General features: G+C 53.3%; 57 protein-coding genes and 1 pseudogene (1 of these 58 only partly in view). 21 read left to right on the top strand and 37 right to left on the bottom strand.

From position 1 onward, the window contains the following. Positions 1–138, top strand: the 3' end of a protein-coding gene (ghrB, locus tag AC6I8R_RS00290; protein ID WP_021183671.1) for a glyoxylate/hydroxypyruvate reductase GhrB. Its footprint begins 837 nt before the window's first position; 138 of the gene's 975 nt are visible here — the last part of the coding sequence; its start codon lies beyond the left edge, outside the window; the stop codon is at positions 136–138. A 93-nt stretch (positions 139–231) separates the two neighbouring features. Further along, on the top strand, positions 232–1,479 hold the full coding sequence (locus tag AC6I8R_RS00285; protein WP_021183670.1) for a valine--pyruvate transaminase: 1,248 nt from the start codon (positions 232–234) through the stop codon (positions 1,477–1,479). Here AC6I8R_RS00285 and AC6I8R_RS00280 read toward each other — a convergent pair. Next, positions 1,476–2,930 (bottom strand): aminotransferase-like domain-containing protein, encoded by a 1,455-nt coding sequence (locus AC6I8R_RS00280; RefSeq protein WP_208725475.1) that lies wholly within the window; start codon positions 2,928–2,930, stop codon positions 1,476–1,478. The genes AC6I8R_RS00285 and AC6I8R_RS00280 overlap by 4 nt on opposite strands. Positions 2,931–3,157: 227 nt before the next feature. Here AC6I8R_RS00280 and AC6I8R_RS00275 point away from each other — a divergent pair, with 227 nt between their 5' ends. The 10 genes from AC6I8R_RS00275 to AC6I8R_RS00230 all read left to right on the top strand — a co-directional run bounded on the left by AC6I8R_RS00275 (position 3,158) and on the right by AC6I8R_RS00230 (position 11,049). Then, entirely contained in the window at positions 3,158–4,624 is a 1,467-nt protein-coding gene (locus AC6I8R_RS00275; protein WP_497831774.1) for a hypothetical protein, read from the top strand. Positions 4,625–4,641: 17 nt separating this feature from the next. After that, positions 4,642–5,919: an ATP-grasp domain-containing protein gene (locus tag AC6I8R_RS00270; protein WP_021183667.1), complete on the top strand. Its 1,278-nt coding sequence runs from the start codon at positions 4,642–4,644 to the stop codon at positions 5,917–5,919. Beyond that, on the top strand, positions 5,907–6,614 hold the full coding sequence (locus AC6I8R_RS00265; protein ID WP_415175200.1) for a class II glutamine amidotransferase: 708 nt from the start codon (positions 5,907–5,909) through the stop codon (positions 6,612–6,614). The genes AC6I8R_RS00270 and AC6I8R_RS00265 overlap by 13 nt, the downstream gene beginning before the upstream one ends. 5 nt (positions 6,615–6,619) lie before the next feature. Beyond that, positions 6,620–7,420: a 2OG-Fe(II)-dependent halogenase WelO5 family protein gene (locus AC6I8R_RS00260; RefSeq protein ID WP_497831773.1), complete on the top strand. Its 801-nt coding sequence runs from the start codon at positions 6,620–6,622 to the stop codon at positions 7,418–7,420. A gap of 29 nt (positions 7,421–7,449) precedes the next feature. Next, positions 7,450–7,950, top strand: a complete 501-nt coding sequence (locus AC6I8R_RS00255; RefSeq protein WP_021183664.1) for a YbaK/EbsC family protein — start codon at positions 7,450–7,452, stop codon at positions 7,948–7,950. Positions 7,951–7,970: 20 nt separating this feature from the next. Further along, entirely contained in the window at positions 7,971–8,876 is a 906-nt protein-coding gene (locus AC6I8R_RS00250) for an EamA family transporter (RefSeq protein WP_497829783.1), read from the top strand. A gap of 218 nt (positions 8,877–9,094) precedes the next feature. After that, a complete protein-coding gene (locus AC6I8R_RS00245; RefSeq protein ID WP_497829782.1) occupies positions 9,095–9,397 on the top strand; it encodes a hypothetical protein in 303 nt (100 codons plus the stop codon). Beyond that, on the top strand, positions 9,354–9,848 hold the full coding sequence (locus AC6I8R_RS00240; protein WP_497829781.1) for a hypothetical protein: 495 nt from the start codon (positions 9,354–9,356) through the stop codon (positions 9,846–9,848). Before AC6I8R_RS00245 ends, AC6I8R_RS00240 begins: the two co-directional genes overlap by 44 nt. After that, entirely contained in the window at positions 9,841–10,161 is a 321-nt protein-coding gene (locus tag AC6I8R_RS00235) for a hypothetical protein (protein WP_497829780.1), read from the top strand. The genes AC6I8R_RS00240 and AC6I8R_RS00235 overlap by 8 nt, the downstream gene beginning before the upstream one ends. A gap of 15 nt (positions 10,162–10,176) precedes the next feature. After that, positions 10,177–11,049, top strand: coding sequence for a hypothetical protein (locus AC6I8R_RS00230; RefSeq protein WP_497831772.1), 873 nt, complete (start codon positions 10,177–10,179; stop codon positions 11,047–11,049). A 61-nt stretch (positions 11,050–11,110) separates the two neighbouring features. Here the strand turns inward: AC6I8R_RS00230 and ibpA are convergent, their stop codons facing one another. Further along, positions 11,111–11,527, bottom strand: coding sequence for a small heat shock chaperone IbpA (gene ibpA / locus AC6I8R_RS00225; protein ID WP_013507211.1), 417 nt, complete (start codon positions 11,525–11,527; stop codon positions 11,111–11,113). A gap of 288 nt (positions 11,528–11,815) precedes the next feature. Here ibpA and AC6I8R_RS00220 point away from each other — a divergent pair, with 288 nt between their 5' ends. After that, positions 11,816–12,175 carry a YceK/YidQ family lipoprotein gene (locus tag AC6I8R_RS00220; protein WP_036625886.1) on the top strand — a complete coding sequence of 120 codons (360 nt, stop codon included), beginning with the start codon at positions 11,816–11,818 and terminating at the stop codon, positions 12,173–12,175. Here the strand turns inward: AC6I8R_RS00220 and AC6I8R_RS00215 are convergent. From AC6I8R_RS00215 to dnaA, 10 genes are all read right to left on the bottom strand, one after another. After that, positions 12,153–13,415: a YidR family protein gene (locus AC6I8R_RS00215; RefSeq protein WP_497831771.1), complete on the bottom strand. Its 1,263-nt coding sequence runs from the start codon at positions 13,413–13,415 to the stop codon at positions 12,153–12,155. The two genes, AC6I8R_RS00220 and AC6I8R_RS00215, sit on opposite strands and share 23 nt — an antisense overlap. 103 nt (positions 13,416–13,518) lie before the next feature. Continuing rightward, the gene (gene yidA / locus AC6I8R_RS00210) at positions 13,519–14,328 is read right to left on the bottom strand and encodes a sugar-phosphatase (protein ID WP_021183657.1); all 810 of its coding nucleotides are present in this window, start codon (positions 14,326–14,328) and stop codon (positions 13,519–13,521) included. A gap of 90 nt (positions 14,329–14,418) precedes the next feature. Then, positions 14,419–15,708 carry an MFS transporter gene (locus tag AC6I8R_RS00205; protein WP_497831770.1) on the bottom strand — a complete coding sequence of 430 codons (1,290 nt, stop codon included), beginning with the start codon at positions 15,706–15,708 and terminating at the stop codon, positions 14,419–14,421. Further along, positions 15,705–16,199, bottom strand: coding sequence for a NanQ anomerase/TabA/YiaL family protein (locus tag AC6I8R_RS00200; RefSeq protein WP_021183655.1), 495 nt, complete (start codon positions 16,197–16,199; stop codon positions 15,705–15,707). Before AC6I8R_RS00200 ends, AC6I8R_RS00205 begins: the two co-directional genes overlap by 4 nt. An 80-nt stretch (positions 16,200–16,279) precedes the next feature. Next, positions 16,280–17,206 (bottom strand): dihydrodipicolinate synthase family protein, encoded by a 927-nt coding sequence (locus AC6I8R_RS00195; protein WP_021183654.1) that lies wholly within the window; start codon positions 17,204–17,206, stop codon positions 16,280–16,282. A gap of 36 nt (positions 17,207–17,242) precedes the next feature. Then, on the bottom strand, positions 17,243–18,442 hold the full coding sequence (gene rbsK, locus AC6I8R_RS00190) for a ribokinase (RefSeq protein ID WP_208724465.1): 1,200 nt from the start codon (positions 18,440–18,442) through the stop codon (positions 17,243–17,245). A 187-nt stretch (positions 18,443–18,629) separates the two neighbouring features. Next, positions 18,630–21,038, bottom strand: a complete 2,409-nt coding sequence (gene gyrB, locus AC6I8R_RS00185) for a DNA topoisomerase (ATP-hydrolyzing) subunit B (protein ID WP_208724464.1) — start codon at positions 21,036–21,038, stop codon at positions 18,630–18,632. Positions 21,039–21,055: 17 nt separating this feature from the next. Then, a complete protein-coding gene (gene recF / locus AC6I8R_RS00180) occupies positions 21,056–22,141 on the bottom strand; it encodes a DNA replication/repair protein RecF (protein ID WP_021183651.1) in 1,086 nt (361 codons plus the stop codon). Between the two features lie 87 nt (positions 22,142–22,228). After that, positions 22,229–23,329: a DNA polymerase III subunit beta gene (gene dnaN, locus AC6I8R_RS00175; protein WP_013507201.1), complete on the bottom strand. Its 1,101-nt coding sequence runs from the start codon at positions 23,327–23,329 to the stop codon at positions 22,229–22,231. A gap of 4 nt (positions 23,330–23,333) precedes the next feature. After that, positions 23,334–24,734 carry a chromosomal replication initiator protein DnaA gene (gene dnaA, locus AC6I8R_RS00170; RefSeq protein WP_021183650.1) on the bottom strand — a complete coding sequence of 467 codons (1,401 nt, stop codon included), beginning with the start codon at positions 24,732–24,734 and terminating at the stop codon, positions 23,334–23,336. A gap of 602 nt (positions 24,735–25,336) precedes the next feature. Between dnaA and rpmH the strand changes: the two genes are divergently transcribed. From rpmH to mnmE, 5 genes and pseudogenes are all read left to right on the top strand, one after another. Further along, complete coding sequence (rpmH, locus tag AC6I8R_RS00165; RefSeq protein WP_003849659.1) at positions 25,337–25,477, top strand: 50S ribosomal protein L34; 141 nt, start codon at positions 25,337–25,339, stop codon at positions 25,475–25,477. A 15-nt stretch (positions 25,478–25,492) separates the two neighbouring features. Next, the gene (gene rnpA, locus AC6I8R_RS00160; RefSeq protein ID WP_036625704.1) at positions 25,493–25,852 is read left to right on the top strand and encodes a ribonuclease P protein component; all 360 of its coding nucleotides are present in this window, start codon (positions 25,493–25,495) and stop codon (positions 25,850–25,852) included. Beyond that, positions 25,816–26,074, top strand: a pseudogene (yidD, locus tag AC6I8R_RS00155) (membrane protein insertion efficiency factor YidD). Before rnpA ends, yidD begins: the two are co-directional and overlap by 37 nt. A gap of 2 nt (positions 26,075–26,076) precedes the next feature. After that, on the top strand, positions 26,077–27,723 hold the full coding sequence (gene yidC / locus AC6I8R_RS00150; RefSeq protein ID WP_013511118.1) for a membrane protein insertase YidC: 1,647 nt from the start codon (positions 26,077–26,079) through the stop codon (positions 27,721–27,723). 81 nt (positions 27,724–27,804) lie between these two features. Continuing rightward, on the top strand, positions 27,805–29,169 hold the full coding sequence (gene mnmE / locus AC6I8R_RS00145; RefSeq protein WP_208724463.1) for a tRNA uridine-5-carboxymethylaminomethyl(34) synthesis GTPase MnmE: 1,365 nt from the start codon (positions 27,805–27,807) through the stop codon (positions 29,167–29,169). Between the two features lie 51 nt (positions 29,170–29,220). Here the strand turns inward: mnmE and AC6I8R_RS00140 are convergent, their stop codons facing one another. Then, a complete protein-coding gene (locus AC6I8R_RS00140) occupies positions 29,221–29,727 on the bottom strand; it encodes a hypothetical protein (protein WP_415175215.1) in 507 nt (168 codons plus the stop codon). Between the two features lie 11 nt (positions 29,728–29,738). Continuing rightward, a complete protein-coding gene (locus AC6I8R_RS00135; protein WP_415175214.1) occupies positions 29,739–30,845 on the bottom strand; it encodes an XRE family transcriptional regulator in 1,107 nt (368 codons plus the stop codon). A gap of 269 nt (positions 30,846–31,114) precedes the next feature. Here AC6I8R_RS00135 and AC6I8R_RS00130 point away from each other — a divergent pair, with 269 nt between their 5' ends. After that, a complete protein-coding gene (locus AC6I8R_RS00130) occupies positions 31,115–31,705 on the top strand; it encodes a malonic semialdehyde reductase (RefSeq protein WP_021183644.1) in 591 nt (196 codons plus the stop codon). 91 nt (positions 31,706–31,796) lie between these two features. Here AC6I8R_RS00130 and AC6I8R_RS00125 read toward each other — a convergent pair whose 3' ends face one another. Further along, positions 31,797–32,306: a flavin reductase family protein gene (locus AC6I8R_RS00125; protein ID WP_415175213.1), complete on the bottom strand. Its 510-nt coding sequence runs from the start codon at positions 32,304–32,306 to the stop codon at positions 31,797–31,799. 304 nt (positions 32,307–32,610) lie between these two features. Here AC6I8R_RS00125 and AC6I8R_RS00120 point away from each other — a divergent pair, with 304 nt between their 5' ends. Continuing rightward, positions 32,611–33,369 carry a 4'-phosphopantetheinyl transferase family protein gene (locus AC6I8R_RS00120; RefSeq protein WP_036625700.1) on the top strand — a complete coding sequence of 253 codons (759 nt, stop codon included), beginning with the start codon at positions 32,611–32,613 and terminating at the stop codon, positions 33,367–33,369. Positions 33,370–33,401: 32 nt separating this feature from the next. Here AC6I8R_RS00120 and AC6I8R_RS00115 read toward each other — a convergent pair whose 3' ends face one another. After that, positions 33,402–34,715: an NCS2 family permease gene (locus AC6I8R_RS00115; RefSeq protein WP_208724459.1), complete on the bottom strand. Its 1,314-nt coding sequence runs from the start codon at positions 34,713–34,715 to the stop codon at positions 33,402–33,404. A 139-nt stretch (positions 34,716–34,854) separates the two neighbouring features. Here AC6I8R_RS00115 and yieH point away from each other — a divergent pair, with 139 nt between their 5' ends. Next, a complete protein-coding gene (yieH, locus tag AC6I8R_RS00110) occupies positions 34,855–35,514 on the top strand; it encodes a 6-phosphogluconate phosphatase (protein WP_497831769.1) in 660 nt (219 codons plus the stop codon). Positions 35,515–35,604: 90 nt separating this feature from the next. Here yieH and AC6I8R_RS00105 read toward each other — a convergent pair whose 3' ends face one another. The 21 genes from AC6I8R_RS00105 to mnmG form a co-directional block, all read right to left on the bottom strand. Beyond that, positions 35,605–36,843, bottom strand: a complete 1,239-nt coding sequence (locus tag AC6I8R_RS00105) for an MFS transporter (RefSeq protein ID WP_497831768.1) — start codon at positions 36,841–36,843, stop codon at positions 35,605–35,607. Between the two features lie 107 nt (positions 36,844–36,950). Further along, positions 36,951–37,685, bottom strand: a complete 735-nt coding sequence (phoU, locus tag AC6I8R_RS00100) for a phosphate signaling complex protein PhoU (RefSeq protein WP_021183639.1) — start codon at positions 37,683–37,685, stop codon at positions 36,951–36,953. Between the two features lie 16 nt (positions 37,686–37,701). After that, on the bottom strand, positions 37,702–38,475 hold the full coding sequence (gene pstB / locus AC6I8R_RS00095) for a phosphate ABC transporter ATP-binding protein PstB (RefSeq protein WP_021183638.1): 774 nt from the start codon (positions 38,473–38,475) through the stop codon (positions 37,702–37,704). 44 nt (positions 38,476–38,519) lie between these two features. Further along, complete coding sequence (gene pstA, locus AC6I8R_RS00090; protein ID WP_021183637.1) at positions 38,520–39,407, bottom strand: phosphate ABC transporter permease PstA; 888 nt, start codon at positions 39,405–39,407, stop codon at positions 38,520–38,522. Then, the gene (gene pstC, locus AC6I8R_RS00085) at positions 39,404–40,366 is read right to left on the bottom strand and encodes a phosphate ABC transporter permease PstC (protein WP_013511107.1); all 963 of its coding nucleotides are present in this window, start codon (positions 40,364–40,366) and stop codon (positions 39,404–39,406) included. Before pstC ends, pstA begins: the two co-directional genes overlap by 4 nt. Positions 40,367–40,428: 62 nt before the next feature. Continuing rightward, on the bottom strand, positions 40,429–41,472 hold the full coding sequence (gene pstS, locus AC6I8R_RS00080; protein WP_036625694.1) for a phosphate ABC transporter substrate-binding protein PstS: 1,044 nt from the start codon (positions 41,470–41,472) through the stop codon (positions 40,429–40,431). 249 nt (positions 41,473–41,721) lie between these two features. Continuing rightward, positions 41,722–42,138 (bottom strand): lysozyme inhibitor LprI family protein, encoded by a 417-nt coding sequence (locus AC6I8R_RS00075; RefSeq protein WP_051337946.1) that lies wholly within the window; start codon positions 42,136–42,138, stop codon positions 41,722–41,724. Then, on the bottom strand, positions 42,135–43,019 hold the full coding sequence (locus tag AC6I8R_RS00070) for a DUF8812 domain-containing protein (RefSeq protein WP_497831767.1): 885 nt from the start codon (positions 43,017–43,019) through the stop codon (positions 42,135–42,137). Before AC6I8R_RS00070 ends, AC6I8R_RS00075 begins: the two co-directional genes overlap by 4 nt. A 262-nt stretch (positions 43,020–43,281) precedes the next feature. After that, entirely contained in the window at positions 43,282–45,111 is a 1,830-nt protein-coding gene (gene glmS, locus AC6I8R_RS00065; RefSeq protein ID WP_497831766.1) for a glutamine--fructose-6-phosphate transaminase (isomerizing), read from the bottom strand. A gap of 144 nt (positions 45,112–45,255) precedes the next feature. Continuing rightward, complete coding sequence (gene glmU, locus AC6I8R_RS00060; protein WP_021183632.1) at positions 45,256–46,626, bottom strand: bifunctional UDP-N-acetylglucosamine diphosphorylase/glucosamine-1-phosphate N-acetyltransferase GlmU; 1,371 nt, start codon at positions 46,624–46,626, stop codon at positions 45,256–45,258. Positions 46,627–46,861: 235 nt separating this feature from the next. Next, on the bottom strand, positions 46,862–47,281 hold the full coding sequence (locus AC6I8R_RS00055) for a F0F1 ATP synthase subunit epsilon (RefSeq protein WP_013511103.1): 420 nt from the start codon (positions 47,279–47,281) through the stop codon (positions 46,862–46,864). 24 nt (positions 47,282–47,305) lie between these two features. Then, positions 47,306–48,703 (bottom strand): F0F1 ATP synthase subunit beta, encoded by a 1,398-nt coding sequence (gene atpD / locus AC6I8R_RS00050; RefSeq protein ID WP_021183631.1) that lies wholly within the window; start codon positions 48,701–48,703, stop codon positions 47,306–47,308. A gap of 30 nt (positions 48,704–48,733) precedes the next feature. Then, positions 48,734–49,600, bottom strand: coding sequence for a F0F1 ATP synthase subunit gamma (gene atpG / locus AC6I8R_RS00045; protein WP_021183630.1), 867 nt, complete (start codon positions 49,598–49,600; stop codon positions 48,734–48,736). Positions 49,601–49,652: 52 nt separating this feature from the next. Next, positions 49,653–51,194 (bottom strand): F0F1 ATP synthase subunit alpha, encoded by a 1,542-nt coding sequence (gene atpA, locus AC6I8R_RS00040; protein ID WP_013511100.1) that lies wholly within the window; start codon positions 51,192–51,194, stop codon positions 49,653–49,655. A 14-nt stretch (positions 51,195–51,208) separates the two neighbouring features. After that, the gene (gene atpH, locus AC6I8R_RS00035) at positions 51,209–51,742 is read right to left on the bottom strand and encodes a F0F1 ATP synthase subunit delta (RefSeq protein WP_013511099.1); all 534 of its coding nucleotides are present in this window, start codon (positions 51,740–51,742) and stop codon (positions 51,209–51,211) included. Positions 51,743–51,756: 14 nt separating this feature from the next. Further along, complete coding sequence (gene atpF, locus AC6I8R_RS00030; protein WP_013511098.1) at positions 51,757–52,227, bottom strand: F0F1 ATP synthase subunit B; 471 nt, start codon at positions 52,225–52,227, stop codon at positions 51,757–51,759. Between the two features lie 106 nt (positions 52,228–52,333). Then, a complete protein-coding gene (gene atpE, locus AC6I8R_RS00025) occupies positions 52,334–52,573 on the bottom strand; it encodes a F0F1 ATP synthase subunit C (RefSeq protein ID WP_003849523.1) in 240 nt (79 codons plus the stop codon). Positions 52,574–52,623: 50 nt separating this feature from the next. Then, the gene (gene atpB, locus AC6I8R_RS00020) at positions 52,624–53,442 is read right to left on the bottom strand and encodes a F0F1 ATP synthase subunit A (protein ID WP_013511097.1); all 819 of its coding nucleotides are present in this window, start codon (positions 53,440–53,442) and stop codon (positions 52,624–52,626) included. Positions 53,443–53,450: 8 nt separating this feature from the next. Further along, complete coding sequence (gene atpI / locus AC6I8R_RS00015; RefSeq protein ID WP_021183628.1) at positions 53,451–53,831, bottom strand: F0F1 ATP synthase subunit I; 381 nt, start codon at positions 53,829–53,831, stop codon at positions 53,451–53,453. Positions 53,832–54,544: 713 nt separating this feature from the next. Then, entirely contained in the window at positions 54,545–55,162 is a 618-nt protein-coding gene (gene rsmG / locus AC6I8R_RS00010) for a 16S rRNA (guanine(527)-N(7))-methyltransferase RsmG (protein WP_497831765.1), read from the bottom strand. Positions 55,163–55,209: 47 nt separating this feature from the next. Next, positions 55,210–57,099, bottom strand: a complete 1,890-nt coding sequence (mnmG, locus tag AC6I8R_RS00005; RefSeq protein WP_021183626.1) for a tRNA uridine-5-carboxymethylaminomethyl(34) synthesis enzyme MnmG — start codon at positions 57,097–57,099, stop codon at positions 55,210–55,212. Positions 57,100–57,396: the final 297 nt, after the last annotated feature.

The raw sequence follows: 57,396 nt of genomic DNA, 5'->3' as shown, positions 1-57,396 counted from the left end.
GTGGTGACATTACCCCATATCGGTTCCGCCACTCATGAAACCCGCTACGGCATGATGAGCGATGCTGTCGATAACCTGATAGCGGCATTAACCGGCAAAATCGAGAAGAATTGTGTCAATCCAGAGGTTGTGAAATAAGGCTTTGCACCTTTTCCCCGCCTGACCATTGCGCCCGCCTGTTACGGGCGCTATGGTTGTCCCCAATCAGTCATCACAATGTTTTAACCTGCTATGTCTTTTTCTCAGTTCGGCGACAAATTTACGCAACATTCCGGCATCTCACGTCTGATGGAAGATATGGGGGAAGGATTGCGTACCCCCGGCACCATCATGCTCGGCGGCGGTAATCCGGCACAAATCCCGGAAATGAATGACTATTTCCACCAGCTTTTGCAGCAGATGCATCAGGAAGGCAAACTGAGCGAAGCGCTGTGCAACTACGACGGCCCACGCGGCAAAGCGTTGCTGCTTGATGCGCTGGCGAAGATGTTACGCGACGAATTTGGCTGGCCGCTGACGGCGCAAAATATCGCCCTGACCAACGGCAGCCAGAGCGCATTTTTCTATCTGTTTAATCTGTTCGCCGGACACCGCGCCGACGGCAGCAAAAAGCGCGTGCTGTTCCCGCTGGCACCGGAGTATCTCGGTTACGCCGATGCCGGGCTGGAGGAAGGGCTGTTTGTTTCTGCCAAGCCGAACATTGAATTGCTGCCGGAAGGCCAGTTCAAATATCACGTCGATTTTGACCACCTGCCGCTGAATGATGATATCGGTCTGATTTGCGTTTCGCGTCCGACCAACCCCACCGGCAATGTCATCACCGATGACGAGCTGTTACAACTGGATGCGCTGGCGCAGCAACATGAAGTTCCGCTGTTGATCGATAACGCCTACGGCGTGCCCTTCCCCGGTATTATCTTCAGCGAAGCGCGCCCACTGTGGAATCCCAACATTATTCTGTGCATGAGCCTGTCGAAACTCGGCCTGCCGGGGGCGCGTTGCGGCATTATCGTTGCCGATGAAAACACCATCAGCGCGATCGGCAATATGAACGGCATCATCAGCCTGGCACCGGGGAGCATCGGCCCGGCGATGGCGAACGAAATGATTGCGCGCGGCGATTTATTGCGCCTGTCAGAACAGGTGATCAAGCCGTTTTATCAGCATAAGGTTAGCGAGACGATCGCCATCCTGCGCCGCTATTTGCCGGAAGATCGCTGCCTGATCCACAAACCAGAAGGGGCGATTTTCCTCTGGCTGTGGTTCCGTGACCTGCCGATCAGCACCGAAGCGCTATATCAACGGCTGAAGGCGCGCGGTGTACTGATGGTACCGGGGCATTTCTTCTTCCCGGGCCTGGAACAGGAGTGGCCGCATACCCATCAATGTATGCGCATGAATTATGTGCCGGACGCAGCCAGCATTGAACACGCGGTGCAGATTCTGGCGCAAGAGATCGAAGACGCCTGGCGCGCCTAATCCTGCTTCGCTTCCAGCAATGACAACTGGCACCACTGTGCCAGTTGTCGAATTGCCTGCTCCACTTCCTCATTCCAGCCAAATCCGGCGTTCAGTCGGAAGCAGTGATCATAGCGATGGTCGGTGGCAAAAATATGCCCCGGCGCAATGCCAATCCCGGCATTGCGTGCTTTGAGAAACAGCGCACGCACGTTTAACGCCTGCATTGGCATCTCCACCCACAGTACGTAACCGCCTTCGGGATCAGACACGCGCGTTCCCGCCGGGAAATAACGCAGCACCGCCTGACGCATATGGTGAATCTGATTCGCCAGTTCACGCCGCAGTTTACGCAGATGGGCATCGTAGCCGCCATTACGCAGCAGCTCGGCAATCGCCGCCTGCGACAGCACCGAAGTCCCCATCGTCGAGGTGTATTTCAGCGAGGCGATTTTGCGCATGTAATTGACGCTGTGCACCCAGCCAATACGGATACCTGGCGCCACCGTTTTCGAGAAGCCGCTGCACAGAATGACGTTTGGGCTGAAGGCGCGCATCGGGAACGGACGGCGTTCACCAAAGGCGGTATCACCGAAGATATCATCCTCAATGATCACCACATCGTTTTCGTCGGCCTGCCGTGCAATGTAGGCCTTTTGTTCGTTGGGGATGCTTTTGCCAAGCGGGTTATTGATGTTGTTGAGGCTGAGATACGCCTGCACCGCTTTGCGCTGGAACAACGTCGTCAGTTTCTCAACGTTGACGTAGCCTTCCGCGCCCGCCTCCACTTCAATCACCCGTAGATTGAGGTTGTGCAGCATCTGCAACAACACAAAATAACAGGGTGATTCCACCGCCACGATATCACCGGGACGGGTGGTGGCGCGCAGCGACAGCGAGATCGCCTCAATACAGCCGTTGGTGATCAGGATGTCATCGGCGTTGATGTTGCAGCCATAATCCACCGCACGGCGGGCAATTTCCGCCTTCAACGGTGCATAGCCAGTACCCTTGACGGTATTCCCGAGCAGCGCCGGTTTGCTGTACCCCATCTGACGCATCAGCAGACCAATTTTCTTTACCGGATACAGCGAGATATCGCCGTTTGCCAGGTCCAGCCTCACGCGACAATCCGAACCCACCATCGCCAGATGCAGTTCGGTCTGCTCATCCAACGGTGCGATTTCACGCGGTTGTTCATGGCTGACCAACGGCAACTTTTTGTCGGCCTTGCGTGGTGCCACAAAAAAGCCGGACTTGGGACGTGCCACCGCATAGTGCTCATCCTCAAGTGTGCGTAATGTTTTGAGCGCGGTGGTCATACTGACTCGGTACTGCGTAGCCAGCGTGCGCACCGAGGGTAAGCGACTGTCTGGCGGCAGCGATCCGCTGTGAATCGCCTGTTTGATCTGTTCTGCTATCTGACGGTAACGACTGCTCTGACTCTCCTGTTCTTCCGTCTCACCCGCCATCTGTTCCACCCCATATCGTGCTGATCTGTGCGTATCCATCAGATTACATTCAAAGTAGTTTAGGCTGCATCTGTTAAATCAATCACCTTGCGTATCGGTGGCTGGCACCCAGCCGCGCAGCATGAAGACTGAGACATTCATTCCCAAGCACCTTCGTGGCCCTTTACCCGCAATGTTGCCGTGTTCAAGGCAATAGCGATTTTATTAGCCAAAGGAAAAAGTGAAAAATGAATAATCTGTCCACCATGATGAGAGAAATTGAAGGATATCTATCCCCCGCCATTCTCGCATCTGCTCAGGCTTGTTCTCGCCGTTTGCTCGCCGCGCTACCCGATACGCACCACCCCGAAAACAACCGCGTGCTGCTCGCCTATGGCGGCGGCAAAGACAGCAGCTATATGGTGGCATATGTCCGCTACATCCAGGGGTTGATCTGGCAACAGCGGGGGAGCACTTTTCAGCTCCGCATCAGCACCAACCGCCACGCGGCAATGAACGACAGCGTGATGGAGAATATCGATCGCGTTTATCGCGCGCTGCATATCCACCATGACGACTTTACCGAATGTCTGGTGACCGACGGATTACAGATTCGCCCTTTTTCCCGTTATTTGCCGATGCCGGAAGCGGTACGCCAGCAGAATCGCAGCGATGTGCTGATGAACGGCCACCGCTTCCGCGCCGATGCACGCTCCACCTTTTGCAACGCCTGCAACCTCAGCATGGTGAACTCCTTTGGCCTCGCGGCGCACTACGATGGCGGGGTGGATATGATCATCACCGGCGATTCGCCACAGGAACAAACCGCTTACCTCGCCTGGGCGCGCCACCTCTCCCGGCTGTTTAACGCACCGGTGGCGGATAAATCACGCGGCTTTAGCGGCTTTCTGCAAACCCTGGATGGCGTGGCGCAACGCTACTTTAGCGATGTCTACGGTGTCGATCAGGTTACCCCCGCGCACCGCATCACCTGGCAGCTTGAGCGCGATCCGCTGTTCTTCAATATCTATCAGGACACCGCGTATGAAGCGGGGGCGCACTGGACGCTGCTCACCGAGTTTATGCAGTTCCGCTTCGATGAACTGATGTTCAGCTTCTCGGAATCAGACTGTGGCAACCCGACATTAATGGCCCATATTCGCGGCCTGCGCGCAGAAACCCTGTTGCAGCGTAGCTACGCCGAAGGCGTGCGCGAATATGCACGCTTTGCGCTGGGGTTGATGCAGCAAAAAGATTTTCCACCACAGCTGATCAGCGAAATGGCGGCACGTTATCAGGACGATGCCGCGATTGCGCGTGCGCGGCAGCGGGCAACGCAGTTTGCCGAACAGGCATTTGGTCTCGATGAAACCCAGTTGGTGTGCATGATTTATTCGCCGTTTATCGCCGGTGGCCGCCAACTGAAAGCTTGGCTGCAACAGTTGCCGGACGCGCCGGAAGAAGCGGCGGTGCGTGCCTTGCTGGAAGGCAACAGCAACCATCTGCTGTTGGCACAACAACTGGAGCAACTTTCCGGCCTGACCATCGCGCAGATGCGTCACTGCTGGCAAAGCGCGCAGGTGAGTTCATTGCTGGATAACCAGCAGCAGGATGCCCTGTCGCGCGTGCTGCGCTTCGACCCGCACAAAGCGGTGATTCAGGTTAACAATGGTGTCCTGCAGGACATCGTCACAGAAGTGATTTCCGGGCGTTAACCCGGTAAGGCCAACCGATGAGAAAGATTTTCCTGCAGATTGGCGCCACCCGCGACGGGCAAAATCCGTACTGCGCGGTGGCAAAGCGCGAAGGTTATTTCACTGTTCTGGCGGAGATGGGGGATTTTGTCGATTACCAGTCCCTCAGCCAGACCTTGCCGTTCGATCTGATCGTGCGGCTGGATCGACCGGAAAACCCCTGGGATGTGTTACAGGCGTGCCTGCATGCCGGGCTGCTGGAACATCCACAGGTGGTGCTGGCGGGCTTTGAAGCCTATAACGCCAGCGCCGGTCGGGTGCGTGAGATGCTGGCTGGCCCGGATGCCGGCCCCTGCTTTATCCCGCCGGACAAATACGCGCAACGCATGGCGCTGCGTAAGGCCTGGCCGCGTTTCCCCCAACCAGAGTTTCGCTTTTTTGCCTCGCCGCTCAGTATCCGCGACGCGCGGGAAGCGCTGCTCTACCCCTGCGTGATCAAGCCGGTCGATGGCGGCGGCGGCCTCGGTGTCTGGATGGTCGAGGAAGCCAGCCAACTGGATACCGTGATTAACAAACTGGTCGATACCATGAATTACGGTGGACGTGGGTTCTCGGGCTATATCGTCGAGAGCTGGCTGTGCGGCGACGAATATTCATTACAGGGCGTGGTGGATAACGGCCACGCGGTAGCCCTGACCTGTTGCCAGAAGGTGATTGAACATCATAGCGACGCCGATGGCAGCATCAGCTTTTACGAATCCGGCCATGTGGCAATGGCCGCACAGCAACTGCCTGCGGCCTTTGCCAGCCTGATGAGTTTCTGTTGTGAAACTTTTGGCTACCGTCAGGGCGCTTTCCATATCGATTTCATCGTGGTCAATGGCGAACCGCATTTTCTCGAAATGGGTTTCCGCCTGTCGGGCATGGGTGTGGTGAACCTGGTTGAGGAAGTGACCGGCATCAACTGGGCCGACGTGGCATTTCAGATCGAAGCAGGACAGGGTATGCCTGAGCTGCATTTCAATCAACAGGCGTCGGCGGTAGGTCGTCTGCGTTTGCGCCAGCCGCTGCAATATCACCAGGCAGAAAGCTGGATCGCGCAACAGCAGCGCGGCCAGCTACTGCCACCGCTCAATCTGCCCGCGCTGGAGGTATCACCGCGATCCTCATTGTATGCCGATTTGACCCGCCATGCGGGCATCCTCGCCACCTTCCGTCTGCCGGGTAACAGCCGCGACGACATTCTGGCGACCTTCCATCAGATTCTTGCGGTTCCGTCTTTTGCCACACGGGGGGATTTGCTATGTGCAGAATGATTCTGGCGCACGGTCAGTTTGATGCCGCTGCGGTACTGGAGGCGGCGCGCGCCATGAGTTGTGGTGAAACCGCGACCCATGATGGCCCAATCAAGCAGCACCCAAACGGCTGGGGAATGCTGTGGATCGAGCAGGGAAAAATTCGCACGCTACACGGCACCGGCATGTTTGCCGATGCGCTACCGGGTATTGATGTCGATCGCCTGCGAGGCCGTTTTCTGGCGGTGCATGTGCGCCATGCCACCTTGAGCAAAAACCACGGTATCGAATTTTCGCATCCGCTGTGGCGCACCAGTGGCCAGACGCAGTGGTACATGATGCACAACGGCTTTTTACCAACGGTTTACCAGCAGCTCGGCATGGCGGAGTCACGCTTCGATTCGGCGGAATACCTTGAATACATTGTTGACCGCGCGACCCCGACTGATTTCACCCGCGATTATCTGCGCGACAAGATGGCACAGGTAGCACCTGGCGGCAGTGCGGCCAACGCGATTTTTGTCACCCGCGAGAAAGCCTGGGCATGGCAATGGCATCCCACAGATACCCCTTATCCCGATTATTTCACCCTGCATCACTACAAACAGCACGACCGCACCTTTATCTCTTCTGAACCCATTGCAGCACTGGGCACGGCGTCGGAATGGCGTCGTATGAGCAACCATGAACTTCATGAAATTCCTTTGTCGGAGTGAACAGCATGGCCATTTTCAATCAGATACGCGTGATTAACCCCAAAATGTTTGTGGAAAGTACCTGGCTGGATGACATTGTGACTGCGCGCGTACCTCTGCTGGTACTGCGTAATTTCCTGACCCCGGAAGTCCGTGAAGCGGCAGTGGATGACCTGCAACTTTGCCGCGAGAAGGTGCGGGTGTCGCACTATCCCAATGGTGCGCTCACCACCCTTGGCCCCTACCTGGCGAAGCACACCGCTGCGCCGGAAAACTATTTCACTGAATTACGCGACATTCAGCCCGCTTTGCCGCCCTCGCTGCCCTGCCTGCGCGACCAGGTTTACAACTGGGTGAAACACGCCTTACGTCTGGAGAGCCTGAAAACCGCCACCGATCCCCGGCATGGTGACTATGCGGGTTCGATCGTGCGTTTCCATGCCAACGGCGTCGCCAACCCATTGCACAACGACAACATCGTGCGCGATGCGGCAGGCAGTGGCCTGGCGGTCACCGACATTTTGCATCAACTGAGTTGCGTGGTGTGCCTGCAAGAGTGCAACGCCGGGGGTGAACTGCGCATCTTTAATAAGAAATGGCAGCCGGTGGATGAGCGTTTCAAAACGCCTGGCGAACTGGGCTACCAGAGTGGCGTTGTTGAACATTGCGAGACTTGTGAGTTTTCACCACGCAGCGGCGATATCTATCTGTTTAATCCTGCTTTTTATCATGAAATTGATCGGGTGGAAGGCGATACGCGCATCACCATGGGCTTCTTCTTTGGTCTGACCGACAAAAAGATGAAGCACGCGATTGCCTGGAGTTAACCCGTGGCCCGTCATACGAGGAGATGAAGATGACAACCTATGAAAAATTGATCGCGCAGTTGGAGCAACATCAGGCGAATTTCCGTGTAGTCGAGCATGAGGCCATCGGTCAGACCGATGTCATCAGCGAGATCCGCGGCAATGAGCTGAATCAGGCCGCGAAGGCGATGGTGCTGGAGGTGACCATGCCAGAAGGGGCGGAGTCCCGTTATCTGCTGGCGATTGTCCCCGGTGATTGCAAAATCAACTTCAAAAGCGCGGCGCGTGCCATTGGCGGCAAGAAATCGAGCTTCGCCGCACCGGAAAAAGCCCAGGAACTGACGCAGTGCGTGATGGGAGCAGTGCCCCCCTTTAGTTTTGATGACCGGCTGGCGCTGCGCGTCGACACGCGTCTGCGCGATGTCGGTACCCTGTGGTTCAACGCAGGTGAACTGGAGCGCTCGGTAGCGCTGAATGTGGATGATTATTTTCGTGTAGTCGGCGATGAATGTTGTGCAGAAATCGCCACCCCCGTGACGGCGACCGCCTGATCGCGGCAGAAGGAATTGTTATGTCAGTTAAAGATCTATTATTAGCCCTGTGTGTCGTGCTGGCCTGGGGTGTCAATTTTGTGGTGATTAAGTTGGGGCTGCATGGCATGCCCCCGTTTTTACTGGCGGGATTGCGTTTTACTCTGGTGGCATTCCCGGCGATCTTCTTTGTTAAGCGACCAAACATCCCGCTACGCTGGCTGGTGGTGTACGGCATGACCATCAGCTTTGGTCAGTTTGCATTTCTGTTTCTTGCCATCAAACTTGGCATGCCCGCCGGGCTGGCGTCGCTGGTGGTGCAGGCTCAGGCATTTTTTACCCTGCTGCTCGGCGCGCTATTGCTGGCTGAGAAGCTGCGCTGGAACCATATCGCCGGGATCGTAGTCGCCACCCTCGGTATGTTTATGCTTGCCACTGCCGGTATGGAGGGGCAAACCACCGCAGGGATTACGCTGACCACGATGATGCTGACGCTGGCCGCAGCGCTGTCGTGGGGGTTAGGCAATATCACCAACAAGATTATCCTGCGTAACAGCAAAGTCCCGGTAATGTCGCTGGTGGTGTGGAGTGCGCTGGTGCCTATGCTGCCGTTCTTCGCCTGCTCATGGTGGTTCGAGGGTGAGGCGGCGATAGTCAGCAGTCTGGTGCATATTTCACTGCAAACCGTGTTGGCACTGATCTACCTGGCGTTTGTCGCCACCATTGTCGGTTATGCCATTTGGGGCAATTTGCTCAGTCGCTATGAAACCTGGCGCGTCGCTCCGCTCTCGTTACTGGTGCCGGTGGTGGGGATTCTCAGCGCAGCATTGATTTTGGGAGAAACCCTGTCGATGCAGCAAATGTTAGGCGCTACAGTGATTATTCTCGGTCTGCTGATTAATGTATTTGGCGGAATGGTGAGTCAGCGATTTCTCATAAGAACGTAGTACTGCGCCCGGGTATGGGGAGATTCTGCCCCGATACCCGGGTCAGGTATCAGTGTCATCTGGCATATTTTTTCTTTCCTGACCCGAACCCCCTTCCCTTTCGCATTAGTTGAAACTAAATAATATTATAAAACAATGATATATGAAAAAATGTACAAATTGTACTTTTAATCCGGCACCGTCTGTGCCATTATTCATGAAACAGACGAGGTGTGCTTATGAAAATATCATGTCATCTGCAAAAGAGAATGTCGGAAAGAAACATATCGTTTGAAGTCATTAATCTGGTGATGTCTCTGGGTTCTTTTAGTAATAACAGCGAGAGACTCATATTGGATGAAAAAACACTGGCTCTGGCGATAGAATGCATCAACTCATTAAAAAGACAATTAATCACTTTACAGCAAAAGAAAGGCGCTAGCATCGCATTAACGGATGATTTGCTGATGACTTCTTTTTTTCACTACGGTAAAAAAAATGCTAAAAGTAAACAAAGACAAAATTTTAAGCAATTCAGCTGAAAGCACAATTGTATTACCCGTCCCACCTCAGAAAATTAATCTGAAGATTCACCGTGCAGATTTAAAATTTATTGATGAAATGGCACTCAGACTGGATACATCTCGCTCTGCCATTTTAAATAACATCATTAGAAAAATTCTAATTGAAAAATTAAAATCTGAAGTCACAGAATTTGATAGTCAGGTATTGTTAGCAACTGAGGCTGATAAACTATCACCACAACATATCATTGATGGATGTAATGATCTTGAAGAAAGTTGGATTTTTGAAGTGGCGCGGGAAGAGATCAAAGAAAGCATCTTCTATAAGTATAACAACTTCAAACTGTCAGCGCAGGATCAGCAAACTGATTTATTAAGCAAGGAAGAAATTTATTTAATGAAACATTCTGACGAGCATAACTACTGTAAAATTCTTATTAAAGATAAAATTGGTAATAAAAATGATTAAAAATCAAATTGAAAAAATGAAGAATAACATAGTGAAAGATTCTCGTGAACTTTATGAAACGGTATCTATCAAGTTACCAGCGAAAAGCTATGCCATGCTGGATTTGTTGAGTCGACTCAGCTCTGAACCAAAAACATCACTGCTCACTAAAGATATCTCTGATACTTTATACCGTATCGTTGCTTCTGAAGGTGAAGAGATTGAATTAATTGAAGAGTTAATAAATAAGGTTGATCCTTCTGATTATCAGGAGTCCTTTATTGAGCAACTAATCAACAGCAACATCATTCATATTACCTCAGAGAATGAATAAGTAGAAGGGATTAAAATGCGCCTGGTATACGTTACAAAATCAACATTACATAAGATTGGTGGCATTCTTGATATACCCTATGAACAATCGCTCAAAGCTGGAGAAGCCATCAATAAAATAATAAAACCACATACTAAGGAAAATTTATTCAGTGCCCCAGAGTTGAAAGCAATGGCGAAAATCATTGCAGTAAATGAGATACTTAACACAGAAACAGCAGACAATATAAAACTCATGAACCAGAGAAAAGCTGAGTCTGAGACACGTCTGCAAAGAGTCATCTTCTATCGTGAAAAGCTTATCTACCATTTTTATGAGAATTGCCCAAACCTGCTGTCTGATTATGAGAACTTTTCAATACCCGATGAAATCCCTGAACACAGGATAGATGAATACCGTCAATATTTTATCAAAAACAAAGAGCTTTTTTATAAGGATGAAGCAGCTTACTATGCTCGGGCGAATGCCTTCTTCCGAGTTCATATGAGTCCAATACAAAAAAGCCGACACGCCAATAGCGGTAAAAGATTAGCCTCGAGCCAAAGCCTGTTACAATCTTTCGATGACAAACATGAGGAAAAATACATCGATCAGACACTATCTTTCTTTCAGGAGTACAAATCAACCGTAAAAAAATATGGTCAAGCATCTCATATAAGAGATGATTTACTCAAAAAGAAAAAAATGTCACAAGAAGAATATGACATCATTACAGAATGGCATGTACTTAAAAGCAATACCAAAAGCGAGATTATCAGTACAATAATTAAAATAAACCACCGAAGCGAGCAGTTGTTTGCTGAAGAAGTAATGATCGCATTGGGTTTTAATGGTTGTGCAACCTGCAAAGCGCTCGGTGATAAAGCAGTTGTCTCAGCACATGCATAAAAAACCGCAATCCTTCAACTGGACTGCGGTTGTCGAGGGCTGTGGCAACGCAGCCTGACCCTTACTTCAGAATTTCAATCCGACGCGGTTTCGCCTCTTCGGGGACGATGCGTTCCAGGTCGATGCTTAACAAACCATTCTCCAGACGCGCATCGCGCACCACGATATGGTCAGCCAGCTGGAATTTACGCTCAAAGTTACGCTCGGCGATGCCCTGGTACAGGTATTTACGTTCCTGCTGCTCCTCGGGATGCGCACCGCGCACAACCAGCATGTTGTCATGAGAGGTGATATCTAACTCGCTCTGGGCAAAGCCCGCCACGGCAATGGTGATGCGGTAGTGGTTTTCATCCACCAGCTCAACGTTATACGGAGGATAGCCACCATTGGCCTGGTTCTGATTTGATTCCAGCAGATTGAACAGACGATCGAAACCAATTGCAGAACGATAAAGCGGAGAGAGATCAAAATTACGCATATTAGGACTCCTGAAAATCAGCAAGTTTTGGCAACCTTCCACCATGGACAGGTTGTGCGGCCCGTTGCTCTCCCTGTCGGCGAAAGCAGCGTGACCGTTCCTTAAAAGTGGGCGCTATTTTTTCACTTTCAAGGTTTCACGAGGAATTTCTTGCAGCAATTTTGATGAAATAGCATACACTCAGGTCATTATTCGCCTGGACAGAAAGACATCAACTCAGAGTGATGCTTAATCAGGTGACACACTCCAGCCAGGGCCATGCCATGACTGAAGGGATGAAAGAAGATGATGAAAATGATGAAACGCTTTTTGCTGCCCGGTCTGTTGATCTGTGGCGCAGGTATGACCTCCGGTTGCTCCAGTCTTATGTCTCACACTGGCGCGAGCCAGGGTTATTATCCCGGTACCCGTGCCAGCGCGGAGATGCTAACTGATGACCAAACCAGTTGGGCAATGAAGCCATTACTCGCTATCGATCTGCCTTTCTCTGCGGTGATGGACACCCTCCTGCTGCCGTGGGATTACTTCCGCCATGACGATGACAAATCGATCGATTCACCACGCGAGCGCGTGCTGCAAAGCGAAAAACTGGCCGGGACTCAGGCGAGTCTGGCAACCGCCGCTTCTATGCCTGCGGAGTCGCACTGACGCAGAACAGCTGCCGCCAGCCGTTGATTTCTCGCATATAGGCGATCTTTCCTCCATCCGGCGACCAGACCACCGCATCACCTGACGGCGGCTGGTCACTGCGCTGCGTCAATCGCGTGCATTTGCCGCTCTCCAGCTCGCAGCGCATCACGCTGTTGTCACAGACAAAGCTGATGGCCTTACCGGAAGGATGCCAGCTAAAGGCTGACTGGATGCTACTGGCTAGCTGCGTCACCTGACGTGGTATCCCCCCGTTGGGCGACACCGTCCACAGCTGCACCACGCCGTTTTTATCCGCCATGAGAAAAGCGATGGCACTGCCATCCTGTGCGGCACGTAACCAGTGGCGTGGCTGTAACGCCAGCCCCTGCGTATGGGTAACGCGTCGTTGCTGTACCCCGGACGGCGGCGCTGGCAATGTGTCGAGCGTCCCCTCTAGGGGAGAAGCACCTGACTTCGCGTAATCCGCCAGCGCAGTTGGCAGATCGACCACAAACACTTCCGGTACTTTTTCGCCACTCACTGAGCGGGTATCACCAATAAACGCGATGGCCCAACGTTGCCAACTGCCATCCGGCTTTTGATAGCCGCGATCGCCTATCCAGCACTCCTCGTAGGCACGATCGATTTGATCACTGCCCGGCAGGGGATCACGTTGCGTCTGGCTGACCAGCACACAATAATGGCTTCCCTCATATTCACGCGGATGATGTTTTGACGGGCATACCGGATGCAGCGGCACAGCAACACCGACGTTACGCAAATCTTCGGCCACATCTTTTTCATGCATCACATGATCGTTGTAGGTAAAACTCAGACGCGAACCGTCCGGGCTGAAGACATGAACATGCGAACCACCGCGCAATGCGCCAGGCGTAAAGGGAGCGGTGATAGCGCAGGCATCAAGATTCTCCGCGATCCCCTGCTGCACAATCACGCCACGCCGATGGTGGAAATCGTAATGCCAGTGCGCATCGGGATGTTCCGGGCCGTGGATACAGACATAGCGTGGCGGGAGGTCCGGGCTGACGGTAACCACGCCAACGTGCGCGCCGTCGCGTGCCTGGTACAACACCTCAACTGCCCCGCTTGCCACATTGACGCGTTCAATGGTCAGGCTGGTAAAGGAAGCACCGGAAGGTCGGACATCAAACGCCAGCCATTGGCTGTCGGCGGTCCAGACATTGATATTGGTTAGTTGATGATGACGTTCTGCAAAGGTGAGTTGTTTTTCTGACATGGGGTAGCCTTAGATCCCGTAGCGGCGCGATTTCGTGCGCGATGTAGGAAAAACTCGCGCGATAAATCGCGCCGCTACAGGATTTGCATAGATCAAAGGAGAATTACAGCACCAACTCTTCGATCGCGTACGCCACGCCATCTTCCGCGTTGGTTTTGGTGATGAACTGCGCAATACTTTTTACCGAGTCAATCGCATTGCCCATTGCCACCCCGGTTCCGGCATACTCAATCATCGCCAGGTCGTTTTCCTGATCGCCAATCGTCATGACTTCTGCGGCTTGCAGGCCGAGTTTTTCCGCCAGCATTTTCACGCCATAACCTTTGTTGACGCGCGGATCGAGGATTTCGAGATAGTAAGGTGCGCTCTTCAAAATAGTGTAGCTGTCGCGGGCGCGGGCCGGCAGCGCAGCCACCGCCTTATCCAACAACGCAGGTTTGTCGATCATCATCAGTTTCGGGAAGCGCGTCGCCGGGTCCATCTCTTCCACGGCACGATAACGCACCGGGATGCCGGTCAGGCTGGCTTCGTGGATGGTGTACTCACTGATATCTTTGTTCGGCGTATACAACGAGGAGTGGTCAAACGCATGGAAATGGACGCCAAGTTCGCGCGCCAGTTGCTCGACGTAGAGAAAATCATCAAAACTCAGCGTCACTTCCGCTACGCTTGCGCCGGTATCGGCACGTTGCACCAACGCGCCATTGTTGCTGATGCAATATTGCCCCGGTTGCTGTAAATCCAGTTCTTGCAGGTAGCGCTCGACACCAACAAAGGGGCGACCTGTGGCCAGCACAATGGCAACACCTTTATCGCGTGCACGGGCAATCGCGGATTTTACTGCCGGGGTGATCTGGTGGTACGGGTTAAGCAAGGTGCCGTCCATATCGATCGCAATCAGTTTTATCGCCATAACATCCTCGTTAATTCAGAGTTTGCATCCATGCTAGCGCGATTCAGCTCACATTGACCAGTTTATCGACGCCAGACGGCACCCTGCGTATCATTTCGCCTGGAGTGGCTTGCGCACAAACAGGCCGTAGCTCAGCGCACCAATCATCAGCAATCCCGCGCCCAGCAGGAACACGTTGGTGAACTTGCCGGTGGTATCAAGGATGATGCCAGTGACGATCGGGGCCATTGCTGCCCCCAGGAAGCCACCGAAGTTCTGGATCGCCCCCAGCGATGCAACCTGTGATTTTGGCGCGATGTCACTCGCCAACGTCCAGAGCGCCCCTTGCGGCATCTGCGAACAGAAATAGCCGAGCGCCAGCAGACCAATCGCCAGCGGTGTGCTATCGACAAAAGGAATCGGCGCGACAAAACAAGCCGCCAGCGCTGCACCGGTGACGATAGGGATTTTACGCGCGGTGATGGCACGCACGCCGTTACGCACCAGGCGATCGGACAGCATACCGCCTACCAGCACACCCAGAATGCCGCACAGGAACGGAATCGAGGCGATCCATCCGGTTGCTTTCAGGCTGAAGCCGAGGGATTTTTCCAGATAGCCCGGCAGCCAGGTGAGGTACACCCAGATGGTGAACATGATGGAGAAGTTACCGATCACCATAAACCAGGTGGTGCTGTGACGGAACAATGCGCCCCAGCTCGCTTGCGCGCGTTCTTCCGGGGCAGCGACGCTACGCTGTCCGGCATGCAGCAGCGCATCTTCACGCGCATCCGGGTCGCGATAGAATTTCCACCACGCCAGCAGCAGCGGAATCCCCATCAGACCAATGGCAACGAACATCCCACGCCAGCCAAAAGTCAGCAGCAGCACAGTAAGAATCGGTGGCGCAATGGCGTTAGCGATTTGCGAACCGGTATTGATGATCGCCGTCGGCAGGCCACGTTCATTATCACCAAACCAGCGATGGGTAATTTTGATGCCGGAGGTAAAGAACGGCGACTCAGAGACGCCCAGCAACATACGCAGGCCGTAGAAGAAGCTGTAGCTGTTTACGAAAGCCGCCAGCACGGTAAAGCTGGACCATAACCCCAGCGCCCAGGAGAACATTCTCTTCGGACCAAACTTATCCACCAGCCAACCCGCCGGCAGGTTTGCCAACGCATAGGGCCAGAGAAACGCCGACAGCAGCAGGCCCATCTCGGTCTGCGAGAAACCAAACTCTGCCGCGATAGTGGTGTTGGCGATACTCAGGTTGGCACGATCGAGGTAGTTCACCACCGCTGCCAGCAGCAGGATGGTGATGATTCCCCAGCGTAATTTGCTCACAAGCGTGGGCTGCGCCACTGCGGCGCCGGACAAGGTATTCACCGAGGTTTTCATTGTGTTGCCCCCACCGCGTTAAACAGGCTGAGGTTAATTTTGATCACCGCTTTACGGATCGGCTGCGCATCAGGCGCGGCACAGCAGGGACGATGCACGTCATGCGGGAAAAACAGCGCGAACATGCCCGGCGTCAGAGTGATCATCGATTCATCAATTGTGTCCTGATAAAACACCACGTCACGCTCAGCGCGCAGATCTTCAATGATGACATGCTGCGGATGCGCCCGCGCCACGCCAATGTTCTCGCGTCCGGCCAACAGGTACTGAATATCAACGTAGTTAAAATGCGACTCAGCACGGCGATCGCTGGCCGGTTCGGTGTCCATTTCCTGCACCAGGCAGAACATCTGGTTATCCGGCAGCAAGTCATACTTGCCGGTGGCCAGTTGGCTGAAATCGGTGTCGGCTATCCAACGTAACGCCTGGTCGACGATGGGGTGGAAGGCATGGCGCTCACGCGCCCAATCCTGGCTATCACATACAATCATGGTGTTTTCCCTGTCGTTATCATTAATGGGTTCAGGTACAGCCGTAGCGGCGCGATAAATCGCACCGCTACGCATTTTTCTCAGAGGTTTTCGATACGTTGCTGCCAAATCTGGCTGCCATCGCGGATCTGGTCGAGCAATACGCCCAGTCCCCAGAATTTCTCCAGCACGTTGTCTTTATTAACGCGGCAATGCTCGCTGGCGAAGGTGCCCAGGCGTTGATGGTAGATTTTGGCGTTTTTCGGGTAGCCGAGGGTTTCCGTCACCGCGCTGAGCGACAGGAACAGCGAAAGCTCGTGGGCTTTCTCCGCCTGCTGCGCGCCCTGGTGGTACAGCCAGTGATACAGTCCCGGATGGAAGTTGGTGAAGACGCCGCTGAAACCTTTGGAACCGGCCTGCATGGCTGGCCAGGCGATGGCGGCGTTGGCGTTGATCACCGCCAGCGGCGTACCTTCCGCCAACTGCACTCGACGCTGTACCGTCGGCAGGTCGCAGCTCACATCTTTCAGCACCACGAAACGGCCGCTGTTGGCGCAGAAGCTGAACTCTTCATCGCTCAACAGACGACGGTACGGAGCCGGGCATTCATACAGGCCCAGCGGCATGGTGTCAGGCAGCGCCTCCAGCAAATGATTGAGGTGTGCGTAGAAGGTTGCGCTGCCCTCATTTTTCGGGTCGAGATGGTTAGTCACCAGCACCAGCGCATCGATGCCGGTGTTCGCCATCGCCTGCAACTCGGCGGTTTGTTGCGCCAGATCGTCGCTGATATGACCAGACGCAATCACCGGCACGCGACCCTGCACTTTTTCCACCACAAATTTCGCCAGCGCCACGCGTTCTTCGAGGCTTAAGAACTGCATTTCGCTCGACTGACATACCGCGAACAATGCATCGACACCTTCCGTCAGATACCAGTTAATCAGGCGCTCCAGCCCCGGATAATCAACCTGGTTGTCTGCCGTAAAGGGGGTAAGCATAACCGGCACAATGCCTTCGATTTTTTTCATGTTCTCTCCTGCCAGCGGTTCCACCGCTGTGATTTGTTATCGTTGATGAAGTCGGGCCATAACCTGCTGTCGATCCGGCATATTGCTGGCACCTTCGCGCTCTACCGCCAGCGCGGCAAAGGCCGATGCCCAGGTGGCGGCCTGCAACAGGCTTTGCCCCTGCGCCAGCGCGGCGGCCAGCGCACCGTTGAAGGCGTCGCCTGCCCCGGTGGTATCGACGCTCAGCGCCGGGAAGGCCGGAATATGATGAAATTGTTGGTTATCAAGCAGTAACGCACCGCGTGATCCCATAGTGATGATGACGCGTCGCGCGCCCAGTTCGACGATGGCCTGTGCAGCGGCGCGAGCGCTGGCTAAATCGACGATTTCGATGCCAGACAGCAACGAGGCTTCGGTTTCATTGGGGGTTAGCACGTCAATCATCGCCAGACAGCTCAACACCTCGGCGGAAAACGGTGCGGGGTTCATAATCACCCGCACCCCGAGCGTATGAGCGAGACGAATCGCGCTGCGCGTGGCCTCAAAGTTGTTTTCCAGTTGCAGCAGCAGCACGCTGGCATCCGACAACTCGTGGGTCATCTCGGCGATTTCGTCGTCGGTGAAGGTTTTGTTCGCGCCGGAATAGATGGCGATCATGTTCTCGCCATTCTCCTGCGAGACGTAAATGATGGCGCTTCCGGTCGGCTCACTATCCGTCTGGTACAGACGGAACGAGTGGATGCCTGAGGCCGACAGATGGTCAAACGCAAACTTGCTGAACTGATCGGTGCCAACTTTGGCGACAAAATGCACCCGCGTACCGGCACAACTGGCCGCCATCGCCTGGTTGGCCCCTTTGCCGCCCGGACCGAGGGTGCTGCCGAGCGCCAGCAGCGATTCGCCGCCGCGAGGAAAACGTGCAACTTTTGCCACGATATCGACGTTAAAGGCACCAAGAATGCAGACTTTGCCGTTTTTTACCGCAGATGTTGCGCTCGGACGCCGCGCCTGCAAACGCTCCAGCAACACTTCAAAATTTCCGCCACTTTCGCTGATCAATTTTTCCTGGAGGTTGCGGCGCAGGGCAATCGCCCCGCCATAGCAGCGTTGTACCAATCCCTGACGCGCCAGTGCGCCGAGATCGGTACGAATGGTTTCGCGTGTAACGCCGAGCTGGCTTGCCAGCCCGTTAACCGTTACGCGATCCTGTTCATCCAGCCATTTAAGTATTTGATTACGTCGCTCTTCCAGAAACATGCGTCATCCCCTCCGCTTCGCCCAAAGCGTAAGGGAGTGGACAACAGATGTAAGTGACACGGATCGCAGCGCACGGGAAAAAACGGAAGCAAACAAAAGCTAACGCAGATGTTTTTTAAGCAGAAAAGGAAATGTCAGGCGAGTAACAAACAAAAAACCCTTCCCGATTGGGAAGGGTTTTGGCACATCAGATGTCGATGTTGGCGGCTTTCAGCGCGTTCTCCTCGATGAAGGCGCGGCGCGGTTCTACCGCATCGCCCATCAGCGTAGTGAACAACTGGTCGGCAGCGATGGCGTCTTTGATGGTGACGCGCAACATGCGGCGGCTGTCCGGGTCCATCGTGGTTTCCCACAACTGCTCCGGGTTCATCTCGCCCAATCCTTTGTAGCGCTGAACTGACAGGCCACGGCGGGATTCTTTCACCAGCCAGTCAATCGCCTGTTCGAAGCTGGTTACTGGCTGACGACGTTCGCCACGCTCAATAAACGCATCTTCCTCAATCAGGCCGCGCAACTGCTCACCAAGGTCGCAGATTTTGCGGTATTCAGGACCAGCGATAAATTCGCTGTCCAGCGGATAATCAGTATCCACCCCGTGAGTACGTACACGCAGTACCGGCTCAAACAGGTGCTGCTCACGGTTAGCGCGCACCTGAGCAACGTAGGTGCTGCCATGCGCTTCGCGCTCGGTCAGATAGGCCACCAGACCATCCAGCCAACCTTTCACCGCGGCTTCATCGCTGAGGTCGCTCAGGGTCGGATGGTAAATCAGCCCACGCAGCAGCGCGAGCGGATAGCGGCGCTCCATACGTTTGATCATGCGCTGGGTGCTGTTGAAGCTCGCCACCAGATTTTCCAGCGGTTCGCCTCCCAGTGCCGGGGCGCTGGCGTTGGTGTGCAGGGTTGCGCCATCAAGGGCGATCGCGATTTGATATTGATCCATCGCTTCGTCGTCTTTGATGTACTGCTCCTGCTTGCCTTTCTTCACTTTGTACAACGGCGGCTGCGCGATGTAGACGTGACCACGTTCCACGATTTCCGGCATCTGACGATAGAAGAAGGTCAACAGCAGCGTACGGATGTGCGAACCATCGACGTCGGCATCGGTCATGATAATGATGCTGTGATAACGCAGTTTGTCCGGGTTGTATTCGTCACGGCCAATGCCGCAACCCAACGCGGTGATCAGCGTCGCCACTTCCTGCGAAGAAAGCATCTTGTCGAAACGCGCTTTCTCTACGTTGAGGATTTTACCTTTCAGCGGCAGAATCGCCTGGTTCTTACGGTTACGTCCCTGCTTGGCCGAACCGCCTGCGGAGTCACCCTCCACCAGGTAGATTTCGGACAGCGCCGGGTCGCGCTCCTGGCAATCCGCCAGTTTGCCCGGCAGACCTGCGAGGTCCAGCGCGCCTTTACGACGCGTCATCTCACGAGCACGACGTGCCGCTTCACGCGCACGCGCCGCATCGATAATTTTGCCAACGACGATTTTCGCGTCAGATGGATTTTCCAGCAGATACTCCGCCAGCAGTTCGTTCATCTGCTGTTCAACCGCCGATTTCACTTCTGAGGAAACCAGCTTGTCTTTGGTCTGCGAGGAGAATTTCGGGTCCGGTACTTTTACCGATACCACGGCGATCAGACCTTCACGCGCATCATCACCGGTGGCGCTGACTTTGGCTTTTTTGCTGTAGCCTTCTTTGTCCATGTAGGCATTCAGGGTACGCGTCATCGCCGCACGGAAGCCCGCAAGGTGCGTACCGCCATCGCGCTGTGGAATGTTGTTCGTGAAGCAGTAAATGTTTTCCTGGAAACCATCGTTCCACTGCAATGCCACTTCCACACCAATGCCGTCCTTCTCGGTAGAGAAGTAGAACACGTTCGGGTGAATCGGGTTTTTGTTGCGGTTGAGATACTCAACAAACGCCTTGATCCCCCCTTCGTAGTGGTAATGATCCTTCTTGTCATCGCGCTTATCTTCAAGGCGAATTGACACACCGGAGTTGAGGAACGACAGTTCACGCAGGCGTTTTGCCAGGATGTCGTACTCAAATTCGGTCACGTTGGTGAAGGTTTCATGGCTCGGCCAGAAACGCACGCGCGTACCGGTAGCATCGGTATCACCCACCACCGCCAGCGGGGCCTGCGGCACGCCGTGGACGTAGGTTTGCTGATGCACTTTGCCATCACGACGAATGGTCAGTTCCAGTTTCTGCGACAGGGCGTTAACCACGGAAACACCCACGCCGTGCAGACCACCGGATACTTTATACGAGTTGTCGTCGAACTTACCGCCCGCGTGCAGGACCGTCATGATCACTTCGGCCGCCGACACGCCCTCTTCCGGGTGGATACCCGTCGGGATGCCACGACCATCATCCTGTACCGATACGGAATTATCGGCATGAATGGTGACCACGATGTCACTACAGTAACCGGCGAGCGCTTCGTCGATGGCGTTATCCACGACCTCGAATACCATGTGATGCAGACCGGTGCCGTCATCCGTATCGCCGATATACATGCCAGGGCGTTTGCGTACCGCATCAAGCCCTTTCAGAACTTTGATACTTGAGGAGTCATAAGAATTCGACATCAACGTTTCTCGCTCATTTAATCTTCAGGTTGAACTGCTATTTTACCCTGTTCCACGCGGAACATCTTGCCCTTTTCGTCACTCATGTCGATTACATGCTCGACACCAATGGCACTGACAAACACCTGCGCCTGCGTGGCTTTCAATCGCTCCGCTAACAGGCGGCGACGCACGTCATCCAGCTCTGAAGCAAAGTCATCAATCAGGTAGAGGCAACGGCGTCCACTGCTGCGCGTGAGATATTCCCCCTGCGCCAGGCGCAGCGCGCACATCAGCAGTTTTAACTGGCCGCGTGAGAGTAAATCTTCCACCGGCGTACCCTCGGCACGAATACGGAAATCCGCTTTGTGCGGGCCGCTGGCGGTGTAGGTTAGCGCGCGATCGCGCTCGAAATTGCGTTCCAGCAGTTCGCCGTAGTCGCTCTCCTTGTCCCAGCCGCGCTGGAAGGAGAATGCCAGCTCAAACTCAGGCAAGAACTGGGCACAAGTCGCGGTGATTTCGCTACAAATGGCTTCGCTGTATTCCGCACGCCAGGCGCTGATTTGTTCGGCCAGCGGCACCAGTTCCTGATCCCACGGACGAATCTGACTGTAACGCGTCACCTGGCGCAGTGCGGCATTGCGTTGCTTCAGCAAACGACGCAGGTTGCTCCAGGCGTTGAAAAAACCGGGGGCGGCATGAAAACAGCCCCAGTCGATATAGGCTCTACGATATTTGGGGCCGCCGTTGAGTAAAGTAAACCCCTCGGGGGTGATTAACTGCATCGGCAGCAACTGCGCCAGCTCGGCGACTTTATGGCCGTCGCTACCGTCAATACGTACCTTGCTTTCACCGGCGCGATTTTTGGTCAGCCCGACCGCCAGCTCGCGCTCGCCACCTTCGATGCGCCCATGCAACACAAAGGCTTGTTGATCATGACGAATGACCCGCCCGGCCTGCAAACTGCGAAAGGCACGGCCATGCCCCAGGGTGTATATCGCCTCCAGCACGCTGGTTTTGCCGCTGCCGTTGGCACCCACGAGGAAGTTAAACCCCGGCGCTAATGTCAGATCGGCCTGTTCGATGTTACGAAAATCTTTAATCAGGAGGCGGGTTAAAGCCATCAATCAATCCAGCTTTGGAGGACAAGAAGAGGGTGTTTACCAAACTTCAATAAACCAGGCCTGGCTTGCTTGCCAGGCCGATATTTTCTACAACCGCATTGGCATGACAACGTAGGCGGCTGCCGGGCTGGCAACATCCTCGATTTGCACACTCGATACGGAGTCAGTCAGTAGCAAACGCACATTTTCGCACTTCAGCGCGTTCAGCACATCCAGCACGTAACTCACGTTGAAACCAATCTCCAGCTCGCTGCCGTTGTAGCTGACATCCAGCATCTCTTCCGCTTCTTCCTGTTCCGGGTTGTTGGCGGTGATTTTGAGCTGATTTTCGGTGATATAGATGCGAACACCGCGGAATTTCTCATTCGACAAAATCGCCGCACGCGCAAACGCCTGCTTCAGCAGATCGCAACCGGCTTCCAGCGCTTTGTCGGGATTTTTCGGCAATACGCGGCGATAATCCGGGAAACGACCATCAACCAGCTTCGATGTAAAAATAAAATCGCCGACGTGGGCGCGGATGTTGCTGCTGCCGATTTGTACCTGTAACGGGGTTTCGCCGCCGTCAAGCAGACGTACCAGCTCAATCACCCCTTTACGCGGCACGATCACCGAATGGTTAGGTAACGCCTGACCGATAGGCATCGAGCAGACCGCCAGACGGTGACCATCGGTTGCGACGGTGCGCAACTCTTCCCCTTCGGTTTCAAACAGCATGCCGTTGAGGTAGTAACGCACGTCCTGATGCGCCATCGAAAACTGCGTAGCTTCAATCAGACGCTTCAGCGTGGCCTGCGGCAGGGTGAATTCCACCTCGCTTTGCCAGTCATCCAGATTGGGAAAATCACTGGCGGGCAGCGTGGAGAGTGAAAAACGGCTGCGGCCAGAGCGCACCAGCATTCTGTCGCCTTCCAGCGTCAGGGTGATCTCTGCGCCATCCGGCAGACCGCGACAAATGTCGAGGAATTTACGCGCCGGAACCGTGGTCGCACCAGGTTCATGCGGCTGCGTTAACGCCACGCGCGCCACCATCTCCATTTCCAGATCGGTGCCGGTCAGCAGCAGGGTGCCTTCATTAACCTGCAGCAGCAAATTTCCGAGGATCGGCAGCGTAGGACGCCCACCAAGCGGGCCGCTGACTTGTTGCAGCGGTTTCAGCAACTGCTCACGTTCAACAATAAATTTCATAGCGTCAGGAAGATAAAGTTCGAATGAGGTTAGAGAAATCTTCTTTGATGTCGTGGCTCTCTTCACGCAGCTGCTCGATTTTACGGCAGGCGTGAAGCACGGTGGTATGGTCGCGGCCACCAAACGCATCACCAATTTCCGGCAGGCTATGGTTGGTCAGCTCTTTCGCCATCGCCATCGCCATCTGGCGTGGACGTGCTACCGAGCGCGAACGGCGCTTGGAGAGCAGATCAGCCACTTTAATTTTGTAATACTCCGCCACCGTCTTTTGAATGTTGTCGATGGTGACCAGCTTTTCCTGCAACGCCAGCAGATCGCGCAGCGCTTCACGCACGAAATCGATGGTAATGGCGCGGCCGGTAAAGTTGGCGTTGGCGATAACGCGATTCAGTGCGCCTTCCAGCTCACGGACGTTAGAACGCAGACGCTTGGCAATAAAGAACGCCACTTCACCCGGCAGGCGAATGTCGTTTTCATCGGCTTTCTTCATCAGGATCGCAACACGCGTCTCAAGTTCCGGCGGCTCAATCGCTACGGTCAATCCCCAGCCAAAGCGCGACTTCAGACGATCTTCCACGCCGTTGATCTCTTTGGGGTAACGATCCGAGGTCAGGATGATCTGTTGATTGCCTTCCAGCAGCGCATTGAAGGTGTGGAAAAACTCCTCCTGCGATCGCTCTTTATTGGCAAAGAACTGGATGTCATCGATTAACAATGCATCGACGGAGCGATAGTAACGTTTGAACTCTTCAATGGCGTTGTTTTGTAGCGCTTTCACCATGTCCTGCACAAAACGTTCGGAGTGCATGTACACCACTTTGGCATTGGGCTTGCGCGCCATGATGCCGTTGCCGACCGCATGTAACAGGTGAGTTTTGCCCAGACCCGTGCCGCCATAAAGGAACAGCGGGTTATAAGCACCACCCGGATTATCCGCCACCTGACGTGCCGCCGCGCGCGCCAGTTGGTTAGATTTACCTTCAACGAAGTTGTCAAAGTTATGGCGGTTATTCACATTGGAGCGGTAAGTTACATCCGCTGGCGCGGGGACAGAGTCCCAGCTTGGACGCAGCGTTTGCGCCGGAGCCGGACGGCTTTGCGCCGGGGCCGGCGCGCTAACGCTGGCCATCGCAGGCTGGCTGGCCGCAACTTGCGCCACCGGGCGCGTACCCACCTCAAAACGCAGCAACGGCACATCCGCACCGCAGAATTCATTCAGCAGCCCATTGATACTGTTGAGATATTTATCCCGAACCCAGTCGAGTACAAACCGATTTGGTGCATATAAGGCCAGCGTATTGTCGTTCAATTCAGCTTGCAGCGGACGAATCCACATGCTGAATTCGGTGGCAGGAAGCTCATCCTGCAAACGGGCAAGACACTGTTGCCAAAGCGTAAGTGACACGGCGGACTCCACTCGTACAAAATCGATAAGAATTTTAGGCGCTAATAAAAGAAACGTTCGTTTTTTGACACAGGCGATCAGAAAGCGCCTGCGACCGCTATCCGCGGTAGCCTCCCTGCGATCTCAGAGTGGATCGTCAGCGGAAGGGCGGATCATAGCGCAAAGCGGCACAGAGATCTCCCCTTTCTACACAGTTTTGATCCAATTTATCCACAGGGTGCGGAAGCGCTAAAGAGTTTACGCCTTCTGGCGAAAAAGCGAGCGGGGATCAGGATGAAAGCTGTAAATTTTCTGGCCGTGTCTCGTTTTCCGCAAAAAAAATCCGCCGATCGATCGCAAGAAGATCCTGCTCGATCCTTGCGCTTTAACGTATAGCCCGTATAATTCTCCACCCCGGCGTTGTCGCGTTCAGCCCAATGCCCGGAATCAGCGGGCTGTATCCGGGTTTTCCTGGTACCGCGACCAGCGAAGTAAATTGACTCTGGACTGTACAATTATTACAATCCCGCCTCTTTATTAAAGACACATTGAGGCGTCGGTCGATTTACTGGCCCGAAAACGCGTCACCCAGTGAAAATTTTCAAGTTTAGGTAGAAATCGCCATGAAACGCACTTTTCAACCGTCCGTACTGAAGCGCAACCGTTCTCACGGCTTCCGTGCACGTATGGCTACTAAAAATGGTCGTCAGGTTCTGGCACGTCGTCGTGCTAAAGGCCGTTCTCGTCTGACCGTTTCTAAGTAATAAAAGCTAACCCTCGTGGTTAAGCTCGCATTTCCCAGGGAGTTACGTTTGTTAACTCCCACTCATTTCACTTTCGTCTTCCAGCAGCCACAAAGGGCTGGCACGCCGCAAATCACCATCCTCGGCCGCCTTAACTCGCTGGGGCATCCCCGCATCGGTCTCACCGTCGCAAAAAAACATGTTAAACGCGCCCATGAACGCAACCGGATCAAGCGATTGACCCGCGAAAGCTTTCGTCTGCGCCAACATGAACTGCCCGCGATGGATTTTGTGGTCGTGGCTAAAAAAGGGGTTGCTGACCTGGATAACCGTGCGCTGGCGGAAGCGTTGGAGAAATTATGGCGTCGTCACTGTCGCCTGGCTCGCGGCTCCTGATCGGCCTGATACGCGTGTATCAACGCGCCATCAGCCCACTGCTGGGACCTCATTGCCGGTTCCATCCCTCCTGTTCGCAGTATGGAATTGAGGCCTTACGTCGCTTTGGCGTAATAAAAGGCAGTTGGTTGACGATTAAACGCGTATTAAAATGCCACCCTTTGAACCCGGGTGGCGACGATCCTGTGCCGCCAAAAAAACTTTGAAACCAGAGAACATTAACGATGGATTCGCAACGCAATCTCTTTCTCATCGCTTTTCTGTTCGTGTCTTTTATGATCTGGCAAGCCTGGCAGACGGACCATGCTCCGCAGCCGCAGCAAACCCAGACCACGCAGACCACTAACAGCACAGCGGGTGATGCCGCCACTTCCGGCGTTCCCGGCAGCGGCCAGGGCAAAACGATCACCGTTAAGACTGATGTCCTGTCTTTAAACATCAACACCCGTGGCGGCGATATCGAGCAGGCCTCACTGCTGACGTACCCGGATAAACTGGGTTCGGATGCACCGTTCCAGCTGCTTGAAACTACCCCGGCGTTCATCTATCAGGCGCAGAGCGGCTTAACTGGTCGCAACGGTCCGGATAACCCGAACAATGGCGCGCGTCCGCTTTTCACCACCACTCAGGACCACTTTGAGATGGCGGAAGGTCAGACTGAGCTGCGCGTACCGCTCACCTGGACCGGCGAAAACGGTGTGGTCTACACCAAAACCTTCGTGTTCAAACGCGGCGAATTCGCTGTAAATGTTGACTACAACATCAATAACGCCAGCCAGCAGCCGCTGGAAGTCGCGATGTTTGGTCAGCTGAAGCAGACTATTGAAGTCCCGAAACACCGCGATACCGGCAGCAACAACTTTGCTCTGCACACCTTCCGTGGCGCAGCGTACTCGACCAGCGATGCGAAATACGAAAAATATAAATTCGATACCATCAATGATAACGAGAACCTGAACACCACCACCAGCAACGGCTGGGTGGCGATGTTGCAGCAATACTTTGCTACCGCGTGGGTTCCACGTACTGAAGGCACCAACACCCTGTACACCAGCAACCTGGGTAACGGCGTGGCAGCCATCGGTTATAAATCTGCACCGGTAACTATCGCCCCTGGCGCACAGCAGAATCTTGGCGCGACCCTGTGGGTTGGCCCGGAAATTCAGGACAAAATGGCGGCCATTGCGCCTCACCTGGATCTGACCGTAGATTACGGCTGGTTGTGGTTCATCTCTCAGCCGCTGTTTAAGCTGCTGAAATTTATCCACAGCTTCATCGGTAACTGGGGCTTCTCCATCATCGTTATCACCTTCATCGTTCGTGGCATCATGTACCCGCTGACCAAAGCGCAGTACACCTCGATGGCGAAGATGCGCATGCTACAGCCGAAGATTCAGGCGATGCGTGAGCGTCTGGGCGACGATAAGCAGAAGATGAGCCAGGAGATGATGGCGCTGTACAAAGCGGAGAAGGTCAACCCGCTCGGTGGCTGTCTGCCGCTGGTGATTCAGATGCCAATCTTCCTTGCCCTGTACTACATGCTGTCAGGCTCGGTTGAACTGCGTCATGCGCCGTTTATTCTGTGGATTCATGACTTGTCTGCGCAGGACCCGTACTACATCCTGCCGGTCATCATGGGTATCACCATGTTCTTCATTCAGAAGATGTCACCGACTACCGTGACCGATCCGATGCAGCAGAAGATCATGACTTACATGCCGGTTATCTTTACCGTCTTCTTCCTGTGGTTCCCGTCAGGTCTGGTGCTGTACTACATCGTCAGCAACCTGGTTACCATCCTCCAGCAGCAGCTGATTTATCGCGGCCTGGAAAAACGTGGTCTGCATAGCCGCGACAAGAAGAAAGCGTAACGTCCAGCTCCCACGAGCCACGACGTATACTCAAGGGGCGGCATTTATGCCGCCCTGTTTTTTTGCAAAAAAAGGTGATTTATGAGCCACAGCGATACCATCGTCGCCCAGGCGACGCCCCCCGGACGTGGCGGCGTCGGCATCCTGCGTATCTCCGGTGCCAAAGCCGCTGACATCGCGCAAGCCGTGCTGGGCAAACTGCCGAAACCGCGCTATGCCGACTATCTGCCGTTTACCGATAGCGATGGCAGCGTGCTGGATCAGGGCATTGCGCTGTGGTTCCCCGGACCAAACTCCTTCACCGGTGAAGATGTGCTGGAGTTGCAGGGCCACGGTGGCCCGGTGATCCTCGACCTGCTGCTGAAGCGTATTGTGGCGCTGCCCGGCGTTCGCATCGCACAACCAGGTGAGTTTTCTGAACGCGCCTTCCTGAATGACAAGCTCGACCTGGCTCAGGCAGAAGCCATTGCTGACCTGATTGATGCCAGCTCAGAGCAAGCGGCACGTTCGGCGGTGAACTCGTTGCAGGGGGCATTCTCTATCCGCATTAACGCGCTTGTGGAAGCACTTACTTACCTGCGCATCTATGTGGAAGCCGCTATCGACTTTCCTGATGAAGAGATCGACTTCCTTTCCGACGGGAAAATTGAAGCGCAGCTGAATGCGGTGATCGGTGACCTGAATGGCGTGCGTGCTGAAGCACGCCAGGGTAGCCTGCTGCGCGAGGGGATGAAAGTAGTGATCGCCGGACGTCCTAACGCCGGAAAATCCAGTCTTCTCAATGCATTAGCCGGACGAGAAGCCGCAATTGTCACCGATATTGCCGGAACGACGCGTGATGTACTGCGCGAACACATTCATATCGACGGAATGCCATTGCATATCATCGATACCGCCGGCTTACGCGATGCCAGCGACGAAGTGGAACGCATCGGTATTGAGCGTGCCTGGCAGGAGATTGAGCAGGCTGACCGTGTGTTGTTTATGGTGGATGGCACCACCACTGACGCCACGGAAGCGGCGGCCATCTGGCCCGATTTTGTTTCGCGTTTGCCAGCCGAACTGCCGATCACCGTGGTACGAAACAAAGCCGATATGACAGGCGAGTCCCTTGGTCTGTCTGAAGTAAATGGTCACTCACTTATTCGCCTCTCCGCCCGTACCGGCGAAGGTGTGGATACCCTGCGCGATCACCTGAAACAAACCATGGGCTTCAGCGGCAATATGGAAGGTGGCTTCCTTGCTCGCCGTCGCCATTTGCAGGCGCTGGAACTGGCGGCAACCCATTTGCAACAAGGCAAAGATCAGCTGCTGGGAGCCTGGGCGGGCGAGCTGCTGGCCGAGGAGCTGCGTCTGGCACAACAGGCGTTGAGCGAAATTACCGGTGAGTTCACCTCTGATGACTTGCTGGGGCGGATTTTCTCCAGTTTTTGTATTGGTAAGTAATGAGGATAAAGGAACGCATTATTGTTGCCCGGAAGAATGCGCTCCTTTTCTTTAAAGCAGACCTAATCTGATATTCTGACTGGTATTCGAATGCCACTGCTGTGTGTAGTTTTTTGCGAGTTTGGGATAAAGATTTATCGACTTAAGCAAACTTTCTAAAGATACCATCTGCTCCAGCCAGCCAATTTTATGTGCTACCCGCATCGCGGCTTTATCAGGGCTGGCAAGGAGCCAGCAAGCCTGCCCAGCTTTGCTGGCATAAATCAGCAAGTCTTGCTCACCAGGGTCGAGCCCCATAATATCGGGATGAGAAAAGGTACAACGTATTCTGTCTGGCTCAGTAACTGTATAAATGTGAGTCATTGACTGGGATAACTGGCCGAAGTCAATTTGCTGAGGACTGGTTCGATTTTGAAAACCGGTTTGCGTTTCTTCCATAACCGTGGCTACGGTATGGAACTGATATTGCTGACTTAAAGCTGGCCAGCAGGATACTCGATGAGCTTCAATAATAACATTAGTATCAATTAAGACTATATCGCCAGCTTTTATCGTCATGCTAAGTCCATTTAGAGATCAAAGGGAACGGGCTTGTTATAATCCAGCATTAGTTGCTTAAGCTCCTCAATAGTTAAACCTGTCACTGTCGCCATTTTCCTGACAGAGATTAAGCCGCTGTCTAACGCTTTCGCAACGTACTCAACAAACTGCTGATTATAAAGGCGAGGTGTCGTTATATCCCTTGAGTGACCATTGTTTACCATAAGACTATCATCAAATACTTTGGCATCATTTTCAGATATTTTCTTTAAACTGACCAGACGCCACTTTAATGCTTGCGAGGACACCTGGAATTTATCAGCAAGTGCATTAAGAGTCAGTTCATTCAGTGGCTCATCAAGCATTGCAAGATATTTATCTACACTTTTCCCCGGCATAAGGAGGGCGCTGGCAAACGCATCAGCTAACCTTTCCTCATGTGGTTTTTTTGTTTTCGAATATGCGTATTCAATATGCCGTGGTGGTAAAGCATCCCAGGTTAGACAATGAAAGACTTCATGGGCAATATCAAAATTACGCCGCCCCGAGACTTCACTCCTGTTAACTAATACAACACTCACATCCTTATGTCTGATTGCTGCACCTGAAACATCTTTAGGGGCATCAATATAGAGCATGAGAATGTTGAATCGCTTAAGTAAACGAGACTCCAGGTTTTCAGCAGGAAACTCCCCTAATGCCAGTTCATCTACGAGATGCTCTGCACAACGCTGCGCCTCTTCCAGAGTACTATCTTTATCTAAAGTGAGCCGGGGAAAAATGACGCTCGGCGCTTCTGTAGAGAAATGTTGGCGTAAGTCTCGATAGAGAGCTACGAGGCGATTAGTCTTCTTTTCAAACTCTACCAGAATGACATCGGTTGCATCGCTTTGCCGCCATGAGTATTCAACTTCGCCAACCAAAGAATAGGGGTCGGCAAACTCCTCAAAACTGATATCAAGATAAGCGAGAGCGAGCATAAGCTCTTCCGGTTGGAGATTTCTGGCACCTTTTTCAATCGCAGAGAGGGTTTGCCTGTCTTTAAAACCCATCACTTCGGAAAGAACTTCCTGATTAATTTTTTTTGCTTCCCGCCAGGCAGCCAGTCTGCGACTAAAGAATTGATTATTATGCATAAAGCACCCCACTAGAAAACTCAAAAATCACAGATTCGTCTTTACTGAAGAAGACGATCTTATTCTTGCATTATTGTTTTTGCAAGATATTGAGGTGAAAAAATAAGCTGGGGTAAATTGAAAGATAGTGTCGCTTTGTGATTTGGTTACCCGCTGCGTTTGCAGTATAACGATCTCTGGCAGTGCCAAAAGTGCACCGACTGATCCAGGCCATTCCTCTATTCATGCTAAACATTGGGCTCAATTTGATGCCTGAAAAGGAGAGAAACATGAGTACACCGCTCGACAGCCTCGCTCTGAATACCCTATTCAATGAGGCTCGCACCCACAGCTACTGGCAGGAAAAACCCATTTCAGAAGAACTGCTTAAACAGCTCTATCAGTTGACGGCGCTGGGTCCGACTTCTGCTAACTGCTCACCGGGTCGCTTTGTATTTGTTACTTCCCAGGAAGGGAAAGAGAAGTTAAAGCCAGCACTCTCCTCCGGTAACCTGGAAAAAACCATGAAGGCACCGGCTACGGTGATCGTCGCCTCAGATCCCGAGTTCTATGAAAATCTGCCGAAACTGTTTCCGCACGGTGATGCGCGTAGCTGGTTCACCAGCAACCCGGAATTGGTCAAAGAGACAGCGTTTCGTAATAGCAGCCTGCAAGCAGGTTACCTGATCATGGCCGCGCGCTCGCTCGGTCTGGACGCTGGCCCAATGTCTGGTTTTGATCCAGCCAAAGTCAACGCCGCCTTCTTCAGCGACAGCAAATGGCAGGTTAATTTGCTGATCAACCTCGGCTATGGCGAGGCCAGCAAGCTGCATGCGCGTCTGCCACGCCTCGGCTTCGATGACGTGTGCAAGTTTGCCTGAACAACGCTTGAATGAATGCGTAACAGCGCGATTTTTCGCGCTGTTTTTCACAATTGCAGAGGCGGCCTGATTAGCGCGATAAATCGCGCCGCTACAGACCCAGCGAATGAAAACCACTGTTGAAGTAGACCATAGGCTCGGCAGCTTCCCCGGCCAGATTGATACCGACAATCCGTGCCAGCAGCACGCTGTGGGTATGCCATTCCACCACTTTTTCCAACTGACAATCAAAACTCACCAGGGCATCGGCCAGCACTGGCGCGCCTGTGGTGATCGTCTGCCAGTTGCCGGTCTGGAAACGTTCCTCACGGCGTGATGACTGACTGAACTGAGCACACAAATCCGCATGTTGCTCACGCAGTACGTTGACGGCGAAATGGCCCGCCTGCAAAAAATAGGCGTGGCTGGTGGCACTTTGATTGACACACACCAGCAAACTCGGGGGTTCTGCTGTCAGTGAACTGACTGAGGAGGCAATCAGGCCATATTTTTCACCCGCGTGTTGCGTGGTAACCAGCGAGACACCTGAAGCCAGACGGCGCATACCATGACGAAAGTCATCCAGAGAAATTGATTCCTGGTGTGATGAAGTAACTGACATAAAAAACTCCGACGTGCGTTATTCTGCGATGAAGCGCGGCTGAAATTTAGCGATCATAATTTTCTCATCAGCCAGCTTTTTTTTACCGCCCAAATCCTACACCACATCAGGCTATTCAGCATCCATTCAGGCATTTATCAGCAAACTACTACCATGAAATAGCGGCTGATGCGGCGTCAGCGCATTGTCATGATCTTCGGCGTTATCTGAAATTCAGGTATTCCATGTAATGCCGGATGCAAAGCCATGAGAAAATTCTTACAATAGACCTGATGATTATCCGACCATTTTCACGGAGCGACAGATGGCTAGTCATTTTGTTCGTTGGACGGGTAACCCGCCCCTCTCCTCTGAGACAATGCGGGTCCCACAGGATGTGATCAATAGCGCACAGCGCCTGCCCGACAAGCGTCGGGGACGCTTTCTCGCCGCGCGTGGGCTGTTGGCGCAGCTAATGTTACGCGTCTATGGTATCAATGAATTACCACCGCTTGTGACCACCAGCAGTGGACGCCCTTGTTTTGCCGATTCTGCCCTGCCTGATTTCAGCATTGCCTACGCCGGGAATATGGTGGGTGTGCTGCTGGCCGAAGAAGGCGGGCGTGCCGGGCTGGATATGGAAATTGTACGCGCCCATAGCCGCCAGACTCAGGATACATTAACGCAGGATCTCTCTTCCGGAGAGAAAGCCTGGATTAATGCGCAGCAGGATTTTATGGAAGCGGTAACGCAAATCTGGACCCTGCGGCAAAGCATCCTCAAACTCACCGGAGAAGCCGAAAGCGGTATCGATTCGCTGCGACTGCATCCAGCCGCGGGACGCCTGCGCTCCAGCGTATTTCCTGATATTCAGGCGGTGTGCGATGCCGAACCGACGCTGGTCTGGTCCTGTGCGCTCTCCCCCGGCACCGAACGTCTCCGGCTGTGGGAAATTGATGCCAACCATCAATGGATGCCATTGCGCGACGTGGAGATAAGTAAACCGAATATCGGACCACGCACGCTGCGCCTGACCAGCCTGCCAAGTGAACGCACCACACCACAGGAAATGGGGCATCTGTAACAAAACAGGCCGCTTATGCGGCCTGTAACCTGTTAGTGGGCATCAATAAAGGCGATTTTCAGCACAAACAGCAGCGCGACCACCACTACGCACGGACTGATTTCCCGCCAACGCCCAGTCCCCAGTTTCATCACGCAATAAGCAATAAAGCCCAGCGCAATTCCTTCCGTGATGGAGAAACTGAACGGCATCATTACCGCAGTGACAAACGCCGGAACCGCTTCAGTGAGATCATCCCAACGCACCCGTGACAGCGATGCCGTCATCAATACACCGACGTAGATTAACGCCCCCGCTGCCGCGTAGGACGGCACCATCGCCGCCAGCGGCGACAGGAACATCACCAGCAGGAACAGAATGCCGGTGATCACCGCCATCAACCCGGTGCGCCCGCCAATCGCTACGCCAGAAGAACTTTCGATATAAGCAGTGACGGAAGAGGTGCCGATCAGCGAACCCGCCACCGAGCTGACGCTATCGACAAACAGCGCCTGCTGCATACGCGGGAAGGTGCCTTTTTCATTGGTCAGTCCCGCTTTGTCGGTCACACCGATCAGCGTGCCGGAGGAATCGAACAGGTTGACCAGCATAAAGGAGAAAATCACCCCGGCCATACCGATATTAAGCGCACCTTTGAGATCAACTTGCCCAACGACAGCGCCCACGGATGGTGGTGTCGCGAAAATACCGGTGAACTTCACATCGCCAAGCAGCAAGCCAATCGCCGTGGTCACCACAATCGATACCAGTACCGCCGCATGAATGTTGCGAGAGGCGAGAATAGCGATAATAAAGAAGCCAAGTGCCCCCAGAAGTACGCTATGTGAGGTCAGGTTGCCCACCGTCACCAGGGTGTCGGCATTTGACACGATAATGCCGGCATTTTTCAGTCCCATCATGGCGATAAAAAGCCCGATGCCCGCGGTGATGCCAACACGCAGACTCAGCGGGATATTGGCGATCATCCAGTAACGCACGCGCAGCAGCGTGAGGATCAACAATCCCAGCGCCCCCCAGAAGATCGCGCCCATCCCGATCTGCCACGAATACCCCATTGCACCGACGACCACAAAAGCAAAGAAGGCATTCAGTCCCATTGCGGGTGCCAGCGCCACCGGCAGATTCGCCACCAGCCCCATCAGGATGCTGCCGAATGCCGCGATCAGGCAGGTGGTGACAAACACCGCCTGGGTGTCCATGCCAGCGGCACCCAGAATCTGCGGGTTGACGAAAACGATGTAAACCATCGTCAGAAAGGTGGTGAAACCGGCGATCACTTCTGTACGCACGGTGGTGCCGTGTTCCTGCAACTTAAAGACGCGTTGCAACAGACCCTGCTTGTTCATAGCTTATTCCGCTGAAAAATTTAACGCGCGTATCCTATAGATTTTGACTGACCAGCACACTGATTTTTCGCAAGCGTTTGCTCGGTGCGCGCAGTGCGTTAGAGTGACAGCTTCTTGTTTAGCAAAAGGATGATGTCTGATGTCAGTTGAATGTGTTTTTTTTGATTGTGATGGCACGCTGGTCGACAGTGAGGTGATCTGTACACAATCCTACGTCAACACCTTTGCCCGCTACGGTATTGAACTCTCACTACAGGAGATGTTTGAAAAATACAAAGGGGTAAAACTCTACGACATCATCCGTGATGTTTCTGCGGAACATCAGACTGAATTGCCAATGGATGAGGTGGAAACGGCGTACCGCGCCGAGGTAGCACGCTTATTCGATTTGGAACTGAAGCCCATCGCCGGAGCGAAAGCGCTGGTGGAACAAGTCAAAGTCCCGATGTGCGTCGTCTCAAATGGTACGGTGAAAAAGATGCAACATTCATTGGGGCTGACCGGCATGTTGCCGTACTTTGCGGCACATCTTTACAGCGGTTATGACATCAACCACTGGAAGCCAGACCCGGAGCTGATGTATCACGCCGCAGAACAAATGCAGGTACCGATTGAGAAGTGCATTCTGGTGGATGATTCAGAGGCCGGTGCCCGCGCAGGGATCGCCGCGGGCATTCCGGTGTTTTATTACTGCGCCGATGCGCATAACCCGGAACTGGATCACCCGCTGGTGACCCGATTTGATGATATGGCGCAGCTCCCGGATTTATGGCGCGCGCGCGGTTGGGCGTTGGTGTAACTGCCCACAGGGTCCCGTAGCGGTGCGATTCATCGCGCGGGGTTTTCCCGCAGCACGCAAGATCTTGCGCGATAAATCGCGCCGCTACGTTCAACCTATCGCGCCGAGTGAATCCTCATTGCCCTGCTTCTTCGGCAATAAAAACAGCGTCGCGACGATATCCAGCAGATAAATCAGCGCCAGCAGGGTAATCGCTGCCGCGAAGGAAATTTTCGTTGCCAGTAAGCCAATAACCAGCGGGCCAAAACCCCCTACACCACGTCCGAGGTTAAACAAAACGTTCTGCGCCGTGGCACGCGCCTGGGTTGGAAAGGTGTCGGAAATCAGCGCGCCATAACCGCCAATCATGCCATTCACAAACATCCCCATCAGCGCCCCGGTAAACAGCATCACGGTGGGATCACGTAGCTGAGCGTAAATGACCACCATCACGACCGCACCGAATTGATATAGCAGAAAAATTTTCCAACGCGCGAAGCGATCCGCCAGTACACCGAACAGCCAGATGCCAAAAGTCATGCCCACGACGGTGACGGCGGTCCACAGGCCGGATTTGGTCAGGCTGAAACCAAAGCTGGAGGAGAGATAACTCGGCATCCAGATCATCAGGCCGTAGTAACCAAAGTTCTGCACTGAGCAAAGAATGAAAATCCCCAGACTGGCTTTGCTGGTGGCGCGATCGCTAAACAACAATCGCATACGCGCTGCAAACGACAATTGCGGCGTTTTGGTCACATATCGGGTAAAGCCTTCCGGCTCGCCCATGCTGCGCCGAATCACAAACGAAACCAACGCAGGCAGCAGGCCCACCAGGAACATTCCACGCCAGCCAATCACGCTCAGCAGTGGCGGCGTGATAAAAGCCGCCAGCAACACCCCCAGTTGCCAGCCGATACCGACCCACGCTGAAGCACGGTTACGCTTCTCCTGCGGCCAGGCTTCGGCAATCAGCGCCATGCCGATACCGAATTCTCCCCCCAGCCCCATTCCGGCAAAGGTACGATACGCCAGCAGATCCCAATATCCCTGTGCCACCGCACACAATCCGGTGAATATTGAGAACATGAGAATGGTGACGGTGAGAATGCGGATACGGCCAAAGCGGTCACTCAGATGACCAAAAACAATACCGCCGACCACGGCACCAATCAGCGTCCAGGTGACCAGCGAACCGGCCTGAGAAGGATCGAGCGCCAGCGAGACGCTGATTGCCGGTAACATAAAGCCGAGGATCAGCAGATCGAAGCCATCCATCGCATAGCCACTGACGGCGGCCAACATCGCTTTTGCCGGGGTTACGCTCTGTTTCTTGTGTGGGGAGAGGGACATGCAGCAGCACCTTGCAGTAAAAAGTGCGCCAAGTATAAAGAGCGGAAAGACTTGAGACCAATCAGAAATGGAGATGGCTGCCAGTAAAACCAGCAGCCACGGGGTTATCAGGAAGGTTTGTTGCTGCCATCGTCGCCGGACAACAACTCATCCAGCTTGTCGCCGCCAACATGACGGAAATCCTGGCCCTTCACAAAATAGAAGATGATCTCACAGATGTTCTGGCAGCGGTCACCGATACGCTCAATGGCACGGGCACAGAACAGCGCAGTCAGTACGCTGGGGATAGTACGCGGGTCTTCCATCATGTAGGTCATTAACTGACGCACAATACCCTCGTACTCTTTATCCACCTTCTTGTCTTCGCGATAGATATCGATCGCCGCGTTGAGATCCATGCGCGCAAAAGCATCCAGCACGTCATGCAGCATCTGTACGGTATGGTGACCGAGTGATTCCAGGCTCACCAGCAGCGGCAGATGTTGCTGGCTAAATTTCTCCAGCGCGGTGCGGCTGATTTTTTCCGCCACGTCCCCAATACGTTCCAGCTCAGAGATGGTCTTGATGATCGCCATCACCAGACGTAAATCGCTGGCGGTAGGCTGGCGTTTGGCGATGATGCGCACGCAGGCTTCATCAATCTCCACTTCCATCATGTTGACCTTCTGGTCGCCGTCGATGACTCGCTGCGCCAGATCGCCATCCTGGTTATGCATCGCGGTAATGGCGTCGGTAAGCTGCTGCTCCACCATGCCACCCATGATCATCACCTGAGTGCGAATGTGTTCCAGCTCAGCGTTGAACTGACCGGAGATATGTTTGTTCAGATTTAAATTATCCATGTGCGTCTCCGTCAAATCAGCCGTAACGACCGGTAATGTAGTCTTCTGTCTGCTTTTGCGCTGGCTTGGTAAACAGCGTATCGGTATCGCTGAATTCAATCAGCTCACCCAGATACATAAAGGCGGTATGATCGGAACAGCGCGCCGCCTGTTGCATGTTGTGGGTCACAATCACCACGGTGTAATCCTGCTTCAGCTCGGTGATCAACTCTTCGATACGGCCCGTGGAGATGGGATCCAGCGCCGAGCATGGCTCATCCAGCAGCAACACTTCCGGGCGAATCGCAATGCCGCGAGCGATGCACAAACGCTGCTGCTGACCGCCGGAGAGACTGTAACCACTCTGATGGAGCTTGTCTTTGGTTTCATTCCACAGCGCTGCTTTCGTCAGCGCCCACTGCACGCGCTCATCCATATCAGCACGCGACAGCTTTTCAAACAGACGGACACCAAACGCGATGTTGTCGTAAATCGACATCGGGAACGGCGTAGGTTTCTGGAACACCATGCCCACACGGGCGCGCAGCAGGGCAATATCCTGGCTTGACGCCAGAATATTGTCCCCATCCAACAGAATTTCACCTTCTGCACGCTGCTCAGGGTAGAGCGAATACATTTTATTGAAGGTGCGCAGCAGGGTCGATTTACCACAGCCGGATGGCCCGATAAACGCGGTGACCTGGTTCTTTGCGATGTCCAGATTGATGTTTTTCAGCGCATGGAATTTCCCGTAATGGAAGTTCAGATTGCGCACCTGAATTTTGCCGGCAGAAGAAGTTGCCATACTCATTGCTCGTCTCTCATGTACCGCGCTGCCATAGCCGCGCCGGGAAATTAGTGTTTGCTCTTAGCGAAAATCACGCGTGCCAGGATGTTCAGCAGCAATACGCACAGGGTGATGATCAGCACACCCGCCCACGCCAGGCTTTGCCATTCCGCAAAGGGACTCATGGCAAATTTAAAGATGGTGACTGGCAGGTTGGCGATCGGCTGCATCATGTCGGTGCTCCAGAACTGGTTCGACAGCGCAGTAAACAGCAACGGTGCGGTTTCACCGGCAATACGCGCAATCGCCAGCAGCACACCGGTGATAATGCCGGAGACTGAGGCCTTGAGGGTGATAGCTGAAATCATCTTCCATTTCGGCGTCCCCAGCGCATAAGCGGCTTCACGCATGCTATCAGGCACCAGACGCAGCATATTCTCAGTGGTACGGATCACGATGGGAATCTGCAACAACGCCAGTGCCACCACGCCTGCCCAACCGGAGAAGTGCTGCATCTGCGCCACCACGATGGTGTAAACGAACAACCCCACCACAATTGACGGTGCAGACAGCAGGATATCGTTAATAAAACGAATCACCTCTGCCAGCCAGTGCTTGCGACCATATTCGGCAAGGTAGATCCCCGCCATGATGCCCAGCGGTGTGCCAAAGAAGGTTGACCAGAAAATCAGTAAACCACTGCCTGCGAGGGCGTTCGCCAGGCCACCGCCAGCGGTATTGGGTGGCGGGGTAGATTCAGTAAACAGCGACCAGGAAAGGCCATCAATACCACGGGAAATGGTGGTAAACAGGATCCAGATCAGCCAGAACAGACCAAATGCCATCGTCAGCAGCGACAGGGTCAGCGCGATTTTATTTTTGGTGCTGCGCCATGCCTGCATTTTGCGACGCGAGGCTTCCAGTTCAGCGCGGGCCTGCAATTCAATGGTTGTCATGACCGGGCTCCTTCACTTTTCGCCAAACGCAAAATCATCAGTTTGGAGATCGCCAGCACGATAAAGGTGATGACAAACAGGATCAGCCCCAACTCCATCAATGCCGCCACATGGACACCGGATTCTGCCTCAGCAAATTCATTCGCCAGTGCCGAGGTGATGCTGTTGCCCGGCATAAACAGCGATGCGCTGTCGAGCTGGTAGGTGTTACCGATGATAAAGGTCACCGCCATCGTCTCACCCAATGCACGGCCCAGACCGAGCATCACACCACCAATCACACCGTTTTTGGTGAAGGGCAACACGATGCGCCAAATTACTTCCCAGGTGGTGCAGCCAATGCCGTAGGCCGACTCTTTCATCATCACCGGGGTCTGTTCGAACACATCACGCATCACCGAAGCAATGTACGGGATGATCATGATGGCGAGGATAACGCCTGCCGCCAGGATACCGATCCCAAAAGCCGGGCCGGAGAACAGCGCACCTACAATCGGGATATTCGACATGATGTCGCCAACCGGCGTCTGGAAGTACTCGGCAAAGAGTGGCGCAAAAATAAACAGGCCCCACATGCCATAGACGATGCTGGGGATAGCCGCCAGCAGCTCGATTGCGGTGCCGAGTGGACGACGCAGCCAGCCTGGCGCCAGTTCCGTCAGAAACAGGGCGATACCGAAGCTCACCGGAACGGCGATGATCAGCGCAATCAGCGAGGTTACGACGGTACCGTAAATCGGCACCAGCGCACCAAATTGTTCGTTAGGCGCATCCCAGGTCTTGGTCCACAGGAATGAGAAACCAAATTTCTGGATACTGGGCCAGGAGGAGAAAATCAGGGAGACGATGATGCCACCCAGCAGCAATAACACAATCAGCGCAGCCAGTTTCACCAGCGCGCCGAAGATCATGTCACCTTGTTTGCCAGGGGCTTTAAACGTCGGCTTAGTGGCAGCCATAGAAGTCTCTGTTCTCAGGGGAAGTCAGGGTGGCCAGCCTGTCGGCTGGCCAGGTCATTCACTTACTTGTACAGCGCTTTGCCGGAAGAATCTTTGATGTTGGCTTTCCAGGCATCACGAATCTGCGTGGTCACGCTTTCTGGCAGAGCTGCGTAATCCAGGCTGGTCGCCGTTTTTCCACCATTTTTGTAAGCCCAGTCGAAGAACTTCAGCACTTCGCTACCTTTCTCTGCATTTGCCTGATCTTTATAAACCAGGATGAAGGTGGTGGAAGTGATCGGCCATGCATCGTTGCCTTTCTGGAAAGTCAGGTCCTGGGCAAAAGATTCGCTCCAGTTCGCGCCTTTGGCCGCGTTAGCAAAGCTGGTTTCGCTCGGTGCCACAGCTTTGCCGTCAGCATCGTGCAACTTGGTGTAAGTCAGGTTGTTCTGCTTGGCATACGCGTACTCGACGTAGCCGATTGAACCCGGCAGACGCTGGACGAATGCCGCCACGCCGTCGTTACCTTTACCGCCCAGACCGGTCGGCCAGTTTACGGTGTTGCCTTTACCAATTTTGCTGTTCCACTCTTCGTTCACTTTAGACAGGTAGCTGGTGAAGACGAAAGAGGTACCGGAACCGTCAGCGCGGCGTACCACGTTGATGTTGGTATCTGGCAGTTTCACGCCCGGGTTCAGTTTGGTGATCGCCGGATCGTTCCACTTTTTGATATTGCCCAGGTAAATGTCACCAACGGTTTTACCGTCGAGGGTCAGCTGACCAGACTTCACGCCAGGGATGTTAACCGCCAGAACCACACCACCGATCACGGTCGGGAACTGGAACAGGCCATTTTTTTGCAGATCTTCATCTTTCATCGGCGCATCTGACGCACCGAAATCGACGGTTTTGGCGATGATTTGCTTCACGCCGCCCGAAGAACCAATACCCTGATAGTTTACTTTGCTACCGGTGGCTTGCTGATATTCTGCTGCCCACTTGGCATAAACCGGTGCCGGGAACGTCCCGCCTGCGCCAGTCAGATCGGTTGCTGCAAAAGCAGAGACCGCGCTTACTGCGAAGGTGGCGGCGAGGATTCGGGCTACGGTGCTACGCATCAGTGTCATGTTCCCTCCAGGGGAGTTAAAAAAATCAGGCTCTATGCCATTTTAGTAAGAGTCATTGATTGCTGCTGGAGGGAAAATAGGACAGTTTGATGACAGTCAAATGTACGAAATATGACAGTTTTATGACAAAGGTACCGACTCCGGTATAAGACGACGAGACGTTGTATAACAGGCTGTTAAGATTGTTTTTCTGTGGCGGAGCTAATGTGTCGAGTCGGCACACATCAGCCCCGTTTGCTTCACATTAGCCTAACCACTCAGACCATCATAAGGGATCTGCATCAGGATATGTGTTCTTTCATTATCCATTTTGGCGGTGCAATCATTGATAGCATCAAGGTATGGATTTTTGGATTTATCGGCACCAAAAGCCTCCATCTCACACTGATACTTTCTTAAGTCCAGCCAGCTACGCTGCGCTTTGACAAAAATGTCCAGATAAGCCTCGGTGTCAGAAGGTGAGTCACGTAGCCCCTGCTTTATACGATCTTTTGCTTTAGCGTACTCAGCATTAAGAACTTTTTCCGCATTGTCTTTCTTATTTTCCAGACATTGATGAACTTCAGTATCATTTGCGGCGTTATCACAATCGTCGGCCCAGGCCATGTTGCTGGAGAAAATACCGCAGACTATCGATAAAAAAGCGAGATGTTTTATATGAATCAATTCCTGTTTCTCCGTAAATAATTTGCACGCTGGCGACCTCTTTCGTATCTCCGAGTACGATGATCGGTTTCAATAAAATGGATCAGTGAATCGAAGTCATTTGCCATGCAAGGTTCAAGAACCGTGCGATATCCCAGTCCCTGATAAACAAGATCCACAATAATCTCACGGATGGCTTTATGTAAACTCGGCCATGGCGTCGCGTGTTGAACCACCGCAGCATAAGACTCATAGATTTTGCACGCGCGTGAAGCATAGGATGGGTAAATAAGTTCGAACAGGCGAGCCTGAGATTCACGCGAAATAATGCCACAGGCATGGCGATAGCTTTTGACAAAAGCATCAGCGGCATTACCCTTCTTTCCATATGCAGAGGCAATGAATTCCCCCTGTTGCCTGTCAATCCCCGCCCTGATGAAATCACTGATGATCGATTGATACGATCTATCGCCCATATCATAGCCACGACCAATCGTCACACCCGATACACCACCAGGCCAGTGAATATGACGGCTAAAGTACAGACTTGCCGGTTGGTCATTTCCTTCTGCGTCGAAGGTGACCTGACCTTCACTCACCGTTAAGCGACCGAAGAAATCGCTTCTGTTCCATTCAGGATGACTGTTGGCTGGGGGGTGGGGGATGTTCCTTTCCGGTGATTGTGTCATCCGCCTTAAAGTCAGCCCACCAATATCAATGCGGCCATCAGGATGAGTCATAAACCTGGACTGAAAAATCTTTATGGCTTTGATGGTATTGATACCGACTAATCCATCAACTTTTAGCCAGGAATAACCGATGCTTTTTAAATACTGCTGCACCGCTCTGACATCAGAAGCAGCATTTCTTCCTTTAATACCTACCGATGAAGATAAGTGCATACCATGTCCTTTGATATGAAATATCGCAAATTATCCCAATAAAAATCATTTGCTGTCAATAAACACACAATAACCATCCATTGATAAATAATTTTATGCAGAAACTAATTTTTATATAAAGAATGAATAGATTTTACAATGGAAGCAGTGCATCAATGATGAGAACAAAACTATTCCGCCCTCATGTCACAAACAAAAAAGGTTATGCATTTGAAAATGCATAACCCTTAAATAATCTGGATCAGATTAGCTAATAGCAGCCCTATTCAACAGTCACTGATTTCGCCAGGTTACGCGGTTGATCGACATCGGTGCCTTTAATCAACGCGACATGGTAGGACAGAAGTTGCAGCGGCACGGTGTAGAAGATTGGCGCAATCACCTCTTCCACATGCGGCAGAGAGATAATCTTCATGCCATCGCTGTCGCTAAAACCTGCATCCTGATCGGCAAATACATACAGCAGACCGCCGCGTGCACGCACCTCTTCGATGTTGGACTTCAGCTTCTCCAGCAGTTCGTTATTCGGTGCTACCACGATTACTGGCATATCGGCGTCAATCAGCGCCAGCGGGCCATGTTTCAACTCCCCGGCCGCGTAGGCTTCAGCGTGGATATAGGAGATCTCTTTCAGCTTCAACGCGCCTTCCATGGCGATCGGATACTGATCACCACGGCCAAGGAACAATGCATGATGCTTGTCAGAGAAACCTTCTGCCAGGTTTTCGATCACCTTATCCTGCGCCAGCATCTGCTCAATGCGGCTCGGCAGCGCCTGTAACCCATGGACAATCTCGTGTTCGGTATCAGCAGACATGCCATGCAGGCGGCCCAGTTTCGCTACCAGCATCAACAACACGGTGAGCTGCGTGGTAAAGGCTTTGGTGGAGGCTACCCCGATCTCGGTACCCGCTTTGGTCATCAGTGACAAATCGGATTCACGTACCAGCGACGACCCCGCCACGTTACAGATAGCCAGAGAACCCAGATAGCCCAGCTCTTTCGACAGACGCAGCGCGGCCAGCGTATCGGCAGTTTCACCGGACTGTGACAGGGTGATCAGCAGGCTGTTTTTACGCACCGCCGATTTGCGATAGCGGAATTCAGAGGCAATTTCGACATCGCAGGGAATGTTTGCCAGTGATTCGAACCAGTAACGTGAAACCATACCGGAGTTGTATGAGGTGCCGCAGGCGATAATCTGGATATGCTCAACTTTGCTCAACAGAGCTTCCGCTTGTGGGCCAAGCTCGCTGAGATCGACTTCACCGTGGCTGAAACGACCGGTTAAGGTGTTTTTGATCGCCATCGGCTGTTCATAAATCTCTTTCTGCATGTAGTGACGGTAAATCCCTTTGTCACCGGCATCATACTGGACGTTAGATTCGATCTCGGCGCGAGTCACCGGCGCGCCATTGCGATCGACAATAGTCACTTCGCGGCGGGTAATCTCAGCGATATCGCCCTCTTCCAGATAGATGAAGCGGCGTGTCACCGGCAGCAGTGCCAGCTGATCGGAAGCGATAAAGTTTTCGCCGACGCCACGGCCTACCACCAGCGGGCTACCGGAACGCGCAGCCACCAGCACGGAGGGATCGCGGCTGTCCATAATCACCATGCCATAGGCGCCGCGCAGTTGCGGAATCACCCGCAGCACCACTTCACGCAGCGAACCGCCTTGCTTCTGTTCCCAGTGCACCAGATGTGCCACCACTTCGGTGTCAGTTTCTGACGCGAATGAGTAACCGCGCTCAATCAGCTGCGCACGCAACGGTTCATGGTTCTCAATGATGCCGTTATGCACAATGATGATGTGCTCAGAGATATGCGGATGCGCATTGGCTTCTGAGGGTTCACCGTGGGTAGCCCAACGGGTATGAGCAATACCGGTGCCGCCAATTAACGGCTGCTGTTCCGCCGCTTCTGCCAACTTTTGCACTTTGCCCAGGCGACGCAGACGCGTCACATGGCCTTGACGATCAACGACGGCCAAACCCGCCGAATCGTAACCGCGATACTCAAGACGACGCAGACCTTCCAGCAGAATTTCTGCGATGTCGCGCTGTGCTACTGCACCAACAATTCCACACATAATAGTTTCCTGACTTCATGGCTTTCGGCCATTGCGTTGTCATCTGACCTGATATCCGGCATCGCCGGTTCCCCGAGCCTTGTAGAGAGTGGGGATGTAGTTATATTTACTGCTAACAGGCCGATCTTTGTCGGCCATTAAAAATTACTTTTTCTTTTCCGGGCGCTTCCAGCCCGCTTTCTGGTTCTGTTCTTTGCGGTTGTAAACCAGAACGGCGGCGGGTACGTCTTTCATCACCGTGGTGCCCGCCGCAATTGTCGCGCCACTGGCGACAGTCACCGGAGCCACCAGCTGGGTATCGGAACCCACAAACACGTTGTCGCCAATGATGGTTTTAGATTTATTCGCGCCATCGTAATTACAGGTGATGGTGCCAGCGCCGATATTCACATCGTCGCCAATCTCCGCGTCGCCAAGATAGGAGAGGTGACCGGCTTTGGAACCTTTTCCAAGGGTGGCTTTCTTCATTTCAACGAAGTTGCCAACGTGAGCCTTCTCTCCCAGTTCGCTTCCAGGGCGCAAACGAGCAAACGGACCAACGGTACAAGCCGCGGCCAGATTGGCATCCTCGATCACCGAATACGCGCTGATTTCACAATCATCAGCAATCACGCTGTTTTTGATGATACAACCCGCCGCAATTTTCACCCGATCGCCGAGGGTGACGTCGCCTTCGATAATCACATTGGTATCGATTTCAACATCGCGTCCGTGTTTTAACGTGCCACGCAGATCGAAACGAGCCGGGTCACGCAGCATCACACCTGCCAACAACAGTTTCTCGGCCTGTTCAGCCTGGTAAGCACGTTCCAACGCTGCCAGTTGCAGGCGATTATTTACACCGTCGGTTTCGCTGATGCGCGCCGGATGGACAGCCTGCACCAGACGCCCTTCCTGATGTGCCATCGCAATAATGTCGGTGATATAGAACTCGCCTTGCGCGTTGTTGTTATTCAACTGCGACAGCCAGCGTTTGAGATCACCACCGTTAGCAATCAGGATGCCGGTGTTAATCTCCTGAATCTTCAGTTGTTCGGGCGAAGCATCTTTTTGTTCCACGATCCCGGTAATGGTGTCGTTTTCACGCACGATGCGGCCATAGCCGGTGGGATTGTCGAGCACCACGGTGAGCAGACCGATGCCACCCGCAGGTTTAGCGCTACGCAGGCGCTGCAACGTTTCCAGGGAGATCAACGGCACGTCGCCGTACAGCATCACAATGTCTTCATCATCTGCGAACCAGGGGGCTGCCTGCTGCATCGCATGCCCGGTGCCAAGCTGTTGCGCCTGTAACACCCAATTCAGAGTGTTACCAGAAAGCTGAGCTTTAAGTTGATCGCCGCCGTGTCCGTAAACCAGATGGATTTGCTGTGCGCCCAACCCGGTTGCAGCATCAATTACATGCTGGACCATGGGTTTTCCTGCCAGGGTATGCAGAACTTTGGGGAGATCGGAATACATACGGGTGCCCTTGCCAGCGGCAAGAATCACCACACTCATCGCACTTGTAGACATAACTATCCTGACTCTGTTTTAGCTTTCGAAAGTTTAAGGTTTACCTCTGAGATTACTACATTTTTCTCGGATCGAAATTAGAGGATGTAGCGGCGCGATTTATCGCGCGTCTTTCCGGCATTGCGCACGGAATTGCGCGATAAATCGCGCCGCTACGAAAATTCGCAGGGATCAACGTGCAGGCAAAAAAAATGCCAGCCCAATGGGCTGGCACTTCGTGACGCATAAAGCCTGATTACATCGCTTTTTTGGTCAGCTCGATAACACGCAGCTTCGCGATAGCTTTCGCCAGTTCGGCAGAGGCCTGAGCATAGTCCACGTCGCCGTGGCTGCTGCTCATGTGTTCTTCTGCTTTACGTTTCGCTTCCAGCGCGCGCGCTTCGTCGAGGTCTTCACCACGAATCGCGGTGTCGGCCAGAACGGTGGTGCTGCCCGGCTGAACTTCCAGCACGCCGCCAGAGAGGTAGATATACTCCTCTTCGCCGTGCTGTTTAACGATGCGAATCATACCAGGCTTGATGGCAGTCAGGAGCGGGGCGTGACCAGGGTAAATCCCCAGCTCACCTTCGCTACCTGACACCTGGATTTTCTGCACCAGACCGGAGAACATTTGTTGCTCCGCGCTGACAACATCCAGGTGATAAGTCATAGCCATATCATTCCTCCCGGGAAACCGTTATTACAGTTTCTTCGCTTTTTCCACGGCTTCGTCGATCGCGCCAACCATGTAGAAAGCCTGCTCTGGCAGATGGTCGAATTCGCCTTCCATGATGCCTTTGAAGCCACGGATGGTGTCTTTCAGCGTTACGTACTTACCCGGAGAACCGGTGAAGACTTCAGCAACGAAGAACGGCTGAGACAGGAAGCGCTGAATCTTACGTGCGCGTGCCACCAGCAGTTTGTCGTCTTCAGACAGCTCGTCCATACCGAGGATGGCGATGATGTCTTTCAGTTCCTGGTAACGCTGCAGCAGAGACTGCACGCCACGCGCAACATCGTAGTGCTCCTGACCAACGATCAGCGGATCCAGCTGACGGCTGGTAGAATCCAGCGGGTCAACGGCCGGGTAGATACCCAGAGATGCGATCTGACGGCTCAGCGTTACGGTTGAGTCTAAGTGGGCGAAGGTGGTCGCCGGAGACGGGTCAGTCAAGTCATCCGCAGGGACGTAAACGGCCTGTACGGAGGTGATTGAACCCGTCTTAGTGGAGGTAATACGCTCCTGCAACACACCCATCTCTTCAGCCAGCGTCGGCTGATAACCTACCGCTGAAGGCATACGACCCAGCAGTGCAGATACTTCTGTACCGGCCAGGGTGTAACGATAGATGTTGTCGATGAACAGCAGAACGTCACGGCCTTCATCACGGAATTTCTCCGCCATGGTCAGACCGGTCAGTGCTACGCGCAGACGGTTACCCGGCGGCTCGTTCATCTGGCCATACACCAGCGCTACTTTGTCGATAACGTTGGAGTCAGTCATTTCGTGGTAGAAGTCGTTACCCTCACGAGTACGCTCACCCACACCAGCAAATACCGAGTAACCTGAGTGCTCAGCCGCGATGTTACGGATCAGCTCCATCATGTTTACGGTTTTACCAACACCCGCACCACCGAACAGACCGACTTTACCGCCCTTAGCGAACGGACACATCAGGTCGATAACCTTGATGCCGGTTTCCAGCAGTTCCTGCGAGTTAGACTGATCTTCATAAGAAGGCGCGGCGCGGTGAATAGAGGAAACCTCTACTGCGCTGCCGTCTTCTTCAACCAGGTCGCCTTTCATGTCGATCGGCTCACCCAGCACGTTCATGATACGGCCGAGGGTTGCTTTACCAACCGGAACCTGGATCGGTTTTTTCAGGTCGGCTACTTCCAGACCGCGCTTCAGGCCGTCAGAAGAACCCATGGCGATGGTACGAACCACGCCACCACCCAGCTGCTGCTGAACTTCCAGCACCAGACGAGCATCACCATTCTTAACCTCAAGAGCGCTGTACACTTGCGGTACGGCATCCTGAGGGAATTCGACGTCAACTACGGCGCCGATAATCTGGACAATCTTTCCAGCTGCCATCTTGAATCCTCTACCTAATTCCAAACCTGGTTAAACCGCGGAGGCTCCCGAGACGATCTCGGTAAGTTCCTGGGTGATGCTGGCCTGACGAGCTTTGTTGTAAACCAACTGCAGCTCTTTGATCAGATTTCCGCCGTTATCGGTTGCGGCTTTCATCGCCACCATACGTGCGGCCTGCTCACTGGCCAGGTTTTCCACCACACCCTGATAAACCTGCGATTCGACATAACGACGCAGCAGAGTATCCAGCAGCGCCTTCGGATCGGGTTCGTACAGGTAATCCCAGGTCTTCGCCTTCATCTCTTCTTCACCTTCCGCTGGCGGTAACGGCAGCAGTTGGGTAATGGTCGGAGTCTGAGACATGGTGTTATTAAATTTGTTGCTGACGATATACAGCTTGTCGATACGGCCTTCATCATAAGCCTGCAACATCACTTTTACCGGGCCGATCAGTTCAGACAGTGAAGGTTTATCACCCATGCCTGTGACCTGCGCCACGATGTTGCCACCAACAGAACCGAAGAAACCAAGCCCTTTTGAGCCGATAATCGCCAGATCGCTCTGTACGCCTTTATCAGTCCAGGCTTTCATTTCTGCCAGCACTTTTTTGAACAGGTTAATGTTCAAACCACCACAAAGCCCGCGGTCAGTCGAAACGACCAGGTAGCCGACGCGCTTAACGTCGCGCTCATCCAGGTAAGGGTGCTTGTATTCCAGATTGCCTAACGCAAGGTGACCAATCACTTTGCGCATGGTATCTGCATACGGACGGCTGGCCGCCATGCGTTCCTGCGTTTTACGCATCTTGGAGGCGGCGACCATTTCCATCGCTTTGGTGATCTTCTGCGTGTTTTTCACGCTTCCGATCTTGGTACGTATCTCTTTTGCGCCGGCCATTAGCTTCTCCTCAAAGCCTTGCGGCCTGCCTTTTCAGACAAGCCGCCAGACATTACCAGGACTGGGTTGCTTTAAACGTTTCGAGGAGGCCTTTCAGCTTCTCTTCGATTTCGTTGTTGTAGTTACCCGCCTGATTGATTTCAGCCATCAGCTCAGCGTGGTCGCGGTCAGCAAACGCCAGCAGCGCTGCTTCGAAGCTACCAATTTTTGCCAGCTCAACGTCGTTCAGGAAGCCGCGCTCTGCAGCAAACAGCACCAGACCCTGCTGCGCAACGGACATCGGCGCATACTGTTTCTGTTTCAGCAGCTCGGTCACTTTCTGACCGTGGCTCAGCTGTTTACGAGTCGCATCATCCAGATCGGAAGCGAACTGAGAGAACGCAGCCAGTTCACGATACTGTGCCAGTGCGGTACGGATACCACCAGACAGTTTCTTGATGATCTTGGTCTGAGCAGCGCCACCAACACGGGATACCGAGATACCCGGGTTAACTGCCGGACGAATACCGGAGTTGAACAGGTTAGATTCCAGGAAGATCTGACCATCGGTGATTGAAATCACGTTGGTCGGAACGAACGCAGAAACGTCACCCGCCTGAGTTTCGATAATCGGCAGTGCAGTCAGTGAGCCGGTCTTACCTTTCACTTCACCATTGGTGAAACGCTCAACGTAATCAGCGGTTACGCGTGATGCACGCTCCAGCAGACGAGAGTGGAGGTAGAACACGTCGCCAGGGAATGCTTCACGACCCGGCGGACGACGCAGCAGCAGAGAAATCTGACGGTAAGCAACGGCCTGCTTGGACAGGTCATCGTACACGATCAGCGCATCTTCACCGCGGTCACGGAAGTATTCGCCCATTGCGCAACCCGCATACGGTGCCAGGTATTGCAGAGCAGCAGATTCAGAAGCAGAAGCGACAACGACGATGGTGTTAGCCAGTGCGCCATGCTCTTCCAGCTTACGTACCACGTTAGAGATGGTAGAGGCTTTCTGACCAATCGCAACGTACACGCATTTGATGCCTGAATCGCGCTGGTTGATGATGGCATCGATCGCCATCGCGGTTTTACCGGTCTGACGGTCACCGATGATCAGCTCACGCTGGCCACGGCCGATTGGAATCATCGCATCGACAGATTTGTAACCAGTCTGAACCGGCTCATCAACGGACTGACGGTCGATAACGCCCGGTGCAATCACTTCAACCGGCGAGAAGCCGTCGTTGTCGATTGCGCCTTTACCGTCGATCGGAGCACCCAGGGTGTTCACTACGCGGCCCAGCAGGCCACGACCAACCGGCACTTCCAGAATACGGCCAGTACACTTAACCTTCATGCCTTCGGCGAGGTCAGCGTACGGCCCCATCACCACCGCACCTACAGAGTCACGCTCGAGGTTCAGGGCGATAGCGTAACGGTTACCCGGCAGGGCAATCATTTCACCCTGCATGACATCGGCCAGGCCGTGTACGCGGATGATACCGTCACTTACAGAAACAATAGTACCTTCATTGTGAGCTTCGCTCACGACATTGAACTGAGCAATGCGCTGCTTGATCAGTTCGCTGATTTCGGTGGAATTCAGTTGCATATGCTCCAGTCCCCTTAAGACTGCAAGACGTCTGCCAGACGCTCAAGACGGCCGCGCACGCTGCCATCAATCACCAGATCACCCGCACGGATGACCACGCCTGCCATTACAGACTTATCAATTTTGCAATTCAGCTTAACTTTGCGTGACAGACGTTTTTCCATCGCGGCGCTGATTTTGGTCAGCTGGCTGTCACTCAGCGTACTGGCAGAAATCACATCAACTTCGGCTGTCGCTTCGTGAGCGTCACGCAGTTGAATGAACTGTTCCAGTACAGCCGGAAGCGCTGTCAAACGTCCGTTTTCCGCCATCACCTTAATCAGGTTCTGGGCGTATTCATCCAGTTGATCACCACAGACTGCGATGAAAGAAGCAGATAAAGCTTCTGGTGCTAAGGCACCAGCAAGGAGATCTGCCATCTGTTCGTTGCCAGCCACTTCTGCGGCAAACGCCAGCATATTTTGCCAGCGTTCAATACTTTGATGCTCAACAGCAAAGTCAAAAGCTGCTTTGGCGTAGGGGCGAGCTACAGTAATCAGTTCAGACATCAGCCCCTCCCTCCTTACAGTTCAGCGACCAGTTTATCAACGATGTCGCTGTTAGCAGCTTCATCCACGGAACGTTCGATGATCTTCTCGGCGCCAGCTAATGCCAGCAACGCGACTTGCTTACGCAGCTCTTCACGGGCACGCGAACGCTCGGCTTCGATTTCTGCCTGCGCCTGCGCCACGATGCGGTTACGTTCAGTTTCGGCTTCAGTTTTCGCTTCGTCCAGAATCTGCGCACGGCGTTTGTTCGCCTGCTCGATAATGACCTGGGCTTCTTCTTTGGCTTTTTTCAGCTGGTCGGTCGCATTGGCCTGCGCGAGATCCAAATCTTTCTTCGCGCGTTCAGCAGAAGCAAGGCCGTCAGCAATTTCTTTCTGACGCTTTTCGATGGCAGCCATAATCGGCGGCCATACGTACTTCATGCAAAACGCGACAAACAGGATGAACGCGATGGCCTGGCCGAGGATTGTTGCATTAATGTTCACAGCACAATGCCTCTTATTAAGTTAACTTGCTCTGCCGTTATCAATGATAAGCGGCAGAATCCGTTTCTCACCACACCGGGTGCCGTGAGAAACAAGGCTACAGGCTTTAGGCGACAGCAAACATCACGTAGAGACCCAGACCAACAGCGATCATCGGGATAGCATCCACCAGACCCATTACAACAAAGAACTGCGTGCGCAGCAGAGGAATCAGATCCGGCTGACGCGCTGCGCCTTCCAGGAATTTACCTCCGAGGATGCCGATACCGATCGCAGCACCGATTGCCGCCAGGCCCATCATCACAGCGGCAGCCATGTACAGCAGATCCATATTCAGGTTTTCCATGACAGTCTCCAGTTTGTTTCAGTTAAAAGCTAAGTAGTTGAGATAAAAAATCAATGTTCTTCAGATGCCATCGACAGATAGACGATCGTGAGGACCATGAAAATGAAAGCCTGCAGCGAAATAATCAGGATGTGGAAAATGGCCCACGGCACATTTAACACCCACTGCGACCACCACGGCAGCAGACCGGCAATCAGGATAAAGATCAGCTCACCCGCATACATGTTGCCGAACAGTCGCAGACCGAGTGAAACCGGTTTGGACAGCAGGCTAACACCTTCAAGAATCAGGTTGATGGGGATGAAGATCGGGTGATTAAAAGGCTGCAGCGTCAGCTCTTTGGCGAAGCCACCTACACCTTTCATTTTGATGCTGTAGAACAGAATCAAAATAAATACGCCCAACGCCATAGACAGCGTGATGTTCACGTCTGCAGACGGCACGACACGCAGCGCCGGCAGGCCTAAATAGTGCTCGCCGATAAACGGCAGCAGGTCGATAGGCAACAGATCCATGAAGTTCATCAGGAAGACCCAGACGAAAATCGTCAGAGCCAGCGGGGCGATAAGTTTGCTTTTACCGTGGTACATGTCGCGCACGTTGTTATCAACGAAACCGACAACCAGTTCGATAGCCGCTTGTAATTTCCCTGGCACACCGCTGGTGGCGCTTTTTGCCACTTTACGGAACAACACCAGGAAGATAAGTCCCAGCACCAGAGAGAAAAACATGGAATCGATATTTAATACCCAGAACGTCGCGGGAGCGTCGTGCGGATTCACTAACTCGAAAGTACGCAGGTCCAGCTGAAGGTTATTCAGGTGGTGACCTATGTATTCTTGCGGAGTAGAGATTTCTCCTGCAGCCATGATGCCTCTTACCCTTTGTTGTTAATTACAGCCGGTGCGACGATCTGCACCACCAGCACCGATAACCAGGTGATTGCGAGAGGCCAGAAGACCGCTCCAAACACACCCAACGCCACAATGAGAAAAATAATGGTGGCGAACACCTTTAACACTTCACCGAAGGCGAAGCTCCAGGCTACGCGCCCTTTGGCCGGTGTTTGCCCCTGCAGGCGCCAGGCTAAAAACATAAACAACACATTCGGCAGCCAGGCTGCCACTCCACCGGCGATGGCGGAGGCACCCCAGATGACATCTTTCAGGGTAAACAACGCACCGATTACGACAAAAGTCACCAGCTGAATAAGCAGCACGGTTCGGGCCAATTTCACACTGTAAAGAGACACTGACATGGTGCTGAACTCTCCTGCCCCAAACGGGGTATGTCGCGTGTCGTATAAGACTGCCTTTACTCATTTGAGTCAAGCAGCAAAAGCCGTGCAAATTATACGGGCCGCACCTGCGATTTCAATCGCTAAGTAGCGAAAAGGTGAACAATTATTTAAATTTCTTTCCGGAGGGCTATTTCTCAAAAGATTCACATCCAGGATAGAGGGATTCAGCAGGTGAAATTGCGCCTGCTGCTTGCTTTTAAAGCGTGCTTCAGATCACATTATAAGCATGTGGGCAAGATGTGATTTTGTTTTGAACAAAGAAATATCGATTTCAAAGCAGGTGCAACTTCATATTTTTCAGAAAGATAAAATTATATTCATGCCACATCGACTGGATTAACGATAAAAACACTCTATTGACATCTCCCGGCGCAATAAAAACGTAAAACTGATATTACGTACGCCGATTTATTGCAGAGTTATATTTTCCGGCGTGACTATTGTTTTCCGTAAATACACCCAGAGAAGTGATCTAACTGATAATAAAATGTGAATTAAACGTTAAATGTAACAGAGCTTTTCGGATAATTTCTAACGGGAATGTTAACTCGCTTCCCCTGCCCTGCTGAATAAATCTCTTTATCGTCCAGCGTTCGATTGCTGTTTTTTTATCCACCCGGTGGAGTAACTCAAATGGTATGGATTGGTATTAATCCATACCATTTTAGGGGCTATTGCCGGGCAATGACCACCAAATGACGCTCACCGTCCAGTTCCGGCACCTGCAACGGATAAATCTGCTGCACCACAAAACCCGCCGGTAAGGTTGTAATTTCATCATCCGGGCGGACGCCTTTCAGGGCGTAGAAGTGACCTTGCGCCGAAGGCAAATGATGACACCAGTTCACCATATCCTCAAGTGAAGCAAAAGCACGGCTGATCACGCCATCAAAAGGCGGCTCCGCCGGAAACTCTTCCACACGGCTCTGCACCGGGGTAACGTTAGTAAGTCCTAACTCATGTTGAACCTGACGCAGGAAACGTACGCGCTTACCCAAACTATCGAGTAAGGTAAAATGCGCTTGTGGACGCACAATCGCCAGCGGAATACCCGGTAATCCAGGTCCGGTTCCCACATCAATAAAGCGCCCCCCCTGTAAATGCGGCTCAACCACAATACTGTCGAGAATATGGCGTACCAGCATTTGCTGTGGATCGCGCACCGATGTCAGGTTGTAGGCCTTATTCCATTTATGCAGCAACTCAACATAACCAACCAGTTGTTGTTTTTGTTGATCGGAGAGGGAAATGTTTGCCGCTTTCAGCAGCGCGGAGAGTTTGTTAATCACGACGAGAATTCCATTAACGGGGGCGAGCCGGCCCGCCCCGTGGTAAATCATGCGCTTTTACGCAGCAGACCCTGTTTTTTCAGGTAAATCAGCAAAATGGAGATCGCAGCGGGCGTAATGCCTGAAATGCGAGATGCCTGACCGATCGAACTGGGTTTGTGGTCGTTGAGTTTTGCGATCACTTCATTCGACAAACCACTCACCTGACGGTAATCAAGATCGGTGGGCAGTAACGTGTTTTCATTGCGCTGCTGGCGATCAATTTCTTCCTGCTGGCGGGCAATGTAACCTTCGTATTTCACCTGGATCTCAACCTGCTCAGCGGCCTGTTCATCCGCCAGCGCCGGACCATAGCTGTTAAGTGACGTCAGCAATGCGTAAGTCATTTCCGGGCGACGCAGTAAATCTTCACCGCTGGCTTCTTTCGTTAGCGGTGCGCTGAGAATACTGTTCACTTCCGCCACGTTTTCTGATTTCGGATGCACCCACTGATCGCGCAGACGCTGGCGTTCCAGCTCAATCGCTTCCAGTTTCTGGTTGTAACGCGCCCAACGCGCATCATCCACCAGACCCATTTCGCGACCGGCTTCGGTCAGACGCAGATCGGCGTTGTCTTCACGCAGCATCAGACGATATTCAGCACGGGAGGTAAACATACGGTAGGGTTCTTTCGTCCCCAGCGTACACAGATCGTCAACCAACACTCCCATATAAGCCTGATCGCGACGCGGTGCCCAACCATCTTTGTCCGCAGACTGACGGGCGGCGTTCAGACCAGCCAGTAACCCCTGGGCTGCCGCTTCTTCATAACCGGTGGTGCCGTTGATCTGGCCGGCAAAGAACAGACCCTGGATATATTTACTTTCCAGCGTCGGTTTCAAATCGCGTGGGTCGAAGAAATCATACTCGATGGCATAACCCGGACGGACAATCTTCGCGTTTTCCAGACCTTTCATTGAACGGACGATTTGCATCTGCACATCAAATGGCAGGCTGGTCGAGATACCGTTCGGGTAAATTTCGTTGCTGGTCAGCCCTTCCGGCTCCAGGAAGATCTGATGTGCGTTACGATCGGCAAAGCGCATGACTTTGTCTTCGATCGACGGGCAATAACGCGGGCCGATCCCTTCGATCACCCCGGCATACATCGGGCTGCGATCGAGGTTGTTGCGGATCACATCATGCGTTTGTTCGTTGGTATAGGTGATCCAGCACGGTACCTGCTGCGGATGCTGCGACACATTGCCCATGAACGAGAACACCGGCATCGGGTTGTCGCCATGCTGCGGAGCCAACTGGCTAAAGTCGATGGTGCGAGCATCAATGCGCGGCGGGGTACCGGTTTTCAAACGGCCTACGCGCAGAGGCAGGGCTCGCAGACGTTTTGATAGCGGGATAGATGGCGGATCACCCGCACGGCCACCGCTGTAGTTGTCCATACCGATATGAATTTTGCCGTCAAGGAAGGTTCCAACGGTCAGCACCACGGTTTTGGCACGAAACTTCAGACCCATTTGGGTCACAGCACCGACCACGCGATCGTTTTCCACAATCAGATCATCAACCGCCTGCTGGAAGATCATCAGGTTAGGCTGATTCTCCAGCGCAGTACGGACTGCCTGACGATAAAGCACACGGTCTGCCTGAGCACGGGTAGCGCGAACCGCCGGGCCTTTGCTGGCGTTTAGTATCCTAAACTGGATGCCTGCTTTGTCGATTGCCGTTGCCATCAAACCGCCGAGGGCATCCACTTCCTTCACCAGGTGTCCTTTGCCGATGCCACCGATCGCCGGGTTACAGGACATTTGTCCAAGCTTATCAATGTCATGGGTGAGTAACAGGGTTTGCTGACCCATTCGGGCAGCGGCCATTGCGGCTTCTGTGCCCGCATGACCACCACCAATTACGATGACGTCAAAAGGATCTGGATAAAACATGAAGTGGTACCTCGTTAATATTCGGACAGGGATCATTGCCCTGGGCGGTGGATTCTACTGAAATTCTGTCTGCGGTGAAAGCCGTGGGATCCTGGGGTTTAAAAGAAAGGATCTTTATTCTTTGAATGATCTTCCTGTTAGATCTCTTATTAGGATCGACGCTCTCTGTTGATAACCCGGAAAAACAGTTATTCAACAGCAGGTTGCTCAGGATCGTTTGCTGTGAATGATCGGTGATCCAGATCCGTATAAGCTGAGATCAAAAGCGGGACTTACCCACAGCTCAGAAAAGCATCA

This window comes from Pantoea sp. X-Soil-OKNW-713 (genome assembly GCF_059730685.1).
This window is presented reverse-complemented; position numbering and strand designations above follow the sequence as displayed.

Coding starts and splice junctions, on each gene's coding strand:
- AC6I8R_RS00285 (WP_021183670.1), top strand. CDS start 232: ATGTCTTTTTCTCAGTTCGGCGACAAATTTACGCAACATTCCGGCATC.
- AC6I8R_RS00280 (WP_208725475.1), bottom strand. CDS start 2,930: ATGGCGGGTGAGACGGAAGAACAGGAGAGTCAGAGCAGTCGTTACCGT.
- AC6I8R_RS00275 (WP_497831774.1), top strand. CDS start 3,158: ATGAATAATCTGTCCACCATGATGAGAGAAATTGAAGGATATCTATCC.
- AC6I8R_RS00270 (WP_021183667.1), top strand. CDS start 4,642: ATGAGAAAGATTTTCCTGCAGATTGGCGCCACCCGCGACGGGCAAAAT.
- AC6I8R_RS00265 (WP_415175200.1), top strand. CDS start 5,907: ATGTGCAGAATGATTCTGGCGCACGGTCAGTTTGATGCCGCTGCGGTA.
- AC6I8R_RS00260 (WP_497831773.1), top strand. CDS start 6,620: ATGGCCATTTTCAATCAGATACGCGTGATTAACCCCAAAATGTTTGTG.
- AC6I8R_RS00255 (WP_021183664.1), top strand. CDS start 7,450: ATGACAACCTATGAAAAATTGATCGCGCAGTTGGAGCAACATCAGGCG.
- AC6I8R_RS00250 (WP_497829783.1), top strand. CDS start 7,971: ATGTCAGTTAAAGATCTATTATTAGCCCTGTGTGTCGTGCTGGCCTGG.
- AC6I8R_RS00245 (WP_497829782.1), top strand. CDS start 9,095: ATGAAAATATCATGTCATCTGCAAAAGAGAATGTCGGAAAGAAACATA.
- AC6I8R_RS00240 (WP_497829781.1), top strand. CDS start 9,354: ATGCTAAAAGTAAACAAAGACAAAATTTTAAGCAATTCAGCTGAAAGC.
- AC6I8R_RS00235 (WP_497829780.1), top strand. CDS start 9,841: ATGATTAAAAATCAAATTGAAAAAATGAAGAATAACATAGTGAAAGAT.
- AC6I8R_RS00230 (WP_497831772.1), top strand. CDS start 10,177: ATGCGCCTGGTATACGTTACAAAATCAACATTACATAAGATTGGTGGC.
- ibpA (WP_013507211.1), bottom strand. CDS start 11,527: ATGCGTAATTTTGATCTCTCTCCGCTTTATCGTTCTGCAATTGGTTTC.
- AC6I8R_RS00220 (WP_036625886.1), top strand. CDS start 11,816: ATGAAAATGATGAAACGCTTTTTGCTGCCCGGTCTGTTGATCTGTGGC.
- AC6I8R_RS00215 (WP_497831771.1), bottom strand. CDS start 13,415: ATGTCAGAAAAACAACTCACCTTTGCAGAACGTCATCATCAACTAACC.
- yidA (WP_021183657.1), bottom strand. CDS start 14,328: ATGGCGATAAAACTGATTGCGATCGATATGGACGGCACCTTGCTTAAC.
- AC6I8R_RS00205 (WP_497831770.1), bottom strand. CDS start 15,708: ATGAAAACCTCGGTGAATACCTTGTCCGGCGCCGCAGTGGCGCAGCCC.
- AC6I8R_RS00200 (WP_021183655.1), bottom strand. CDS start 16,199: ATGATTGTATGTGATAGCCAGGATTGGGCGCGTGAGCGCCATGCCTTC.
- AC6I8R_RS00195 (WP_021183654.1), bottom strand. CDS start 17,206: ATGAAAAAAATCGAAGGCATTGTGCCGGTTATGCTTACCCCCTTTACG.
- rbsK (WP_208724465.1), bottom strand. CDS start 18,442: ATGTTTCTGGAAGAGCGACGTAATCAAATACTTAAATGGCTGGATGAA.
- gyrB (WP_208724464.1), bottom strand. CDS start 21,038: ATGTCGAATTCTTATGACTCCTCAAGTATCAAAGTTCTGAAAGGGCTT.
- recF (WP_021183651.1), bottom strand. CDS start 22,141: ATGGCTTTAACCCGCCTCCTGATTAAAGATTTTCGTAACATCGAACAG.
- dnaN (WP_013507201.1), bottom strand. CDS start 23,329: ATGAAATTTATTGTTGAACGTGAGCAGTTGCTGAAACCGCTGCAACAA.
- rpmH (WP_003849659.1), top strand. CDS start 25,337: ATGAAACGCACTTTTCAACCGTCCGTACTGAAGCGCAACCGTTCTCAC.
- yidC (WP_013511118.1), top strand. CDS start 26,077: ATGGATTCGCAACGCAATCTCTTTCTCATCGCTTTTCTGTTCGTGTCT.
- mnmE (WP_208724463.1), top strand. CDS start 27,805: ATGAGCCACAGCGATACCATCGTCGCCCAGGCGACGCCCCCCGGACGT.
- AC6I8R_RS00140 (WP_415175215.1), bottom strand. CDS start 29,727: ATGACGATAAAAGCTGGCGATATAGTCTTAATTGATACTAATGTTATT.
- AC6I8R_RS00135 (WP_415175214.1), bottom strand. CDS start 30,845: ATGCATAATAATCAATTCTTTAGTCGCAGACTGGCTGCCTGGCGGGAA.
- AC6I8R_RS00130 (WP_021183644.1), top strand. CDS start 31,115: ATGAGTACACCGCTCGACAGCCTCGCTCTGAATACCCTATTCAATGAG.
- AC6I8R_RS00125 (WP_415175213.1), bottom strand. CDS start 32,306: ATGTCAGTTACTTCATCACACCAGGAATCAATTTCTCTGGATGACTTT.
- AC6I8R_RS00120 (WP_036625700.1), top strand. CDS start 32,611: ATGGCTAGTCATTTTGTTCGTTGGACGGGTAACCCGCCCCTCTCCTCT.
- AC6I8R_RS00115 (WP_208724459.1), bottom strand. CDS start 34,715: ATGAACAAGCAGGGTCTGTTGCAACGCGTCTTTAAGTTGCAGGAACAC.
- yieH (WP_497831769.1), top strand. CDS start 34,855: ATGTCAGTTGAATGTGTTTTTTTTGATTGTGATGGCACGCTGGTCGAC.
- AC6I8R_RS00105 (WP_497831768.1), bottom strand. CDS start 36,843: ATGTCCCTCTCCCCACACAAGAAACAGAGCGTAACCCCGGCAAAAGCG.
- phoU (WP_021183639.1), bottom strand. CDS start 37,685: ATGGATAATTTAAATCTGAACAAACATATCTCCGGTCAGTTCAACGCT.
- pstB (WP_021183638.1), bottom strand. CDS start 38,475: ATGAGTATGGCAACTTCTTCTGCCGGCAAAATTCAGGTGCGCAATCTG.
- pstA (WP_021183637.1), bottom strand. CDS start 39,407: ATGACAACCATTGAATTGCAGGCCCGCGCTGAACTGGAAGCCTCGCGT.
- pstC (WP_013511107.1), bottom strand. CDS start 40,366: ATGGCTGCCACTAAGCCGACGTTTAAAGCCCCTGGCAAACAAGGTGAC.
- pstS (WP_036625694.1), bottom strand. CDS start 41,472: ATGACACTGATGCGTAGCACCGTAGCCCGAATCCTCGCCGCCACCTTC.
- AC6I8R_RS00070 (WP_497831767.1), bottom strand. CDS start 43,019: ATGCACTTATCTTCATCGGTAGGTATTAAAGGAAGAAATGCTGCTTCT.
- glmS (WP_497831766.1), bottom strand. CDS start 45,111: ATGTGTGGAATTGTTGGTGCAGTAGCACAGCGCGACATCGCAGAAATT.
- glmU (WP_021183632.1), bottom strand. CDS start 46,626: ATGTCTACAAGTGCGATGAGTGTGGTGATTCTTGCCGCTGGCAAGGGC.
- AC6I8R_RS00055 (WP_013511103.1), bottom strand. CDS start 47,281: ATGGCTATGACTTATCACCTGGATGTTGTCAGCGCGGAGCAACAAATG.
- atpD (WP_021183631.1), bottom strand. CDS start 48,703: ATGGCAGCTGGAAAGATTGTCCAGATTATCGGCGCCGTAGTTGACGTC.
- atpG (WP_021183630.1), bottom strand. CDS start 49,600: ATGGCCGGCGCAAAAGAGATACGTACCAAGATCGGAAGCGTGAAAAAC.
- atpA (WP_013511100.1), bottom strand. CDS start 51,194: ATGCAACTGAATTCCACCGAAATCAGCGAACTGATCAAGCAGCGCATT.
- atpH (WP_013511099.1), bottom strand. CDS start 51,742: ATGTCTGAACTGATTACTGTAGCTCGCCCCTACGCCAAAGCAGCTTTT.
- atpE (WP_003849523.1), bottom strand. CDS start 52,573: ATGGAAAACCTGAATATGGATCTGCTGTACATGGCTGCCGCTGTGATG.
- atpB (WP_013511097.1), bottom strand. CDS start 53,442: ATGGCTGCAGGAGAAATCTCTACTCCGCAAGAATACATAGGTCACCAC.
- atpI (WP_021183628.1), bottom strand. CDS start 53,831: ATGTCAGTGTCTCTTTACAGTGTGAAATTGGCCCGAACCGTGCTGCTT.
- mnmG (WP_021183626.1), bottom strand. CDS start 57,099: ATGTTTTATCCAGATCCTTTTGACGTCATCGTAATTGGTGGTGGTCAT.